At 64.9% G+C, this 57,671-nt stretch carries 48 protein-coding genes and 1 tRNA gene (2 of these 49 cut by a window edge); 24 read left to right on the forward strand and 25 right to left on the reverse strand.

Annotated features, from left to right (window positions below; genetic code table 11):
- The 8 genes from BFE01S_RS07920 to BFE01S_RS07955 all read left to right on the forward strand — a co-directional run.
- Positions 1-147: the 3' portion of a TorF family putative porin gene (locus BFE01S_RS07920; protein WP_042337332.1), read on the forward strand. Its footprint begins 741 nt before the window's first position; 147 of the gene's 888 nt are visible here — the last part of the coding sequence; the start codon falls outside the window, past its left edge; the stop codon is at positions 145-147.
- A gap of 77 nt (positions 148-224) precedes the next feature.
- Positions 225-1,397, forward strand: a complete 1,173-nt coding sequence (locus tag BFE01S_RS07925) for an MFS transporter (protein WP_028225007.1) — start codon at positions 225-227, stop codon at positions 1,395-1,397.
- A 12-nt stretch (positions 1,398-1,409) separates the two neighbouring features.
- The gene (locus BFE01S_RS07930) at positions 1,410-2,597 is read left to right on the forward strand and encodes an amino acid deaminase/aldolase (RefSeq protein WP_042337371.1); all 1,188 of its coding nucleotides are present in this window, start codon (positions 1,410-1,412) and stop codon (positions 2,595-2,597) included.
- A gap of 36 nt (positions 2,598-2,633) precedes the next feature.
- Positions 2,634-3,944 carry a D-arabinono-1,4-lactone oxidase gene (locus BFE01S_RS37915; RefSeq protein ID WP_042337333.1) on the forward strand — a complete coding sequence of 437 codons (1,311 nt, stop codon included), beginning with the start codon at positions 2,634-2,636 and terminating at the stop codon, positions 3,942-3,944.
- Between the two features lie 356 nt (positions 3,945-4,300).
- Positions 4,301-6,460 carry a hydantoinase/oxoprolinase family protein gene (locus tag BFE01S_RS07940; RefSeq protein ID WP_028225009.1) on the forward strand — a complete coding sequence of 720 codons (2,160 nt, stop codon included), beginning with the start codon at positions 4,301-4,303 and terminating at the stop codon, positions 6,458-6,460.
- On the forward strand, positions 6,457-8,781 hold the full coding sequence (locus tag BFE01S_RS07945) for a hydantoinase B/oxoprolinase family protein (RefSeq protein WP_028225010.1): 2,325 nt from the start codon (positions 6,457-6,459) through the stop codon (positions 8,779-8,781). The genes BFE01S_RS07940 and BFE01S_RS07945 overlap by 4 nt, the downstream gene beginning before the upstream one ends.
- Before the next feature lie 41 nt (positions 8,782-8,822).
- Positions 8,823-9,329 (forward strand): acetone carboxylase subunit gamma, encoded by a 507-nt coding sequence (locus BFE01S_RS07950; RefSeq protein ID WP_028225011.1) that lies wholly within the window; start codon positions 8,823-8,825, stop codon positions 9,327-9,329.
- A gap of 210 nt (positions 9,330-9,539) precedes the next feature.
- Positions 9,540-11,576 carry a sigma-54-dependent Fis family transcriptional regulator gene (locus BFE01S_RS07955; RefSeq protein ID WP_028225012.1) on the forward strand — a complete coding sequence of 679 codons (2,037 nt, stop codon included), beginning with the start codon at positions 9,540-9,542 and terminating at the stop codon, positions 11,574-11,576.
- Positions 11,577-11,698: 122 nt separating this feature from the next.
- Here the strand turns inward: BFE01S_RS07955 and BFE01S_RS07960 are convergent, their stop codons facing one another.
- The 10 genes from BFE01S_RS07960 to BFE01S_RS08005 form a co-directional block, all read right to left on the reverse strand.
- Entirely contained in the window at positions 11,699-12,586 is an 888-nt protein-coding gene (locus BFE01S_RS07960; RefSeq protein ID WP_042337334.1) for an amidohydrolase family protein, read from the reverse strand.
- Positions 12,586-13,731 (reverse strand): FMNH2-dependent alkanesulfonate monooxygenase, encoded by a 1,146-nt coding sequence (gene ssuD / locus BFE01S_RS07965; RefSeq protein WP_028225014.1) that lies wholly within the window; start codon positions 13,729-13,731, stop codon positions 12,586-12,588. The genes BFE01S_RS07960 and ssuD overlap by 1 nt, the downstream gene beginning before the upstream one ends.
- Before the next feature lie 124 nt (positions 13,732-13,855).
- Entirely contained in the window at positions 13,856-14,656 is an 801-nt protein-coding gene (locus BFE01S_RS07970; protein WP_218002902.1) for an ABC transporter ATP-binding protein, read from the reverse strand.
- A complete protein-coding gene (locus tag BFE01S_RS07975) occupies positions 14,650-16,023 on the reverse strand; it encodes an ABC transporter substrate-binding protein (protein ID WP_028225016.1) in 1,374 nt (457 codons plus the stop codon). Before BFE01S_RS07975 ends, BFE01S_RS07970 begins: the two co-directional genes overlap by 7 nt.
- Before the next feature lie 48 nt (positions 16,024-16,071).
- On the reverse strand, positions 16,072-17,112 hold the full coding sequence (locus tag BFE01S_RS07980) for a branched-chain amino acid ABC transporter permease (RefSeq protein ID WP_052420829.1): 1,041 nt from the start codon (positions 17,110-17,112) through the stop codon (positions 16,072-16,074).
- A gap of 16 nt (positions 17,113-17,128) precedes the next feature.
- Positions 17,129-18,010, reverse strand: a complete 882-nt coding sequence (locus BFE01S_RS07985; RefSeq protein WP_028225018.1) for a branched-chain amino acid ABC transporter permease — start codon at positions 18,008-18,010, stop codon at positions 17,129-17,131.
- A 24-nt stretch (positions 18,011-18,034) separates the two neighbouring features.
- The gene (locus BFE01S_RS07990) at positions 18,035-18,814 is read right to left on the reverse strand and encodes an ABC transporter ATP-binding protein (protein WP_028225019.1); all 780 of its coding nucleotides are present in this window, start codon (positions 18,812-18,814) and stop codon (positions 18,035-18,037) included.
- 13 nt (positions 18,815-18,827) lie between these two features.
- Positions 18,828-19,931, reverse strand: coding sequence for a dimethylsulfone monooxygenase SfnG (gene sfnG / locus BFE01S_RS07995; protein WP_028225020.1), 1,104 nt, complete (start codon positions 19,929-19,931; stop codon positions 18,828-18,830).
- Positions 19,932-19,961: 30 nt separating this feature from the next.
- Positions 19,962-20,540, reverse strand: coding sequence for an FMN reductase (gene msuE, locus BFE01S_RS08000; protein ID WP_028225021.1), 579 nt, complete (start codon positions 20,538-20,540; stop codon positions 19,962-19,964).
- A 245-nt stretch (positions 20,541-20,785) separates the two neighbouring features.
- Entirely contained in the window at positions 20,786-21,976 is a 1,191-nt protein-coding gene (locus tag BFE01S_RS08005; protein WP_028225022.1) for an acyl-CoA dehydrogenase family protein, read from the reverse strand.
- Positions 21,977-22,252: 276 nt separating this feature from the next.
- Here BFE01S_RS08005 and BFE01S_RS08015 point away from each other — a divergent pair, with 276 nt between their 5' ends.
- Together BFE01S_RS08015 and BFE01S_RS08020 are read left to right on the forward strand one after the other, a co-directional pair.
- Complete coding sequence (locus tag BFE01S_RS08015; protein WP_028225023.1) at positions 22,253-23,470, forward strand: acyl-CoA dehydrogenase family protein; 1,218 nt, start codon at positions 22,253-22,255, stop codon at positions 23,468-23,470.
- Complete coding sequence (locus BFE01S_RS08020) at positions 23,467-24,573, forward strand: sigma-54 interaction domain-containing protein (protein ID WP_042337335.1); 1,107 nt, start codon at positions 23,467-23,469, stop codon at positions 24,571-24,573. Before BFE01S_RS08015 ends, BFE01S_RS08020 begins: the two co-directional genes overlap by 4 nt.
- 32 nt (positions 24,574-24,605) lie before the next feature.
- Here the strand turns inward: BFE01S_RS08020 and BFE01S_RS08025 are convergent, their stop codons facing one another.
- The 4 genes from BFE01S_RS08025 to BFE01S_RS08040 all read right to left on the reverse strand — a co-directional run bounded on the left by BFE01S_RS08025 (position 24,606) and on the right by BFE01S_RS08040 (position 28,815).
- Positions 24,606-25,871 carry an acyl-CoA dehydrogenase family protein gene (locus tag BFE01S_RS08025; protein ID WP_028225025.1) on the reverse strand — a complete coding sequence of 422 codons (1,266 nt, stop codon included), beginning with the start codon at positions 25,869-25,871 and terminating at the stop codon, positions 24,606-24,608.
- 469 nt (positions 25,872-26,340) lie between these two features.
- On the reverse strand, positions 26,341-26,502 hold the full coding sequence (locus BFE01S_RS37920; RefSeq protein WP_156966943.1) for a hypothetical protein: 162 nt from the start codon (positions 26,500-26,502) through the stop codon (positions 26,341-26,343).
- 114 nt (positions 26,503-26,616) lie between these two features.
- Positions 26,617-27,345 carry an OmpW/AlkL family protein gene (locus BFE01S_RS08035; RefSeq protein ID WP_028225026.1) on the reverse strand — a complete coding sequence of 243 codons (729 nt, stop codon included), beginning with the start codon at positions 27,343-27,345 and terminating at the stop codon, positions 26,617-26,619.
- 300 nt (positions 27,346-27,645) lie between these two features.
- Positions 27,646-28,815 carry an AraC family transcriptional regulator gene (locus BFE01S_RS08040; protein ID WP_322787816.1) on the reverse strand — a complete coding sequence of 390 codons (1,170 nt, stop codon included), beginning with the start codon at positions 28,813-28,815 and terminating at the stop codon, positions 27,646-27,648.
- Here BFE01S_RS08040 and BFE01S_RS08045 point away from each other — a divergent pair.
- The 10 genes from BFE01S_RS08045 to BFE01S_RS08090 all read left to right on the forward strand — a co-directional run bounded on the left by BFE01S_RS08045 (position 28,792) and on the right by BFE01S_RS08090 (position 38,910).
- Positions 28,792-30,351, forward strand: a complete 1,560-nt coding sequence (locus BFE01S_RS08045) for a long-chain-fatty-acid--CoA ligase (protein WP_028225028.1) — start codon at positions 28,792-28,794, stop codon at positions 30,349-30,351. The genes BFE01S_RS08040 and BFE01S_RS08045 overlap by 24 nt on opposite strands.
- A 26-nt stretch (positions 30,352-30,377) precedes the next feature.
- A complete protein-coding gene (locus tag BFE01S_RS08050; protein ID WP_028225029.1) occupies positions 30,378-31,562 on the forward strand; it encodes a lipid-transfer protein in 1,185 nt (394 codons plus the stop codon).
- 2 nt (positions 31,563-31,564) lie between these two features.
- Positions 31,565-32,005, forward strand: coding sequence for a MaoC family dehydratase N-terminal domain-containing protein (locus tag BFE01S_RS08055; protein ID WP_028225030.1), 441 nt, complete (start codon positions 31,565-31,567; stop codon positions 32,003-32,005).
- A gap of 9 nt (positions 32,006-32,014) precedes the next feature.
- Positions 32,015-32,434, forward strand: coding sequence for a MaoC/PaaZ C-terminal domain-containing protein (locus tag BFE01S_RS08060; protein WP_028225031.1), 420 nt, complete (start codon positions 32,015-32,017; stop codon positions 32,432-32,434).
- 38 nt (positions 32,435-32,472) lie between these two features.
- Positions 32,473-33,303, forward strand: coding sequence for an SDR family NAD(P)-dependent oxidoreductase (locus BFE01S_RS08065; RefSeq protein ID WP_028225032.1), 831 nt, complete (start codon positions 32,473-32,475; stop codon positions 33,301-33,303).
- 9 nt (positions 33,304-33,312) lie between these two features.
- The gene (locus BFE01S_RS08070) at positions 33,313-34,464 is read left to right on the forward strand and encodes an acyl-CoA dehydrogenase family protein (protein WP_028225033.1); all 1,152 of its coding nucleotides are present in this window, start codon (positions 33,313-33,315) and stop codon (positions 34,462-34,464) included.
- Positions 34,461-35,552: a CaiB/BaiF CoA transferase family protein gene (locus BFE01S_RS37925; protein ID WP_042337337.1), complete on the forward strand. Its 1,092-nt coding sequence runs from the start codon at positions 34,461-34,463 to the stop codon at positions 35,550-35,552. The genes BFE01S_RS08070 and BFE01S_RS37925 overlap by 4 nt, the downstream gene beginning before the upstream one ends.
- A 46-nt stretch (positions 35,553-35,598) precedes the next feature.
- The gene (locus tag BFE01S_RS08080) at positions 35,599-36,390 is read left to right on the forward strand and encodes an enoyl-CoA hydratase-related protein (protein ID WP_245621063.1); all 792 of its coding nucleotides are present in this window, start codon (positions 35,599-35,601) and stop codon (positions 36,388-36,390) included.
- A 391-nt stretch (positions 36,391-36,781) separates the two neighbouring features.
- Positions 36,782-36,858, forward strand: a tRNA-Asp gene (locus BFE01S_RS08085).
- Between the two features lie 111 nt (positions 36,859-36,969).
- Positions 36,970-38,910 (forward strand): SurA N-terminal domain-containing protein, encoded by a 1,941-nt coding sequence (locus BFE01S_RS08090; protein WP_028225035.1) that lies wholly within the window; start codon positions 36,970-36,972, stop codon positions 38,908-38,910.
- A 139-nt stretch (positions 38,911-39,049) separates the two neighbouring features.
- On the opposite strand, the gene BFE01S_RS08095 is transcribed toward BFE01S_RS08090, so the two are convergent.
- Both BFE01S_RS08095 and BFE01S_RS08100 read right to left on the reverse strand, forming a co-directional pair.
- Entirely contained in the window at positions 39,050-39,397 is a 348-nt protein-coding gene (locus tag BFE01S_RS08095) for a hypothetical protein (protein ID WP_028225036.1), read from the reverse strand.
- Between the two features lie 156 nt (positions 39,398-39,553).
- A complete protein-coding gene (locus BFE01S_RS08100; protein ID WP_028225037.1) occupies positions 39,554-40,267 on the reverse strand; it encodes an arylesterase in 714 nt (237 codons plus the stop codon).
- 6 nt (positions 40,268-40,273) lie between these two features.
- On the opposite strand from BFE01S_RS08100, the gene BFE01S_RS08105 reads away from it, so the two are divergent.
- Positions 40,274-40,996, forward strand: a complete 723-nt coding sequence (locus BFE01S_RS08105) for an ABC transporter ATP-binding protein (protein WP_028225038.1) — start codon at positions 40,274-40,276, stop codon at positions 40,994-40,996.
- 98 nt (positions 40,997-41,094) lie between these two features.
- Here BFE01S_RS08105 and pgi read toward each other — a convergent pair whose 3' ends face one another.
- The 3 genes from pgi to BFE01S_RS08120 form a co-directional block, all read right to left on the reverse strand.
- The gene (gene pgi, locus BFE01S_RS08110) at positions 41,095-42,714 is read right to left on the reverse strand and encodes a glucose-6-phosphate isomerase (protein WP_028225039.1); all 1,620 of its coding nucleotides are present in this window, start codon (positions 42,712-42,714) and stop codon (positions 41,095-41,097) included.
- Positions 42,715-42,963: 249 nt separating this feature from the next.
- Complete coding sequence (locus BFE01S_RS08115) at positions 42,964-44,634, reverse strand: NAD(P)H-hydrate dehydratase (protein WP_052420819.1); 1,671 nt, start codon at positions 44,632-44,634, stop codon at positions 42,964-42,966.
- A 137-nt stretch (positions 44,635-44,771) separates the two neighbouring features.
- Complete coding sequence (locus BFE01S_RS08120) at positions 44,772-46,067, reverse strand: NAD(P)/FAD-dependent oxidoreductase (RefSeq protein WP_028225041.1); 1,296 nt, start codon at positions 46,065-46,067, stop codon at positions 44,772-44,774.
- Positions 46,068-46,587: 520 nt separating this feature from the next.
- Here BFE01S_RS08120 and purL point away from each other — a divergent pair.
- Complete coding sequence (gene purL, locus BFE01S_RS08125; RefSeq protein WP_028225042.1) at positions 46,588-50,664, forward strand: phosphoribosylformylglycinamidine synthase; 4,077 nt, start codon at positions 46,588-46,590, stop codon at positions 50,662-50,664.
- A gap of 115 nt (positions 50,665-50,779) precedes the next feature.
- Here the strand turns inward: purL and BFE01S_RS08130 are convergent, their stop codons facing one another.
- The 6 genes from BFE01S_RS08130 to BFE01S_RS08155 form a co-directional block, all read right to left on the reverse strand.
- Complete coding sequence (locus tag BFE01S_RS08130) at positions 50,780-51,334, reverse strand: hypothetical protein (RefSeq protein WP_156966944.1); 555 nt, start codon at positions 51,332-51,334, stop codon at positions 50,780-50,782.
- A gap of 170 nt (positions 51,335-51,504) precedes the next feature.
- Positions 51,505-52,284 carry a peptidylprolyl isomerase gene (locus BFE01S_RS08135; protein WP_028225044.1) on the reverse strand — a complete coding sequence of 260 codons (780 nt, stop codon included), beginning with the start codon at positions 52,282-52,284 and terminating at the stop codon, positions 51,505-51,507.
- 63 nt (positions 52,285-52,347) lie between these two features.
- A complete protein-coding gene (locus BFE01S_RS08140) occupies positions 52,348-52,659 on the reverse strand; it encodes a BolA family protein (protein WP_028225045.1) in 312 nt (103 codons plus the stop codon).
- Positions 52,656-53,189 (reverse strand): septation protein A, encoded by a 534-nt coding sequence (locus BFE01S_RS08145; RefSeq protein WP_028225046.1) that lies wholly within the window; start codon positions 53,187-53,189, stop codon positions 52,656-52,658. The genes BFE01S_RS08140 and BFE01S_RS08145 overlap by 4 nt, the downstream gene beginning before the upstream one ends.
- Positions 53,190-53,339: 150 nt before the next feature.
- Entirely contained in the window at positions 53,340-53,759 is a 420-nt protein-coding gene (gene msrB, locus BFE01S_RS08150; protein ID WP_028225047.1) for a peptide-methionine (R)-S-oxide reductase MsrB, read from the reverse strand.
- A gap of 119 nt (positions 53,760-53,878) precedes the next feature.
- A complete protein-coding gene (locus BFE01S_RS08155; RefSeq protein WP_028225048.1) occupies positions 53,879-55,513 on the reverse strand; it encodes a protein adenylyltransferase SelO in 1,635 nt (544 codons plus the stop codon).
- Positions 55,514-55,666: 153 nt separating this feature from the next.
- On the opposite strand from BFE01S_RS08155, the gene BFE01S_RS08160 reads away from it, so the two are divergent.
- Entirely contained in the window at positions 55,667-57,355 is a 1,689-nt protein-coding gene (locus BFE01S_RS08160; RefSeq protein WP_028225049.1) for a 3-(methylthio)propionyl-CoA ligase, read from the forward strand.
- 272 nt (positions 57,356-57,627) lie between these two features.
- Positions 57,628-57,671 carry the 5' end (the start) of a 3-hydroxyacyl-CoA dehydrogenase NAD-binding domain-containing protein gene (locus tag BFE01S_RS08165; protein ID WP_028225050.1) on the forward strand. The gene runs 2,038 nt beyond the window's last position, so 44 of the gene's 2,082 nt are visible here — the first part of the coding sequence; it begins with the start codon at positions 57,628-57,630; the stop codon falls past the right edge of the window.

Genomic DNA, 57,671 nt, shown 5'->3' on the forward strand with positions numbered 1-57,671 from the left:
ACGCACGTCAGATGGGGATTTGAGTGGAATCTCTCGTGGGTCGCGGCTATTGTTAGGACACCTGCTCTATACGCCGTTCAAGACGGCAGTTCCGTCAAATCGACGTCCACTCCGACAATCTTCGCGTCCGTCACACGAAAGTTCTAGGACGCTGTCTGCCTCGGCTGATCGAGGACACTCATTCGGAAATTTCTTATTATCAGCTTTGACAGTCGGGGAAAGCCATGCATTCCATTCAACCTACCGCGCTGAGCCGACAACACATTGTCGCGGCGCTATCGATAGGGTCGATTGCGCTGCTCATGGTGGGCCTGCAGCCGATTCTGCTCGGTGCAATGGTCGACACCAGGCACGCGTCCCTCGAGGGAGTCGGAGTCATCGCCATGAGCGAGATTGTCGCCCTCGGAATTGGTGTTGTACTCGGTGACGTACTGCTCCCCGTCAGCAGACTGCGCGCTATTACGCTGCTTGCCGCCATTATCATATCCGCTCTCGACGGGTTGACCGCGCTGCTCACGGGCGACATGTCGCTCGCGATAGTCCGCGCGGCAGCGGGGGTCGGCGAGGGCGTGCTCGTGTGGGTGACGACCTGTGTCATCGTCCGATCACGTACCGCCGACCGGATTGCCGGCATTTTTCTTACCGTCCAGACGTTAGCGCAGACTGGCGTTGCTGCAGTACTCGCCCGCGCAGTGATCCCTCACTGGAGCTGGCAAGGCGGCTTCGTTACGCTGTCTGCGGTAGCGCTCCTTCCGTGTGTGCTTTTGCTCTGGTTGCCGGGGAATCTAAAACCCCTTTCGCACCATGCGGGTCAACCGTTCGCCTGGTCCATCTCGGCCGCCACGCCGCTGCTGATATCTTTCGTCCAGATGGCGGCACTGGGTTCGTTATGGGCATATCTTGAGCCGATCGGTCAGCGCGCCGGTCTCAATGCTGAAGCGGCGCAGACTGCCGTCTCCGCTGTTCTCTTCATGCAGGTAGTGGGCGGCGTCGTTTCGTCTGGTGCGGTGAGACACCTCGACAACATGAAGACGTTGACCGTCGGCGCAGTCGTAATCGCACTGATCCCGGTCGGCGTGATTACGCTTCCCTCCGGACACGTCGTCAGCTTTATCGCACTTTGCGGCGCGTTCGGTTTCGCGTGGCTGTTCCTGATGCCATTTCAAATCGGACTGGCATTGCGGCTCGATACAAGCGGGCGCGTTGCCACTCTCACCCCCGGCGCTCAACTTCTGGGCACCGCCTTCGGGCCACTCGTCTCATCTCTCGTTGTGACAGGCGACGATGCCGGTCCGGTTCCTTACGTGACATTCGGTTTTGCCGTCAGCGCAATTGTCGTTGCGATTGCCGCACAAATGCTACGCCGACGTTCCCGGCGCACACCGCGGCACGCTTGAATCTGAATGTACATGAAGCTATACGACTATTATCGAACTGCGCTTGCCGGCCAGACATTGCCCGCAGCATTTATCGATCTCGACAATTTAGCACTGAATCTCGAGCAACTCAGATGTCGCGCAGCAGGGTTGCCCATCCGTCTGGTTACCAAATCGGTGAGATCGCTTTCGATCATCCGGCTGGCCCTCGCCGCAGGATCGTTCATGAGGGGGCTACTCTGTTATTCGCCGGTGGAAGCTGCATGGCTTTCGAGCGAAGGCTTCGACGATATCGTGGTTGCGTATCCGTCCGTGGAACCCGCAGACATTCGCGCTGTCGCGGTGCAGTTGCGCTCAGGACGCTCGATTACGCTGATGGTAGATAGCGCTGATCAGGTTGATCTGCTCGACGCGCTCGCAGGAAAAGAGAAAGTTGTCTTCCCGGTGGCGATCGATCTCGACATGTCTTCGAACTTCCCCGGGCTCTATTTTGGCGTGCATCGGTCGCCCGTGCGCGAAGCCGCGACTGCCGTTGCGCTCGCCGCCGAAATATCCCGTCGTTCCGGAGTGAGGTTGGATGGCCTGATGGGTTATGAAGGTCAGATTGCCGGACTGATGGACGCGGAGCCAGGGCGGAGATTGAAGAACCGCATCATTTGCCATTTAAAACACAGGTCGATCCGGGAAGTGACGCAGCGCCGTCAGCGCGTTGTGGAAGCGTTAGCCGAGGCTGGATACCGCTTGCGTTTTGTGAACGGAGGGGGAACGGGTAGTTTCGAAAGCACGAGCGGCGACACCTCGGTAACTGAGCTGGCCGCCGGTTCGGGGCTGTATGCTCCGACGCTGTTCGATCACTATGCGACGTTCAAGGCGCTCCCTGCCGCCGGGTTCGCTCTCCCCATAACGCGATTGCCCATGCCGGGCATTGCGACATGCTCGGGTGGCGGATATATCGCCTCCGGTCCCGCCGGGAAGGACCGCCTTCCGCAGCCGTGGCTGCCTTCCGGCTGCTCGCTTATCGAACACGAGGCTGCCGGCGAAGTCCAGACCCCCGTGCGATATCCGCCTGACGTCGGATTCAGGACGGGCGATCTCGTGCTATTTCGACATGCCAAATCCGGTGAGTTGTGCGAGCGCTTTAACCACCTGCTGCTGATCAAGGATGGGCGCGTGGTCGACCGCGTCACCACTTATCGTGGCGACGGCAAGAACTTCTTCTGATTTCGCGAAAAATGCAGTCCCTGGAGAAAATTCACTATGTGGAGTAACTGGTCCGGGTACGTCAGCAGCCCGAATGCGACGGTATCTACACCGGCGTCGTTCCCCGAGCTTGCCAGCCTGTTGCGACAGGCTGCACGCGGGAACAAGGCTGTGCGAGTCGTCGGTGCCGGACATTCATTTTCGCCTTTGCTGCAGACCGATGGTTTGATCCTATCACTCGATAAGATGCAAGGCGTGGCCGAAATAGACCGGGCCACCGGCACTGCCCGCGTACGGGCGGGGACGCGCCTTTCGGCAATCGGCTCCGCGCTGGCTGCGGAGGGGCTTGCGATGGAAAATCTCGGCGACATCAACGTGCAATCGATTGCGGGTGCCACCAGTACCGGCACGCATGGCACCGGAATCCTGCTTGGCAACGTGGCAACACAGATCGCCAGCATGAAGTTCATGACGGCCGAAGGCACGGAAGTGCAGGCGTCGCCTGGCGAGAACCCTGATCTCTTCGAAGGTGGAAGGATCGGCTTGGGCGCTCTCGGTGTGATAACCGAAATTGGCTTGAAGGTGGTACCTGCCTTCAGGCTGAAACTGGAGCGCGGCAAAATGAACTTCGACGAGTGCCTCGCGCGAGCCGCGTCGCTAGCAAAGCGACATCGTTCGTTTGAATTGTTCTGGTTGCCTCATACAGACTCAGTGTTGACGAAAGTATGGAACGTGACGGAGGAACCCATCACGCCAACCGGGTTGAAGCGATATGTTACCGAGGATCTTCTGGAAAATTTTCTGTTCGGCTTGATCTGCCGACTCAGCAAATGGGCACCGTCGTCTTGCCCGTCGCTCAGTCGCCTATGTGCAGCATTTATCTCACCCGGCCAGCACGTCGAGGCAAGCCATTTGATGTTGTCGACGGTACGACGCGTGCGCTTTAACGAAGCGGAGTGGTCAGTTCCCGCGGAGCGCGGCGCCGATGCATTGCGTGAAATCCGCGCATTTATCGAACGCAAAAGCTTCCCACTGATGTTCCCACTGGAATACCGATGGGTGCGGGGTGACAACATCTGGCTTAGCCCAAATTATGGGCGCGACAGTGTGCATATCTCGGTACACCAGTACCGAGGTATGCCTTACGAGCAGTATTTCGACGGAGTACAGGCAATTTGTCTCAATCATGGTGGAAGGCCGCATTGGGGCAAGGTGCATTCACTGGCAGCAAAGGATCTCGCCGGAATCTATCCACGCTGGGACGACTTTTTGGCTTTGCGTGAACGCATGGATCCCAAAGGCCGGTTCCTTACCCCATATTTACGCTCGCTGTTCGGTCTGCATAGTGCAAGGAATCAGCCGGGCTAGTACTACAGCCGTAGATACTAACCAACGGGCAGGGCACAACCACGGCGTCGATTTACCCCACTCCATCCGGCGATCGACGAACACGGCCCCGTCCGCGCCCGTCCGGTTTCCGGTCGGCCGTCCGGAAACCGGACGGCCGACTTCATGCTGCTGCACGGCAAAGCCGGCTTCCCCGCCATCTCCCGCACGGCGTCCCGACCCGCGCCGATTGCCTTTGCCGTATTCCAGCGTGGTCTTGCACCGCACGATGGTACGGTTGTTGCACTTCTATGCGCCGGCAGTGCCCATCAGGGCCGCCCCCCAACCGGCGCGCGAAGTTCCGCGCGTCTTGATTCCTAAAATGCGGAGACAGGTTCATGGAAGTGCAATCCCCCGTGCAGGTGATGGGCATCGATGCCGGCGGCACGATGACCGATACCTTCTTCGTCCGCTCGGACGGACGCTTCGTGGTCGGCAAGGCCCAGAGCAATCCGGCCGACGAATCGCTCGCCATCTTCAACTCGTCGCAGGACGCGCTTGCGCACTGGCAGCGCGGCGCCGACGACGTCTATCCGGAACTGCTGACCTGCGTTTATTCGGGCACCGCCATGCTCAACCGCGTCGTGCAGCGCAAGGGCCTCGAAGTGGGTCTGATCGTGAACCGCGGCTTCGAGCACGTGCATTCGATGGGCCGTGCGATCCAGAGCTATCTCGGCTACGCGCTCGAAGAACGCATTCACCTCAACACGCACCGCTACGACGAGCCGCTCGTGCCGCTCTCGCGCACGCGCGGCGTGACCGAGCGCACCGACGTGCAGGGCGAAATCGTGATCCCGCTGCGCGAACAGGAGGTCCGCCAGGCCGTGCGCGAGCTCGTCGACGCGGGCAGCAAGGCGCTCGTGATCGTGCTGCTGCAGTCGCACAAGAACGGCGCGAGCGAACGACGCGCGCGCGACCTCGCGCTCGACGAACTCAAGCAACTGGGCACCGAGCTGCCCGTGTTCGCCTCGGTCGATTACTATCCGCAGCGCAAGGAAAGTCATCGCATGAACACGACCATCCTCGAGGCGTACGCGGCCGAGCCGTCGCGCCAGACGCTGCGGAAGGTCAGCGAGCGCTTTCACAGGCACGGCGCGAAATTCGATCTGCGCGTGATGGCCACGCACGGCGGCACGATCAGCTGGAAGGCGAGAGAGCTCGCGCGCACGATCGTTTCGGGGCCGATCGGCGGCGTGATCGGCTCGAAACTGCTCGGCGGCGCGCTCGGCTACGAGAACATCGCATGCTCGGACATCGGCGGCACCTCGTTCGACATGGCGCTCATCACGAAGGGCAACTTCACGATCGCCTCCGACCCGGACATGGCCCGGCTCGTGCTCTCGCTGCCGCTCGTCGCGATGGACTCGGTCGGGGCGGGCGCGGGCAGCTTCGTGCGACTCGACCCGTATAGCGGCTCGATCAAGCTCGGGCCCGACAGCGCCGGCTATCGCGTCGGCACCTGCTGGCCCGAGAGCGGGCTCGACACCGTCACGGTGTCCGACTGCCATGTCGTGCTCGGTTATCTGAATCCGGACAACTTTCTCGGCGGCGCGATCAAGCTCGACGTCAACCGCGCGCGACTGCACATCAAGGATCAGATCGCCGATCCGCTCGGCCTCTCGATCGAGGACGCGGCCGCCGGCGTGATCGAACTGCTCGATCTGCAACTGCACGAGTACCTGCGCTCGAACGTCAGCGCGAAGGGTTACAACCCGACCGACTTCGTATGCTTCTCGTACGGCGGCGCCGGTCCCGTGCACACCTATGGCTACACGGAAGGGCTCGGCTTCAAGGACGTGATCGTGCCCGCGTGGGCTGCGGGCTTCTCGGCATTCGGCTGCGCCTGTGCGGACTTCGAGTACCGCTACGACAAGAGCGTCGATCTCGCGCTACCGCAGGGCGCACCGGACGCGGACAAGGCGCAGGCCGCGGCGACGATCCAGCAGGCGTGGTCCGAGCTCGCGGCCAAGGTGATCGAGGAATTCCGCATCAACGGCTTCAAGGCCGGGGACGTGATCCTGCGGCCCGGCTATCGCATGCAATACATGGGACAGCTAAACGATCTCGAGATCGACTCGCCGATCGCCGCGGCCGGTACCACGCAGGACTGGGACCGCATCGTCGAGGCATTCGAGGACACCTATGGCCGCGTCTACGCGAGCTCGGCACGCTCGCCCGAGCTCGGCTTCTCGGTGACGGGCGCGATCATGCGCGGCATGGTGATCACGCAGAAGCCGGTATTGCCCGAGGACCCCGAAGCCGGCCCGACACCCCCCGGCGAGGCAAGGCTCGGCACGCGCCGCCTCTATCGCCACAAGACCTGGCACGAGGCCACGCTGTGGAAGATGGAAGCGCTCAAGCCCGGCAACACGATCGCCGGGCCCGCGATCATCGAATCGGACGCGACCACTTTCGTGGTGCCGCTCGGCTTCGCCACGACAATCGACAAGCACCGCCTGTTCCATCTGAAAGAAGTCCATCAAGGAGACGACGCATGAACCGCGTGACCAGTCAGGAAGTCGGCCTGCCCGACCTGCTCGGTACGGGCCAGACACTCAAGCAGTTTCGCGACGCGATCCTCGCGCGCACCGAGTCCTCGGGCCATTACAACGGCCTCGATAAACTCGAGTTCCGCGAGCGCGATCCGATCCGCTACGAGAAGCTGTTCTCGAAGCTGCGCGGCGGTCTCGTGCATGCGCGCGAAACGGCCAAGAAGATCGCGGCGAGCCCGATCGTCGAGCAGGAGGGGGAGCTGTGCTTCACGCTCTACAACGCGGCCGGCGACTGCGTGCTGACTTCGACCGGCATCATCATTCACGTCGGCACGATGGGTGCGGCGATCAAGTACATGATCGAAAATAACTGGGAACAAAACCCTGGCATCAATCCGGGCGACATGTTCACGAACAACGACTGCGCGATCGGCAACGTGCACCCGTGCGACATCGCGACGATCGTGCCGATCTTCGCCGAGGGCCGGCTGATTGGCTGGGTGGGCGGCGTCACGCACGTGATCGACACGGGCGCGGTCACGCCGGGCTCGATGTCGACGGGCCAGACCCAGCGCTTCGGCGACGGCTACATGATCACCTGCCGCAAGACCGGGGTGAACGACACGCCGCTGCGCGACTGGCTGCACGAAAGCCAGCGTTCGGTACGCACGCCGAAATACTGGATTCTCGACGAGCGTACCCGCATCGCTGGGTGCCACATGGTGCGCAGCCTCGTCGAGGAGACCATTGCCGAGGAGGGCATCGATGCCTACGAGAAATTCGCGTACGAAGTGATCGAAGAGGGCCGCCGCGGCCTGCAGACCCGCGTCAAGGCGCTCACGCTGCCCGGAAAGTATCGCAAGGTCGCGTTCGTCGACGTGCCTTACAAGCACGAGGATGTGCAGACCTCGAACGCCTTCGCGAAGCTCGATTCGATCATGCACTCGCCCGTCGAGATGGAGATCCGCAAGGACGGCTCATGGCGGCTCGACTTCGAGGGCGCGAGCCGCTGGGGCTGGCACTCGTACAACGCGCACCAGGTCGCGTTCACGAGCGGCATCTGGGTGATGATGACGCAGACGCTCGTGCCGACGCAGCGCATCAACGACGGCGCCTATTACGGCACCGAGTTCCATCTGCCCAAGGGCGCATGGATGAACCCGGACGACCGCCGTACCGGGCACGCCTATGCGTGGCACTTCCTCGTCTCGGGCTGGAGCGCGCTGTGGCGCGGTCTCGGCCAGGCCTACTTCAGCCGCGGCTATCTCGAGGAGGTCAATGCGGGCAACGCGAACACCTCGAACTGGCTGCAAGGCGGCGGCATCAACCAGGACGGCGAGATTCACGCGGTCAACAGCTTCGAGGCCTCGTCGTGCGGCACCGGCGCGGGTGCGATCCGGGACGGCCTCAATCACGGCGCGGCGATCTGGAACCCCGAAGGCGACATGGGCGACATGGAAATCTGGGAGATGGCCGAGCCGCTGCTGTACCTCGGGCGCAACGCGAAGTGCAACTCGGGCGGTTACGGCAAGTATCGCGGCGGCACCGGTTTCGAGAGCCTGCGCATGGTCTGGAAGGCGCAGGACTGGACCATGTTTTTCATGGGCAACGGCTACATGAACAGCGACTGGGGCTTCATGGGAGGGTATCCGGCGGCCACGGGCTACCGTTTCGAGGCACACGGCACGGGCCTCAAGGAGCGCATCGCGAAGGGCCAGAGCCTGCCGCTCGGCGCGGACCTGAACCCGGACCATCCGGAATACGAAAAGAGCCTGAATGCGGGCGCCGTGATCAAGCGCGACCATCAATGCATGACGACCGAGGACTGCTACGACAATTACGACCTGTACCTGAACTATCTGCGCGGCGGCCCGGGTTTCGGCGATCCGCTCGACCGCGACCTCGCGTCGATCGCGCGCGATCTCAACGACCAGGCGCTGCTGCCCGAGTTCGCGCTGAAGGTACACGGCGCGGTGGCGACCCAGGACGACAACGGCCGCTGGCTCGCCGACGAAAAGGCGAGCCAGCTGCGGCGCCTCGAGATCCGCAAGGCGCGCATCGCGCGCGCGCGTCCCACCCGCGAATGGATGAAGGACGAGCGCGGGCGCATCCTCGCGAAGGAGGCGGCGGTCCAGGTGCAGCACATGTTCGCGACGAGCTTCGGACTCTCGAAGAAGTTCGAGACGCAGTTCCGCACGTTCTGGTCGCTGCCCGAGAGCTGGACGCTCACCGAGGAGGAGCTGGCCGTGCCGACCTACGGTTCGAAGTTCCGCATGGATCTCTCGAAGATGCCCGACGTGCGCACCGTCGTGCTCGTCGACGAGTGAGCGCGGCCAGCCCGACGAACGACTGACAAGGAGACAAGACGATGACGACCTATACGCAGGAACAGGTCAGCAAGCTCGTGGACGGCACGCTCGACTGGGAAACCACGCTGCGCATGCTGTCGATGCCGAAGGATACGGCGCGCTTCGAACAGTATCTGGCGACGTTGCAACAGCGACTCAACTGGGCCGACCGGATCGTGCTGCCGCTCGGACCGCATCTGTACATCGTGCAGAAGGCGGACAGCAGGAAATGGCTGACGAAGTGCGATTGCGGCCACGAGTTCGGCGACTGGCGCAGCAACTGGAAGCTCGACGCGCTCGTGTACGTGCGCGATACCGAGGATGCGATGGCCGAGGTCTATCCGAAGCTCATGGCGCCCGACACGCAGTGGCAAGTGTATCGCGAGTACTATTGCCCGCAGTGCGGCACGCTGCACGACGTCGAGGCGCCCACGCCGTGGTATCCGGTGATTCACGACTTCGAGCCCGACATCGACACGTTCTATCGCGAGTGGGTGAACCTGCCGGTGCCGGAACGCGTCGACTAGCGCTGCGCCGGGCCGACCGGCGTTGCGTAGGCTGGACAGGCCGGGCAGGCGACTGCACGGCCTGTTCGCGCTGGGTCCGCGCGGCGCCAGTCGATGCCGTGCCGTTGCTTCCGTACAGGGTCGCGTCGCGGTAGATGCGACTATCATGGGGTGCGTGGCGCCGCAGGCGACACAGGAATGCCGGATACACGGCGTCAAGGAGACAACTGGATGCCTTCCCCCTCCAGTGAGCTATTCTCGGACCCCGGCGACGAAGCGGGCGTCATGCAGGCCTGGGAGTCCTTCGTGCGCGGCGACGCCGTGCCGGAGCCCGCGCTGTCGCTGCGTGCGCTGGTCGACTTCTCGTGGCAGCGCTGCCAGGCGGCCAGGGTCGACCCGAACCAGCGCAGCGGCCCCCAGCCCTTGCCCGATCAGGACCTTTATATGCTGCGCGAGCGGCGCCGCGAACTGCTCGAGGCGAGCGCGCCGGTCATGGCCTGCGCGCGGGATTTCCTTTCGGAAACCGGCACGATGATGGTGCTTGCCGATTCGTACTCGACGATTCTGAGCGTCGAGGGCGACACGCCGACGGTCGGCTCGGCCGAAACCATCGCGCTGATGCCGGGTGTGCGCTGGAGCGAGGCGCTGTGCGGCACCAACGCGATCGGTACGGCGCTCGCGGTGGGCGAGCCCGTGCAGATCCATTCGGCGGAGCACTATTGCGCGGGCATCAAGCGCTGGACCTGCTCGGCATCGGTTGTCAGGCATCCGATGGACGGCGAGGTGATCGGCGCGGTCGACGTCTCGGGTCTTTCCCAGACCTATAACCGGCAGAGTCTCGCGCTCGTCGTGACTACCGCGCGGCGCATCGAGAGCCGGCTCTCGATGGGCGAGATGGAGCGGCGCAACGCGCTGCTCGAACACAGCCTCGACTACTGGAACCGCGCGCACGCGCAGGGGCTCGTGCTGTTCGACCGGCGCGGCAATCTCGTCCGGCTCAACGAAACGGCGCACGCGGCGCTCGCGCGGCTCGCGGCGCAGGGCGCGGCCGTCGAGGCGGCCGATCTGCGGCAGATTCCGCAACTGGCCGCGGGGCGGCTGCAGGCAAGCGTCGCCGCGCACGCGCTACCCGCGTGGCTGCGCCCCGAATGGCTCGAACCGCTGATGGTCGCGGGCGAGCACATCGGCACGCTGGTCGTGCTGCCGTGTCCGCCGCGCGCGCACGAATTGCGCGCGGGCGGCGCCGAACCGTCCGCTCGCGCGCGGCCCGATTTCGCGAACATCGTGACCGGCGACACGGCCATGCGCGCCGCGATTGCGCGCGCCCGGCAACTCGCGCGATCGCGCGTGCCGATCCTGCTGCTCGGCGAAACGGGCGTGGGCAAGGAGGAGTTCGCGCGCGGCATCCACGAGGCCGGCGAAGGGCCGTATATCGCGCTCAATTGCGGCAGCATGGCGCGCGAGCTGCTTGCGAGCGAGCTGTTCGGCTATGCCGACGGCGCGTTCACGGGCGCGCGCAAGGGCGGCATGACCGGCAAGATCGAAGCCGCGAACGGCGGCGTGCTGTTTCTCGACGAGATCGGCGAGATGCCGCTCGACATGCAGCCGCATCTGCTGCGCGTGCTCGAACAGGGCGAGATCTACCGGCTCGGCGAGAACGTGCCGCGCAAGGTGAATTTCCGGCTCATCGCGGCGACGCACCGCGATCTGCGCGCCGAGGTGGCCGCGGGGCGCTTCCGCATGGACCTGTACTACCGCGTCGCGGTAAGCACGGTGCCGATTCCCCCCTTGCGCGAGCGGCGCGGCGACATTGCATTGATCGCGCGACATTTTTTGCAGCGCCTCGCGCCGGGCGCCACGCCGCAGGGTCTCACGCGCGCCGCGCTCGACGCGCTGCACGCCTACGACTGGCCCGGCAACGTGCGCGAACTGCGCAACGCGGTCGAGAGTGCGCTGCTACTGAGCGAGGGCGGCCCGATCGAGGTGGAGCATCTGCCGTATGAGCTGCGTGACGCATCCGCGGCAGGCGCCGGGACGGTCTTCAAGGCCGGAGCGAGCGCCCAGCTGGTGCGCGAACCACTCCGCGGCGAGGCGGCCACCGCGACTATGCCGAGCCATGTGACGAGTATCGCCGAGGGGGAGGAGGCGCTGATCCGGAGTGCGATTGCGGCCAGCGGCGGCAACCTCACGCGCGCGGCGCGTCAGTTGAACATCGCAAAGAGCACGCTGTACGTGAAGATGCAGCGTTACGGGCTGCGCCGTCCCTGAGCCGGTTGCCGCGCGGACCGGCCAGAACGTAGTGAGCACCATCATGCTGCGGGTCTGTCCCGCTGCGTTCCGCGTGGCTGAACCGTCAACGGCGGGAGTGATAACCGATCGGTTCGGCCCATCTATTTGCCCGCCAATTTGAATAGCTGCGCAGCATTACTGTACAGAAGCTTGTCCAGTACATCTTCCTTGAAACCTGCCGCAAGAAAATCGTCGATAGTCTGACCGATGGGCCGAAATGGATAAGACGAACCAAACAGCAGTTGATCACCCAGGAAACTGTTGGCGGCATCGACATAGCTCTGGCTGCCCGGCTGGAACAGATACATATCCGGTACCACGAACACGTTTTCGTAGCGAAAGGCTACGCCCACCATCTGCTGCACATTAGGCCAGTAACCGTGATAAGCCACGATCTGCAGCAGGGGGAACGCCTGAGCGACGCGCGCAAGCGGTGCCGGATCATTGAACCGAAGATCCGGTGTGGTTGGACCACTCATTAAAAACACGGGCACCTTCAGGCTCGCAGCCAGCTCATAAACCGGCCAATACACCGGATCATCAGGGTGACGCGGCGGCTCGCCGAAACCGGGTTCAATGTTGATACCTGCCAGGCCCAACGTCCGTACGGCCCGCTCTGCTTCCGCTAGCGCTGCGGCCTCCCCCTGCAAAACGGGATCGACTGCACCGATACCGATTAATCCGGAATGGCCACTGACGATACGATGAATCGTATCGTTCGGTAAATGCTGGCCCGGCGTATGACGCCCAACCACGACCGCATGCGCTACACCTGCCTCGCGAATTTCATCGAGAAACCCGTCTTGTGTACGGGAGCGGATGAAATGAGCATCATCGCCTCGTGTGCCCACGCGTCGATTCAACCAACGCGCAGTGGCTTCACCAGCAGAACCCGGTGTCGCTCCGAAAAAGTCGTGGAGCCAGGCGGGGCGGCAGCGCAAATCAATTACCCGATGGCCCGAGCCATGCGTCCGAATATTTTCGCTCATCAGTGGTTCTCCGAGGTGCCTGGCGTCGTAGCGCGAACATCGAACGCACCGCCCGTTAATGCCTGATCGCGCAGCGTGACCGGCACCTTACCAGGCAACAACGGAAATACCAGTTCTGCGAAACGGATTGCCTCCTCCAGATGCGGATAACCGGACAACACAAAAGTATCCACGCCGAGATCCCTATACTCCTGAAGGCGCGACGCTACCTCCGCTGCACTGCCGACGAGTGCCGTACCTGCGCCACCGCGCACGAGGCCAACGCCTGCCCAGAGATTCGGGCCAATCACCAGCTTTTCGCGGCTGCCGCCATGCAGTGCAGCCATCCGCTTCTGCCCTACGGAATCCATGCTTGCGTAATTACGCTGTGCCGCTGCGACTTCTTCGTCCGTGAGATGACTGATCAACTTGTCAGCATCGGCCCAGGCTTCCTGGCTCGTTTCGCGCACGATGACATGCAGACGCACACCGAAACGAATCTGTCGACCGTATTGCCCGGCACGCCGGCGGACGTCCGCGATCTTCTCTGCCACCGCAGCGGGAGGCTCGCCCCAGGTCAGATATGAATCGACATGCTTCGCTGCCAGGTCATGCGCCGCAGGCGAAGAGCCGCCAAAATACAGCGGAGGGTAGGGCGCACTCACGGGCGGAAAGAAATTCTGCGCGCCCCGCACCGTCAAGTGCTTGCCTTCGAAATCGACCTTTTCCCCTTCCAGCAGTTGACGCCAGATTGTGAGAAATTCGTCGCCGGCCTCATAGCGCTCGTCGTGACTGTAGAACGCGCCGTCAGCAGCAAGTTCGGTGGCATCGCCACCGGGCACAATATTAAGCAATAGCCGCCCCTTGCCGAGCGCTTCATCCAGCGTGACTGCCTGGCGAGCGGAAGCCGTCGGATTGCCGAGCGATGTACGCAGTGCCACCAGCAGTTTAATGCGCCGTGTGACCGGGGCAAGACTTGCCGCCGTGACCCAAGGATCAAGGCAGGAGGCGCCCGTGGGAATCAGCAGGCCATCGTAGCCAAGCTCGTCGGCCGTAACCGCAATCCGACGCAGATAAGCATTCGTTGCTTGACGACCGAAATCAGACTTGCCCAGATAGCGGGTATCGCCTGAAGTTGGCAAAAACCAGAAAATATCGAGACTCATGACATATTTGTGAAGGGTCACACTCCATATCACCCGCGGCTTCCATGCCTGACCACCCGTTTTGCCAAACCGGCTCAGATGCCGTGGGAAGAAATCCGACGCCGGCCTTCGAATGCAACGCCCGTCATGCAGAAGTCGCCGCTACTGCCCGGTTCGTGCGTCTGGCACCGTAGTCGACCGGCGTGCCGCCCAGATAAGCATCCTGTAAAGCGTCGAGTTCCCTGAGTTCATCCGCCGCACCGTGCGCGACGACCCGGCCGCTTTCCAGCACATAGCCATAACCGGCAAAACGCAGGGCAATCGAGGCGTTCTGCTCGGCGAGCAGGAAGCTCACCCCCTCGTCCCGGTTGAGTGCCCCGATGGTCTCGAAGATTTCCTCGACAATCAGCGGCGCGAGCCCCATCGAAGGTTCGTCAAGCAGTACCAGTGACGGACGCGCCATCAGCGCCCGGCCGATCGCCACCATCTGCTGTTCACCGCCCGACGTATAGCCCGCCGGCGCCTTCCGCTTCACCCTCAGGCGCGGAAAGATCGTGTAGATCCGTTCGAGATCAGACTCGATCTCCGGGCGCCGGGGCCGCCGCACGAAAGACCCGATCCGCAGGTTCTCTTCGACCGACAGATGCCCGAAGCAACGCCGCCCTTCGAGCACCTGTACAAGACCTCGCTCAGCCAGCGTCCACGGCTCAGAGCGCGTAACGTCCTCGCCGCTATAGGCAATGCGTCCGCCGGTCAGTTCACCGCGCTCGGCGCGCACCAGGCTGGAAATTGCCTTGAGCGTGGTGGTTTTGCCTGCACCGTTGCCACCGAGCAGCGCGACGATCGCCCCCTGGGGCACCGTCAGCGATACCCCACGCAAAGCGGGGATGATCTGACTGTAGGTCACGGCCAGGTCGTCGACCTGCAGGATCGGCTTGTTCACGATGATGACTCCGCCTTGCTGCAGTCGCGCGGCGTAATGCCTTTCTCCCGGGCGTAGGCAAGCGCCGACTTTTCGATAATCGGACGAAGCAGTGCGCGATCAGCCTGCACCCAGCCGCTGATGAGATTCCACTTCTGGCCGTCCCACTGCTGGAAACGTACCGCACCGCCACCTTCATGGTCCGCGCAGGACAGCTTGAGCGGCTGCACCAGACCGAGCGCACCCAGCTGCTTGAGACGCGCGTCGTCGAGATCGAGATGCTCGAAGCCCCAGCGCACCTGCTCGCCGGTAAGCGGCTTGTCGCCGAACTTGCGCTGGGCGACGCGTACCGCTTCCACGTTGAGAATGCCGTTCACCACGCCGAGGTTGTAGTACACGGTGCCGAAGCGCGCCGGGTCCTTCAGGTTGCCGTTGCCGGGCTTGATCACGTACTGGTTGATCGCCTGCAGGACCGGATAGCCGGTACCGGACGGGTGAGTCGTGATCGAGATGTAACCCTTCGCGGCGTCGCCGGCCGGACGTACGTCCTCTTCCGAATTGCTCCAGATATTGCCGATGATGTGATCGGCCGGGTAGCCGACCTTCTGGGCAGTCTTGAGCGCCACCGGATTCATCACGCCCCAGCCGCGCAGGATCACCCAGTCGGGATTGATCTGGTGGATCTTCAGCCATTGCGAGCCCTGCTCGTTGCCCGGATGCGGTACCTCGATCTGCGTCACATCGAAGCCGTATTTCTTGGCGAGCAGATTGACTACCGGAATCGTCTCGCGGCCGTACGGCGAGCCGTGGTAAAGCACGACGATCTTCTTGCCCTTCAGGTTCGCGAGTCCGCCCGAGCGCTGGCCGATGTAATTGACGATCGCCGAGACCTCGCTGTACGGATTGAGCTGCAGCGGAAACACGTAGGGAAATACCGCCCCGTCGGTCGAATCGGTGCGGCCGTGGTTGATCGTGATGAGCGGAATCTTGTCGGCCGTCGAGCGGTCGATCGTGGCATACGCAATGCCAACCGACAGCGGGTTGGTCGCGGCTGCCGGCGCGCCGTCCGGTCCGCTGTTCTTCAGGCGCTCGTAGCACTCGACGCCTTTCTCGACCACGTATTCGGTCTCGCACTCCTTCCAGACCAGCTTCACGCCGTTGACGCCGCCGTCACGCGCGTTGACGAGTTGCATGTAATCGATAAACCCGCCGAAGAAACCGCTGCCGCCAGCCGCATAAGGGCCCACCCGGTAACTTTGCAGCGGAAAGTACTCTTCGCCGGCCGCATGCGCCTGAGGCAGCGCACCGGCAGTCAAGGCGAGCACGGCCACGAAGGCCGAGGCCAGTTGTCCCCATTTCGTTCGAGCGGTTCGACGATTATTATTTTCCATAACTAAATTATTCCTTGAGTGAAAAAATAAATGTTCGGACAAAACGGCTCAGGATGCTTTCGAGCGACGTTGGCGCACGAGCAGTACCAGCCTGGCAAGACCTTCCGGTTCCTTGATCAGAAACACGATGATCAGCGTGCCGAAGACGATCTTCTGCAGGTTCTGTAGCTGGTCGTCGCCGATTCCGACCTGCGCGAGCTGGCTGCCCACGTTCGACAGCAGGATCGGCAGCAGCACGATGAACGCAGCGCCGAGGAAATTCCCGCCGATGCTGCCCATGCCGCCGATGATGATGATGAACAGGATCTGGAAGGACAGGTTCAGGCTGAAACCGTCCGGCTCGATCGTGCCGAGGTACGCGAACGCCCAGAGTGCGCCGGCAATGCCGAGCACGAACGAACTGAGCGCGAACGCGAGCAGCTTGGTGCGGCCGATCGGGATGCCGATCACGCGCGCCGCCGTGTCCATGTCGCGTACCGCCATCCAGCGCCGCCCCAGTTCGCTGCGCACGAGACTGGTCCCCAGCGCGAACAACACCAACGCCACGCCGAGTACAAACAGATAGCGAGACGCTGGCCTGTCGATGTGCCAGTGGCCGATCTCGAGCGGCGGCGCGCTCAGCACGCCCGACGTGTCGTCGTTCGAAAACCAGCTCACGTGCGTGAAGAGCCACACCACGAAAAACTGCGCGGCCAGCGTGGAGACGATCAGATAGAACCCCTTGATGCGCAGGCTCGGCAGGCCGAACAGCACGCCCACCGCCGCACTCACGAGTCCGCCGAGCAGCAGGCCGACGGGCAACGGCAAATCCGGCACACGCACGAGCAGGTTGTAGCTCGCATACGCGCCGATCGACATGAACGCCGCCGAGCCGAGCGAAAGCTGCCCCGCATAGCCGGTCAGAAAGTTCAGCCCGAGCCCCGCGATCGACAGGATCAGGAACGGCACGAGGATTGCGTTGAGCCAGTAGTCGTTGGCCCACAGCGGCACGCCGACGAACGCAACGAGCGCCAGCACGGCCGGCACGATCCACTGGCGCGGGTTCAGCCTGCGCGGCGCGGAAACCGGGGCGGTATTGGTCAATTCCATGTCCATGTGAAGGCCCTCAGACGCGCTCGACGGCCGGCTCGCCGAACAGGCCATATGGTCGCGCAAGCAGGAACAGCATCGCGAGCAGATACGGGAACCAGTTCTCGATGCCGTCGCCGATCACGTTGCCCGCGTAGACCTCGGCAAGCTTCTCGGTTGCGCCGACGAGCAGCCCACCCGCGATCGCGCCGCCGATCGACGAGAAGCCGCCGATGATCAGCACCGGCAGTGCTTTCAGCACGACCAGCGACAGCGAGAACTGCACGCCGAGCCGTGCGCCCCACAGCAGGCCGGCAACGAGACTCGTGAACCCGGCCAGCGCCCACACCACCGCCCAGATGCGCGGCAGGCGAATGCCGACCGCAAGCGCGGCGAGAGGATCGTCGGCCACCGCGCGCAGCGACAGCCCGAGCCGCGACCACTTCGCGAACAGCGACAACCCGAGCACCAGCACACCGGCTGTCGCTGCCGCGAACAGGTCGAACTGGCTGATCATCACGCCGGCCAGATGCAGTGGCTTGTCGTCGATGCCGAGATCGAGGCCGTGTACCTGCGCCCCCCAGAACAGTTGCGCCGCGCCTTCGAGTATCAGGCTCAGGCCGAGCGTGGCCATGAACAGCACGATCGGCGGCCGGTTCACGAGCGGACGCAGCACCAGCCGCCCCGTCAGGATCGCGATCACGACCAGCGCGGCGAGCGTAGCCGCGAACGCGAGCCATCCGTTCCAGCCGCGCTCGACGAGGCTCACGTAGGTCAGAGCGCCGAACAGCACGAGCGCACCCTGCGCAAAGTTGAAGATGCCGGACGCCTTGTAGATCAGCACGAAACCGATTGCGACGAGCGAGTACATGACGCCCGCGAGCAGGCCGCCGACCAGCACCTCGATGAAGAACTCCATTGCTTTCCCCGTTGCGTGTTTGCGTCAGTGGCGCGTGCCCAGATACGCGGCAAGTACGTCCGGATGCTTGCGCACCTCGTCGGGCCGGCCGTCGGCGATCTTCCTGCCGTAGTCGAGCACCACCACGTGATCGGACACGCCCATCACCACGCCGATGTCGTGCTCGATCAGTACCACGGTCACGCCGAAGTGCTCGTTGGCGTCGAGCACGTATTCGGCCATCGCGTGCTTTTCCTCGGCGTTCATCCCCGCCATCGGCTCGTCGAGCAGCAGCAGGCGCGGCTGCGCGGCGAGCGCACGCGCCAGCTCGACGCGCTTTTGCAGGCCGTACGACAGTGTGCCCACCACGGCGTCGCGATAGCCCTGCAGGTCGAGCTTCCCGATCACGTTATCCGCATGCCGGCGCTGCTCGGCCTCGTCGCGGTGCGCGCGGCCGACGTGCAATGTCTGCTCGATCCAGGTGCTCTGCCGGTGCAGGTTGCGGCCGGCGAGTACGTTCTCGAACACGCTCATGCGGCGAAACAGCGCGAGGTTCTGAAACGTGCGCGCGATGCCGCGATGCGCGGCGCGGTACGGATCCATCTTCCGGTACGCATGTCCGTCGAACCGGACCGTGCCCTGCTGCGGCCGGTATATACCGTTGATCACGTTGAGCAGCGAACTTTTGCCTGCGCCGTTCGGCCCGATCAGCGCGCAGACTTCGCCCGCCGCCACCTCGAAACTGATGTCGGAGACAGCCTTGGTGCCCTTGAACGACAACGAAATATGATCGAGCGCGAGCAACGGCGGGACGATCTGCGTCATGCATACCCCTGGCTCAGACCGCGACCGGCTGCCGGTGGCTTTCGAGTTCGCGCACCAGCGGCAGTACCTTTTTGCCGAAGTACTCGACCTCCTCGATGAAGTGCAGAAAGCCCGTCAGCACCAGATCGACGCCGATTGCCTTGAGCGCCACGATACGTTCTGCGATCTGCTGCGGCGTACCGATCAGGTTCGTGCGGAAGCCGTCGTTGTATTGCACGAGGTCCTCGAAGGTAGACTTCGCCCAGTTGCCGTCGCCTTCCGGGGATGCCTTGCCTGCCTGCTGCACGGCATCGCCGAACGCATTGACCGCTTCGACGTGCGCATGCTTGATGATGTCGTCGAGCACGGCCTTCGCTTCCTCTTCGGTATCGCGTGCGATGACGAACGCGTTCACACCGATACGGACCTTGTGGCCGTTCTTCGCCGCCTTTTCCCGGATGTCGTCGATCTGCGCCTTCAGGTTCTCCGGCGTGTTGCCGTTTGTGAAGTACCAGTCCGACACGCTCGCCGCGTTGTCGCGTGCAGCACGCGAACTGCCGCCCTGGAAGATTTCCGGGTGTGGCTTCTGCAGCGGCTTCGGGCTCAGCGTGTAGTCGTGGAAGCGGTAGAAGTCGCCCTTGTACGTGAAGTTGTCCTGGGTCCAGATACCTTTCAGTACCTCGATGAACTCCTTCGAGCGACGGTAACGCTCGTCGTGTTCGAGCCACGGCTCGCCGATCGCAGTGAACTCGCCCTTGAACCATCCGCTCACCACGTTGATCGCGATACGTCCGTTGGTGAGGTGATCTATCGTCGCGAGCTGCTTCGCGACCACGGCCGGATGCCACGGGCCGGGCAGGATTGCGGCAAGCACCTTGAGCTTCGTCGTCGCATGCAGCAGCGCGTGGCTGAACGACACCGACTCGTGCTGGTACTCGGCGCCGTAACCGGCCGTGAAGCGAATCTGACTCAGCGCATACTCGAAACCGGCGTCTTCGGCAGTCTTCGCGAGTTTCTGGTTGTATTCGAAGCTCCAGTCGGTACGCTGCGCGATCGTGCTCACGACGAGGCCGCCGCTCACATTCGGCACCCAGTAGGCAAATTTGACGGCATCGCCGGAGGAGGGGAGATGGCTCATGAGAATGTCCTGTTCAGAAAACGGTGAAATTCATGCGACCTTTGCGGCCACGGGAGAGACGAAACGGCTGGCTTCCCGCACGAGCGGCACGGCTCGCTCGACGGCAAGTCCGATACGGGCGAGCAGTTCCGGACTTGCGATGGCGTAATCATGGAAATCCCGCCCGGACGCATACACGCCGATCGGCAAGGTGCGCGCCTGGAAGAAACTGAAAAGCGGCCGCAACTGATGATCGATCATCAGCGCATGACGCTCGCTACCGCCCGTGGCGGCCAGCAGTACCGGCACGTCGATCAGTGCCTCGTGATGCACGAGATCGAACAGATGCTTGAAAAGCCCGGTATACGAGGCGCGATAAACCGGACTCGCGACGATCAGCGCATCCGCCTCCTCGATTGCGCGCAGTTGAAGCTCCAGCGCGGCCGGCGCATCCGGCCGCGACAGCACCCCGGACAGCACGGGTGCGATCTCGCCAAGCTCGATCAGATGCGGCTCGACAGGCAACTGCGTGCGCAGGCCAGACAGCAACGCCTCCGTCACCGCAAGTGTGCGAGACGGTCTTGATGTACTACCCGATACCGCAACAACCTTGAAAACCTTCCCGCTCATCGTGCGTTCCTTTTCATGGGTCACATGGCCCGAACCATGACGACCCATGTATCTAGCGAATACCGTGCCAGACAACCCATCATGATTCACATGAAAACCATACTCATCGAAATCTTCCATGTAGCATGGCTGTTTTTCAATTAAGAAGTTATCCTTAATTAATTCGACAGCGACCGGAAACCATATTCCAGATCCGGATGAACGGCTTGCAGCAAAGTTGCTGTTGCATTGCTGCATGAGAAGCATCAGGAATAAAAGGATGGGGCGGGAAACCGTTCATTCAGCGCCCAATCACCCAGTTCGCGGATCTTGTAATCGATCGGATCATGCAAGGTGTGAACCCGCAGGTTTCGCCAGAACCGGTCGAACCTCAGTGCTGCAGTCGTTGCGCGCGCGCCCGTTACCTCGAACATCTGCTGCGTGACATCGAGGCCGGCCTGCGCTGACGAAACCTTTGCCGCTGCAACGGCGATCGCGACCTCGCCCCGCTCTGACTCGGTTAGCCACGTCCCACGCTTCCAGGCCTCATCGAACAAGGTCGCCGCGCGCTCGACCAGCACACGCGCTCCCTCAAGCGCAAGCCAGAAGCGGCCGTAGTGACCTTGCACATATAGATCTTCTGTTGGATGCGATGCCGGCGATGCGATCCAGGGCCTGGCACTCTGTCGCGTGAAATCCCGCGCAACCTGCAGTGCGCCCTCGCCAAGACCGAGATAGATATGCGTGAGAATCAACTGGGCCAGTAGTGGCCGCAGGCACGCAAAAGGCGAAGACAATGGGCCCGGGTTGGAGAGAATCTCGTCCTCGGCCACCGCGACCCGTTCGAATATCACCGTGCCGCTGTCGGTCTGACGTTGCCCGATGTTGTTCCAGTCGTCAAGAATTCGAATCCCGTCACGCGTGGTTGGCACGACACCAATCAGCAGGCGTCCCGCGGCATCGAACGCGGAAGCCAGAAGGCGATCCGAATCGGTCGCGCCGGAACAGAAGCTCTTGCGGCCCACGAAATACCATCCGCCCTTGCCATTCGGCTCCGCCCGCGTACCTTTGTCGAGCGGGTTCAATGCATTTCCCCAGAACCACCGCCGCTCGATGGTTTGCCCGAACCACGGCTCCCATTGCTCGCGAGTCCCGAACAGGCGCACCGTCGCAAGATGCAGATGATGAAATGCGAACAGGTGAGCGAGCGAGCTATCGACCCGAGCGAAACGCCGTACGACCGACAGCGTGTCGAACCAGCTCGCGCCGTAGCCACCGTATGCGCTCGGCACGCTCAACCCGAGCAGGCCACTTTCGCGCAGCACCTGCCGTTCATGCAGCGCCGTCCCGCCCGCCTGATCACGCGCCACCGCCGTGCGCTCCAGGTTCTGGGCGACGGATTCCACTGCGGGTTGCCATGAGGCTGATCCGGCAGCCTCTACGCTGATGTGCGTCATAAACAAAATCCCTTCCGATCCAAAGTCAGGCCGGTGTTTAAGCACAGCCCATGCCACGGCGAAACCGCTCAAAATCGCGGGATCGATGGCTCGAACTGCTCGCTCATCAGCAGCTCGCCAACAAGCTGCTGCCTGGCAAGCAATAACATCGAGATGAATTGCCTCGCCACCAGCAATCTGATTTGGATATGACAAATCATTGCTTTTCCAGTAGCACCGACAAACGGAAAATCCGTGGGAAAAGCCGCATATGCGGCACCTCACCATCCCGATCACATGGCCATACTCTCGACCTGTCCAGAAACCATCGAACCCTACGAGACGCCTTCCCACGCGCCGACGGTTCAGGTCATCGCCGAACAACTTGCCGCCCGCTTCGCCCAGACCGCCGCGGAGCGCGATCGCATGGGCGGCACGCCGAAGGCCGAACGCGATGCACTACGCGCAAGCGGTCTGCTGCGGCTCAGCATTCCTGCCGCATACGGCGGATTCGGCGCAAACTGGCAGATCACGCTGGGCATCGTGCGTACGCTGGCACGTGCAGACAGCTCACTCGCCCATCTCTTCGGTTTTCATCATCTGCTGCTCGCAACCGTGCGCCTGTTCGGCGCGCGCGAGCAATGGGAGCCGTGGTTTCGACAGACGGCAACGCATAACTGGTTCTGGGGCAACGCACTCAATCCGCTCGACGACCGCACGGTCAGTTCGCCATGCAATAGCTGGCTCGAATTCAGCGGCCAGAAAAGCTTCTGCTCCGGTGCGCTCGATTCAGAAATGCTGATCGCGTCGGCTCGCGACATCGACACGAATACGCTGCTGATCGCGGCCGTCCCGACGCAGCGCAGCGGCATTTCCATTGCGCAAGACTGGAACAACATCGGGCAACGTCAGACCGACAGTGGAACCGTGACCTTCGAGAAAGTGCGCGTCGAGCATCACGAGATCCTCTCGAATCCAGGTCCGCTGTCGACGCCGCTTGCGTGCCTGCGTCCGCTGATCGCGCAACTCGTTCTCACGAACATCTATCTCGGCATCGGCGAGGCCGCATTCGAGGACGCTCGCCACTACACCCTGCACGAAGCCAGACCCTGGCCGCTTTCCGGTATCGGACGAACCGACGAGGACCCTTACATCGTCGGTCAATACGGAGAGTTCTGGGCTGGGCTGGAAGCGGCGCGCGTACTGGCCGACCGCGCTGCCGAGCAACTCGACGCGGCCTGGGCGCGCGGTCCCGCGCTCGGCGAGACGGAGCGCGGGGAGGTAGCGCTTGCCGTTGCCAGTGCCAAGGTGACGGCGATCCGTACCGGGCTCGACGTCTGTACCCGCATGTTCGACGTCGCAGGCGCCCGCGCCACGCATGGCGCACTGGGCCTGGACCGTCACTGGCGTAATCTGCGGACCCACTCGCTGCACGACCCGCTGGCTTACAAGCTGCGCGAACTCGGCGAGTGGGCGCTCAAACGAACCTATCCCCGACCGAGCTTCTACTCATGAACCATCCGCTCCGCACCGCCCGGCCCGGCGAGCCGATTGGTACGATTGGTACCGCAGAGTCCGCCGTACTGACGCTGCCCGACCGGCATGCGCTCGCGACGTCCATTCGCGCCCGGGCGCAGGTTTTCGTCGACCCACGCTCGCTCGTGCTGCTCGACCAGATACGCATGATCGCGCCCAGCGAGGCGAGCGTGCTGATCGTCGGCGATACGGGCACGGGCAAGGAACTCGTTGCCCGTCATGTGCATAATCTGAGCCGCCGCGCGGACAGGCCGTTCATCGCCGTCAATTGCGGCGCGTTTTCGGAAACGCTGGTAGAAAGCGAACTGTTCGGTCACGAGAAGGGCGCGTTCACTGGCGCCTTCCATGCCAAACCCGGTTGGTTCGAGGCCGCCAACGGCGGCACGCTGTTCCTCGACGAGATCGGCGATCTCCCGCTGTCGATGCAGGTCAAGCTGTTGCGCGTGCTGCAGGAACACGAAATCGTCCGGCTCGGGTCGCGCCACAGCGTTCCGATCGACGTCCGGGTGATCGCCGCAACCAACGTCAACCTGCACGATGCGGTCGCGGCCGGGCACTTCCGCGGGGATCTGTTCTATCGCCTCAACGTGGTACAGGTCGCGATCCCGGCCCTGCGCGAACGGCCCGGCGATATCCTGCCGCTTGCGCGCTATTTCATCGAGGATTACCGCAACCGTCTTGGCTACGGTCCGGCGGATATCGATGCACGGGCCGAGCAGAAGCTGCTCGCGCACAGTTGGCCGGGGAACATCCGCGAACTGGAAAACGTGATTCATCATGCGCTCCTGGTCGGCCGTCACGACCGGCTCCAGGAATCCGATCTGCAGATCAGGCCGGACGCCTTTCCCCCGAGCGGAGCGACGCTAGATCATGGCACTCAGGTAGCGTTCGAGCATGCGCTTCGCGGCCTGTTCAATGAGGAATACGACCAGCTGTTCGAACATATTGAGGACACCGTAATGCGGGTCGCGTTCGAATTCAGCCACCGGAATCAGATGCAGGCAGCGAAATTGCTCGGCATCAGCCGCAACGTCCTGCGTGCACGCCTGATTCGGGCAAAAGAGATTCATGCGCTAAAGTAATTTGCTTCGGCGCACATGAACCATGCCCGCAATCAGGCAGCAGACTGGGTGCCCGCTCCGCTACCGATAGCCCAGACGTATGGCGGCTCGGTACCGTTAATTTCCCAATCGCCAACGATGCGCGCCTTGAACACGAGCGGGTTGTGCGAGGCCGCGGTGCGTGCATTGCGCCAGTGGCGATCGAGTCCCTTCGCGGCACTCGACCCCGATGCACCGAGTGCGTTGAACAATTCGGTCGTCGCTCGCAGGACAAGGTCCGATACGACGATCTGCGCGCGTGCCGAATCCAGTTCCGCGTCGACGTTTGCCCGATGTTCTGCCTGCTCGTCGCTACCAAAGCGGGCTTCGTACGCACGTTGAGACGCTTCGCTCGCACGTACGGCAGCAGCCTCGGCCGCGAACACGCGTGCGGCTACCTCGCCCACTACCTGCTGGATCTGCGGGTCCTGGGCGAACGACGGCGCGTTGCCGTGGCTGAAAATGCGTTTGCGGGCACGCACCTCACGCGCGATGTCGCGCAGTGCCGCATGCCCGCTACCGGCGAGCACCGCAAGAAGTACGAGCTGGTAAAACGCCGTCTGGTACTTGAAACGGCTTGTGAAATCGATTACGTCATCCGTATCCACGCGGGCGGCTTCAAATCGGGTGGTACCGCTGCCCGTCGTCCGCTGCCCGAAGCCGTCCCAGTCGTCGCTGCGCTGCACGCCGGGCTGGTTCGTGCGCACGGCGGCTATCACGTCGCGGCCGTCCTCGTCGCGCGCGAACACGTCGATCCAGTCCGCGAAAATGCTTCCCGTCGAATAGTATTTCTCGCCATTGATGACCCAGCCGTCACCATCACGATGCACTCGCGTGATGACGTCACCGATTGCGACGCCGCCGACCTCGGTCCACGCGTTGCCGACGAGTTCGCCGGCAACGAAGCGCCGGAACCATTCGTCGCGCGCCGGCCCGGGTTCGGCGTTCAGGCGATCTTCGACGAACGCGAAGTGTCCGCGTAGCGCCTGGGGAATGTTGGAATCGGCCGTGGCCAGTTCGATGAGCAGTTGCACCAGTTGCGGCAGCGACGCGCCTGCACCGCCTTGCTCGACCGGTATACGAACCGCACCGAATCCGGCCTTGCGGAGCCACTCGATCGGCTCATAGGGGAGCGAGCGCAAACGTTCGCGTTCAAGGGCTCCATCCGCGATACGAGAAAATATCGGACGAAATCGCTCGGCCAAACGTTCGTAGTCCGTGCCTTTCGATAGCGAAGCATCGGAAGATGGAATGGATTTCAGGTGGTTTGATGCGGTCATATCAGATTCGGTTGGTCAGAATTGGTGTGGCCCATTGTCAAAGCAGAAGCCATGCCATACCGTGACGGGCCGTATGGTCGCCGTGCTTCGCCGTCGCTAGATGACTTGACTGCTGACCAATCAGCAAGGGTGCTGGCAAGGTGCTGCGTGACGGACAATTCTGTTCGGAAAGCGGTTCTCGACGGATGCCGGTGTTTTTGATGATTGTGTGAGATGAATGTAAGCGGCTCAGTTGGGCCACTGGTCCATTCGCATGCGCGTGAGGCATGATGGTGAACGGGAGCTGCCGGTCAGGTACTGGGCCGCCGCTCAGCGAGGGCAAGCGGCCCGATGGCTTCGGCTATGGGATTCGTGAAACAGGGGCAAGGTCACGTTCGACTAGCGGCTGCTCTTACGACTGGCGGCAAACTGATTGTTCTCAGGCGACCACCGCCCTCAGAACCCGGATGCTGTCGGGTGGCGCTCGGCTCTACATGCGGGTCGCGGAATAGTTATCGACTGCCGTGGCGGCGGCTTGTGCCGGTCTGGAAGCCGCCTGGGACAACAGCGCCACCATGCCCGCCACCGGCGTGCCGCCCAACAGATACGAGAGGATCGCGGTGGCAACCCCTCTTCGAAGCAGGCGAATCATGCGCATCTCCAGATTCGACTTATCGATTAGCGATCCTGACGATATCGCCATGCCGGGAAGCGTGTTGCCGCATCGCCCTGAAGCACGAATCGGGTCATGCGGCAAATCCGGGCATCAGAAGCGATACGCAACACCGACAAAGCTGATCAGCGGGTTTTCGTGAATCTTGATCTGGGAGACGACATCCGTCGTCGGCAGATGCGTGGTGATCGTGCCGATCGACGAGAAGTGCAGATAGGTCAGCGATGCCGTCAACGCCCAGTGCTTGTCGATGTTGTAATTGGCCCCCACGCTGACGACTGGCGCGAAGCCGGGCTTGAAGTGCGCCGAGGAGGGGGCGCTCGCCGTCGCGCCGTTCGAAAACTCCAGCGAGGCGACTTGCTGGAACGCGGAATTGACGCGCACGTCGGTGTCGAATTTGTACGCCACGCCCGCGCCGATGAACGGGCGGAATTTCCACGTGGGCTCGCCGATATAGTATTTGAACAGCATGAGCGGCGCCCAGCTGCGTGCGGTAGCGAGCGGATTGAGTGCGGGATTGGAGAGATTGCCCGTGCCCTTCAGATCGATTTTCGGCGGGATGCCGAGCCACGTTTCGGTGGCGATGTTGTCGGTGAGGAAATACGTCAGCGTCAGGCCAAGCGTATTGGGATTGCTTGCGACAGCGCCGGTGTTGGGCTGGCTGCCCAGCGGCGGATCGATGACCGACATCTCTCCGGTGCCAAGCCGCGAATCGACGTGCAACCATCCAGCACCGACCACCAGATCTCCCTTGCTTTGCGCATGCGCGACACCCCACGTCAGCAGGGCGCATCCCGCCGCGAGCAACTTCGTGACTTTCATGTCTCCGTCTCCTGATTCCGGATTTATATCGACTGCCAACCGTTATGTAGTTCTAACTATTACTGGATACACATAGGGGCCGGATGCGGGGCAGGTGACGGACTAGCGTTTTCCGTTACCTGTGCCGTGCGTTTTTTTGCGGCTCCCGGGCTCGGGCGACCTGTTTAATGTGTACGTGGATGTTAGAAAGCGACAATGCCGGCAGCAATGGCTATGCAGGTCAGATTGATGTCAGATCACCTCATCCTGCTCGCGGGCGCAGAAGAGGGTGGGCGGCACGCGGCCGCCTCGTCGGCTTCCTCAGCTGCTCTTGCGGCGATATGTGCCGGGCGCGCTGCCTACCCAGCGCTTGAATGCCCGTTGAAAGGCGGCGCTATCGGTGAAGCCGAGTTCCTGTGCGATCTGCGTGAGCGTCATGCCGCTGGTGTTCAGGTGCATGATCGCAAGGTCGCGGCGCAGCTCGTCCTTCAGCGCCTGAAACGACGTCCCCTCGAGCGCGAGCCGTCGCTGGAGGGTGGCGACGGACATGTTCATCGCGCCGGCCGTGACCGCCAGGTCGGGCCATGCGGGCTGCGTGCGCGACAGGTGGTTGCAGACCCTCTTGCTCACGACGTTCGACTCGCGCACGGGGACGACCATGCGTGCCTGCGCGTCGGCGAGGAATGCGCGCAACGCGGCTTCGTCCCGTCGCACTGGATTTTTTAGCCACGCCTCGTCGAACCAGACGGCCGTGTGCGGTTGCTGGAAATGGGGGGGCGCGGGAAAGATCGCGCTGTAGTGGGCCGCGTGATCGGGAATGTCGAACGCGAAGTCGAACGACACCGGCGGGAGCTGCCCTCCCGCGAGCCATGCGCCCAGCTGCCAGAACACGCGCAGCAGCAATTCGTGCAGGAAGACCGGCGCTTCGCCCGCGTTAGTGAAATGAAATGCCAGTCCGGCCAGCCCGTTTCTGCGGCGCAATTCGATCGTCAGTTCGTCCTGGAGCAGGGCGAAGGTTTTCGCAAGCCGCCGGATCGCCGTTTCCAGATCCGCGGCGCTCGCGGCGCAACGCGCGACCAGCGCAAAGCTGCCCGGCTTCAGCGGGCGGGACAGGAGCCCGAGGCATTCATCTTCGCGCCACTCGATCAGCGACGTGAACAAGGCGACATATTGCGCCGCGGTCACGCGTGCGCCCGCGTCGTCGAGCAGCGACGCGGGGATGCCTGCCGCGTCCAGAAAGCGCTCGCAGGACTCGTTGCGCAGCCGGAGCCCGGACAGCATGCTCTGCACGAAAACGATGGGAATGGTGATGGGCGCCTGGAGCATGACCGGTTGTGTCGTCGATTGAGGTGTTCCGCCATCCGAACGAGGCAATGTGTAATTGCCGGTTCGGGCCCACGTTTCTAACATGAGCCTCATGCACAAATCAATCAGCTCGCGAGCAACGCGGGCGATACGGAGACACGCATGTACCTGACCCAGGCACTGCATCGTGCGATGCAGCAAAAAGGCGCTTGCATCGCAGTTCGTTTCGGTTCGAGACAGACCACGTTTCGCCAGTTCGCGGACCGGATCGCGCGCCTGGCCGGCGCCCTGCGGGCCCTCGGGATGCAGACCGGCGATCGCGTCGCGATCCTTGCGCAAAATTCCGATCGCTACCTCGAATATCAGATGGCCGTGCCCTGGGGCGGCGGGGTCATGAATCCCTGCAACACGCGCTGGTCCCCGGCGGAAATCCTCTATTCGCTCGACGATTCGGGTTCGTCGATCCTGTTCGTCGACGACGCGTTTCTCGCACTCGCGCAGTCGTTGCGCGGCAAGGCATCGACGCTACGCGAGATGGTCTGGTGCGGCGAGGGTCCGGCACCCGAGGGCATGCACGATTACGAGACGCTGATCTCGGCAAACGCACCCATTGAAGACGTGGTGCGCCGCGGCGACGACCTGGCCGGGATCTTCTATACGGGCGGCACCACGGGTTTCCCGAAGGGCGTCATGCTGAGCCACTCCAATCTGGTCAGCTCGGGCCTCTCGCTGCGCTGCGAGGGGCTGGCGACGCCGGGCAACATCTATCTGCACGCGGCGCCCATGTTCCATCTCGCCGACATGGGCATCGCGATGCCGCAGTGGATCGAGGGCAATGCGCATTCCGTGGTGCCGGCATTTTCGCCGGAGCTCGTGCTGGACACGATCGAGCGCGACCGCGTCACGCACATGCTGCTCGTGCCGACGATGATCCAGATGCTGGTCGATCATCCCGTGATGCGCCAGCCGCGCGATCTCGCCAGCTTGCAGGCGATCATCTATGGCGCCTCGCCGATCTCCCAGGCGGTGCTCGACCGCGCGATGGCGGCGCTGCCCGGCGTCCAGTTCGTGCAGGCGTACGGGATGACCGAGCTGTCGCCCGTGGCCACGATCAATCCGGCGTGGTGCCACGAACCGGCGGCGCGCAGCCTCGGCCGGCTACGCTCGGGCGGGCGCGCCAGCTACTGCACGGAAGTGCGCGTGGTGGACCCGGAAGGCCGTGAAGTGCCGCGCGGCACGGTGGGCGAGATCGTCGTGCGCGGGCCGAACGTCATGCTCGGCTACTGGAACAAGCCCGAACAGACCGCCGCCGTGCTGAAAGACGGATGGATGCACACGGAAGACGGCGGCTATATGGACGACGACGGGTTCATCTACGTCGTCGACAGGCAAAAGGACATGATCATCAGCGGCGGCGAGAACGTCTACTCGGCCGAGGTCGAGAACGCAATCGCCCAGCATCCCGCTGTCGCCACGTGTGCGGTGATCGGCGTGCCGAGCGGCGAGTGGGGCGAGTCGGTCCATGCCGTCGTCGTGCTGAAGCCGGACGGAGACGTGTCCGCGCAGGCGCTGATCGCCCATACGAAAACGCTGATTGCCGGCTACAAGTGTCCCCGCAGCGTCGAATTCCGCGATGCGCTGCCGTTGTCCGGCACCGGCAAGATCCTCAAGACCGAATTGCGCAAGCCGTTCTGGGACGGCTGCAAGCGTCAGGTGAACTGAATCCCGAATCCACTCAAGGAGGAACCATGAGCTCATCTGTGATCGTTGCCGGCGTCGGCATGATCCCGTTCACGAAGCCCGGCGCCAGCGAGCCATATCCGGTCATGGCCAGCCGCGCGATCGCGGCCGCGCTGGCGAACGCAGGCGTCGAGTACCGCCACGTGCAGCAGGCGTATGCGGGCTACGTCTACGGCGATTCGACCGCAGGGCAGCGCGGCTTGTACGAGGTCGGCATGACGGGCATTCCCGTCGTCAACGTCAACAACAACTGCTCGACGGGTTCGACCGCGCTGTACCTCGCGCGTCAGGCGGTGCAAAGCGGCGCGGTCGATTGCGCGCTGGCGTTCGGTTTCGAGCAGATGATGCCGGGCGCGCTGGGCTCGGTGTTTCAGGACCGGGTCAGCCCGTTCGAACGCTTCGACGCCGTGACGGCCGAGTTGATCGACGTGCCGGGCATTCCGTTCGCGCTGCGCTACTTCGGCGGCGCGGGGCTCGCTCATATGCAGGAATTCGGCACGAAGGTCGAAACCTTCGCGAAGATTCGCGCCAAGGCGAGCCGCCACGCGGCGAACAATCCGCTGGCGCTGTTCCGCACCGTCGTCTCCGAAGAGGACGTGATGGCTTCGCAGACGATCTGGCCCGGCGTCATGACGAAGCTGATGGCCTGCCCGCCCACCTGCGGCGCCGCGGCGGCGCTGCTGGTGTCCGAAGCGTTCGCGAAGAAGCACGGACTGAACGCGGACGTGCGGATCCGCGCCCAGGCGATGACGACCGATACGCCGGCGGCATTCGATGCGCGCGACATGCGCGAAGTGGTGGGATTCAGCATGACGCGCAGCGCGGCGCAGCAGGTGTATGACGCGGCCGGCGTTGCGCCCGAGGACATCGCGGTGGTCGAATTGCACGATTGTTTCGCGCACAACGAATTGATCAGCTACGAAGCGCTGGGCCTTTGCCCGGTCGGCGGCGCGGAGCAGTTCGTCGTCGATGGCGACAACACCTACGGCGGCAAGGTCGTGACCAATCCGTCCGGCGGCTTGCTGTCGAAGGGGCATCCGCTCGGCGCGACCGGTCTCGCGCAGTGTACGGAACTCGTCGAGCAATTGCGCGGCCGTGCGGGCGCGCGGCAGGTCGAAGGGGCGCGCATGGCCTTGCAGCACAACCTGGGTCTTGGCGGCGCCTGCGTCGTCACACTGTACGAGAGGGTCTGACGATGATCGACAAGAAATGGATCGGGCATCACATCGGCGAGTCGACATTGCCGATCGAGCGCGGGCGGCTGAAATTCTTCGCGAAGGCGATCGGCGAGACCAATCCCGTCTATCTCGACGAAGCGGCCGCGCGTGCCGCGGGCTACGCGGACCTGCCGGCGCCGCCGACCTTCCTGTTCGCGGCGGAACTCGATTCGGGCGCGATGTTCGGGCTGCTCGAAACGCTCGACGTGCCCGCGTCAAAGATCCTCCACGGCGAGGAGCAGTTCGAGTACCTCGGCCCGGTCGTCGCGGGCGACACGGTCGTCGTCAGCTCGCAGATCAAGGACATCTACGACAAGAAAGGGGGCGCGCTCGAATTTATCGAGATCGAATCCCGTGTGACCAATCAGTACGGGGACCCGGTCGCGAACATGCGATCGGTGGTGGTCGTACGCAATTGAAGGACGGCCATGACGAAACCCACTTTTGATTCGGTCGCGATCGGCGACGCGTTGCCGACCCTGACCCTGCCGCCGGTCGATCGCAAGATGCTCGCGCTGTTCGCCGGCGCGTCGGGCGATCACCATCCCGTTCATATCGACCTCGACTACGCGCGCCGGGCCGGCATGCCCGACGTGTTCGCGCACGGCATGCTGGGCATGGCGTGGCTCGGGCGGCTGATCACCGGATGGGCGCCGCAGGCGCAGTTACGTACGTTCAACGTGCGCTTCCAGGGCATCACGCACCTCGGCAACGTCGTCAGTTGCGGCGGACGGATCGTCGAAAAGCTCGAAGTCGGCGAAGAGCGTTGCGTACGCATCGAGGTGCAAAGCACCAACCAGTACGGACAGGTCAAGATCGCGGGCGAAGCACTCGTCGCGCTGCACTGAATCTGAATATTGTCAGGATACCGAAGGAGATCGAATTCATGACACGCAAGCTCGAAGGAAAAGTGGCGCTGGTGACGGGATCGGGGCGCGGCATCGGTCATTCGATCGCGCTCAAGCTCGCGGGCGAAGGCGCTCGCGTCGTCGTCAACGATCTGGACGAGGCGCCCGCGCACGAAGCGGTGCAGGCCATTCGCGAGGCCGGCGGCGAAGCCGTGGCCTGCATCGGCAACGTGACGGCGCCCGATTTCGCGGAGCGCTTCGTCGGCACCGCCGTCGAGCACTACAAGGGGCTGGACATCATCGTCAACAACGCGGGCTACACGTGGGACAGCGTGATCCAGAAGATGACGGACGAGCAGTGGTACGCGATGATCGATTGCCATCTGACCGCGCCGTTCCGGATTCTTCGCGCCGCGCAACCGGTGATTCGCGCGCTGTCGAAAAGCGAGACGGAAGCGGGCCGGCGCGTCGTGCGCAAGGTCGTCAACATCTCGTCGGTCGCCGGTCTGTTCGGCAACGCGGGACAGGTCAACTATTCGGCGGGCAAGGCCGGCATCGTCGGGATGACGCAGACGCTCGCCAAGGAATGGGGGCGCCTGAACGTGACGGTCAACTGCGTGGCGTATGGCCTCATCAAGACGCGCCTGACCAGCGGCGAGGCGGGCGCATCGACGGCCAACATCGAGGGCCGCGAGATCAAGGTCGGGGTGAATCCCGATCTGCTCGCCGCAATGGAGCGCGGGATTCCGCTGGGACGCGCCGGCACGCCCGACGAAGCCGCGGGCGCCGTGTATCTGTTCTGCACGCCGGAATCGGACTACGTGAGCGGCCAGACGCTGCTGTGCAGCGGCGGCCTCACCGGCATCTAGGGAGACGCCATGCTACCGCAACCGCATCGCCATCCGTGGATGGACTCCGAGATCGACGCCTTTCGCGATCAGGTGCGCCGCTACATCGCGGGCGAACTTTCTCCGCATCTGGACGAATGGCGACGCCAGGGCTATATCCCGCGCGAGACGTGGGCGGCGTTCGGGCAGATGGGGTTTCTGCTGCCGGAGATGGACGAAGCCTGGGGCGGCGCGGGCGCGAGCCTCGCGTACCAGTGCGTGGTGCAGGACGAACTCGCCAGAGCCGAATTTCCCATGAGCGCGGCCGTGCACTCGATCGCGTCCCACTACATTCTCGATTACGGCACGCCAGAGCAGAAAGCGCGCTGGCTGCCGAAGCTGACGAGCGGCGAGCTGTTTGCGGGCATCGCGCTCACGGAGCCGGGCTGCGGCTCCGATCTCCAGGCGCTGCGCACGCGGGCGCGCCGGGACGGCGACGACTACGTGATCGACGGCGCGAAGACGTTCATCACGAGCGGCTTCACCGCGAATCTGCTGGTGGTGGCGGTGCGCACGGGCGAGGCCGGCAGCCGCGGCGTCTCGCTGATCGTGGTCGAAACCGAAAATCTTCCGGGGTTCCAGGTGGGGCGACGGCTCGAGAAGCTCGGGCAGCACGCCTCCGATACCGCGGAGCTGTTTTTCGAGGGCGTGCGCGTGCCCGCCGACAACCTGCTGGGAGGCACGGAGGGCACCGGCTTTGCACAGCTCATGAGTCAGCTTCCGTACGAGCGCATGCTGATTGCCGTGCCGTCCGCGGCCGTGATCGAGCGCGTCGTCGAATTGACGCTCGAATATACTCAGCAGCGCAAAGTATTCGGCAAGCTGCTGTACGACCTGCAGAACACGCGCTTCAAGCTGGCCGAGTGCGCGACGCTGGCCCATGTCGTGCGCACCTTCGTCAACGATTGCGTGCAGCGTCTCGTCGATGGCGAGCTCGACGACACCGCCGCCTACATGGCGAAATGGTGGGCCGCCGAGCAGCAATGCAAGGTCACGGACGAGTGCCTGCAGTTGTTCGGCGGATACGGCTACATGGTCGAGTATCCGGTCGCCCGCTTCTATGCCGACGCGCGCGTGCAGCGCATCTATGGCGGAGCGAACGAAATCATGAAGGAATTGATCGCGCGGAGGATGTCGTCGTGAAGCCGCCTCTGGAGGGGATTCGCGTCGTCGAATTCGAAGGCATCGGCCCCGGCCCGCTGGCGGCCCGCATGCTCGCGGACATGGGCGCGGCGGTCACGGCGATCGCCCGTCCCGGCAAGAATGCCGTCACCGAAAAGATGGGGGCCGCGGCCAATGCGTTACGACGCGGCAAGACGGTCATCGAACTCGATCTCAAGCAGCCGGCCGGGCACGCGCAGGCGCTGGCGCTCGTCGCCGGCGCCGATGCGCTGATCGAGGGCAACCGGCCCGGCGTCATGGAATCGCTCGGTCTCGGCCCGGCCGAGTGCGCGCAGGTGAATCCGTCGCTCGTCTATGGCCGCATGACGGGCTGGGGGCAGCACGGGCCGCTTGCGCGCGCCGCCGGGCACGACCTCAATTACGTTGCGTTGACCGGTCTGCTTTCGTTGTCCGCGCGAAACGGCGGCGTGCCGATGGTGCCGCCGACGGTGGTCGGCGATGCGGCGGGCGCGCTGGGGCTCGCGTTCGGGATTGCCTGTGCGCTGCCCGACGCGCGCACGAACGGCCGGGGGCGGATCGTGGACGGCGCGATCGTCGACGTGCTCGCGATGCTTGGCTCGCTCGCGCAGTGGGCGCGCGCGGGCGGCCAGCTCGACGGGGCGCAACCCAGTCTGTTCCACGACTCGCCGTTCTACGATGTCTATGCATGCGCCGACGGCCAGCACATTACGGTGGGCGCACTCGAGCCGCAGTTCTATGCGCAACTGCTGGACAAGCTCGGTTTCGCCGATGTCGATCCGGCCACGCAATACGACGTTCAGACATGGCCGGCGCTCAAGGCGCGATTCGCGGCTTTGTTCGCGAGCCGCCCGCGCGCGCATTGGTGCGCATTGCTCGAGGGTACCGACGTCTGCTTTGCGCCGGTCTTGAGCCTCGCGGAGGCCGCTGCGCATCCGCACAATCTCGCTCGCGGCATCTATCGCGCCGATGCGAGCGGCGCGATCGACGTGCGCGGGGCACCGCGCTTTTTCCCGCTCTCGCAGGAACCGGCGGTCGATGCGCCGGACCGCGCTTCCGGTGCGCACGCGGCTGCCGGCGGTGCCGCATGACATCGATTCAACGGGGCAGTGGCCCGGGACATAGGGGGGAGATGCAATGATGAAGGAATCCGAAGGCATGGCGTGGGGCGTGGCGGACAATATCGGGCGGATCGTCCTGAAACGAGCGGATCATGCGAATGCGATATCGCTCGCCTTGAGCCGCACGTTGTCCGATGCGATCGACGAGGTGCTCGATGCCGGGCCGCGCGTGGTGCTGCTGTCCGCCGAGGGGCGCATATTCTGCGCCGGCGGCGACATCATCGAATTCGTTTCGGCCGGGGACGCGCTCGATGCGCTTGTCGACGATATCCTGGAGCGTGTGCACCCGGCGCTCTATCGCCTCGCCACCGCGCCGATGCCGGTCGTGACGATGCTCGGGGGACCGGTCGGCGGCGCCGGCATCGGACTTGCGTTGTGCGCCGACTTCGTGCTGGCCGCCGAGTCGATGAAGCTGCGCACCGGCTACGTCTCGATCGGCTTGTCACCCGACGTGGGCGCTTCGTACTTTCTCGCACGCCGGGTGGGCGAATTGCGCGCGCGGCAATGGCTGATGCTCGGCGATCCGATCGACGCGGCGCAATGCCTGGCCTGCGGCGCCGTCGATGCATTGGTTCCCGATGCGGAGCTTGCGGGTGCAACGGAAGATCTCGTTCAGCGCCTGGCCAGGTCCGCTAGCGGATCGCTGGGCAGCATCAAGCGCCTGTGCAGCGAGTCGTCGGCACGCAGCCTGAAAGCGCATCTCGATCTCGAACATGAACTGCTTCGTGCCTGCGCCGGCAGCGCGGACGCCAGGGAAGGGGTGCGCGCTTTCGTGGAAAAGCGGCGGCCGCGTTTCGGCCGGTGCTGAATCGGCGGACAACGAGAGCACACGAAGTCTGGATACGACCTTCGCCGAAGAAGGCCGACCATATATAGAGAGAGTAGTAGGGTCAGCGGCGTCCGATTGCGGACCATTAAACAAACCGGCGGCGTTATCCAGCGGAACGGCAGGCCGTGGGTACGCAGCGCAGAACCGGGAAATTTCTGTTGCGACTTTGCGACATCCAGGGCACAATCCGGCCTCGTTATATTTTTGTTGTATTGGTGCGATCGATACTTGCGGAACGTCTTGGGTAGCGGCCTTGTGCAGCAAGGCAGGGGAGTTTTGGAGTCCCCCGGCGCCACCCGTTTCCGTTTCGGCCTACGCAGGTCGCAACAGCGCCCGCGTATAGGGCGCCGATCGATGGCATTCACCGCACGGAGCGGTAGTTCAGTTGGTTAGAATACCGGCCTGTCACGCCGGGGGTCGCGGGTTCGAGCCCCGTCCGCTCCGCCAGGATCCGTTAAGGAAGGCGAACCGAAGGTAAACTGCGGTTCGCCTTTTTTATTGTCTGCTGAGGTAATATCGGGCGTTCCGTTTTTGGGCGCTCTTTTTGCTCTTTCAAGCATGCTCGACTTTTTCCGCAATCACAAACGCCTGATGATGTTCATGCTGCTCCTGGTGGTTCTGCCAGGGCTCGGCTTCGTCGGCATTCAAGGTTTCCGCGGCTTTTTCGACGAGAGTGCGAACGTCGCCAGCGTCAACGGCCACAAGATCACCCGCGTCGAGTACGACGGCGCAGCGCGTCAGCAGCTCGACCAGGCCCGCCAGATCATGGGCGCGAACTTCGACGCCAGTCTCTTCGATACCCCGCAGCATCGCAAGGATATCCTCGACGGCCTGATCCAGCAGCGCGTGCTCGCCGACGAAACGCAGCGCCTGCATCTCACGGCTTCGGACGACGCCGTGCGCCGCACGCTGCTGGCCGACCCCGTGATCTCGTCGCTGCGCAAGCCCGACGGTACGATGGATCTCGACCGCTACAAGCAGTTGCTCGCCATGCAGGGCATGACGCCCGAGCAGTACGACGAGCGCGTGCGCTACAGTCTCGCGATGCAGCAGTTGCCCGGCGCCGTGATCGGCAGCGCCTTCACGCCGAAGTCGCTCGCGCAGCAGCTCATGTCGCTCTCCGAGCAGCAGCGCGAAGTGCAGGGTCTCGCGTTCCGCACGACCGACTATGTGGCGAAGGTCAAGCCGACCGACGCGCAACTGCAAGCCTATTACGACGCGCACAAGAGCGACTTCGCGACGCCGGCCACGGCGCAGATCCAGTATCTGGTGCTTTCGGCGGCCACGGTCGCGGCGAACGTGCAGCCGTCCGACGCCGATCTCAAGCAGTACTACAACGACAACATCGCGAAGTACCGCACCGACGAAGAAGTGCGCGCGAGCCACATCCTGATCGCCGTGCCGAAGGACGCCAGCGCGGCCGATCGCGATGCCGCGAAGCAGAAGGCCGCGTCGATCCTCGCCGAAGTGAAGGCGCATCCGGACCAGTTCGCGCAGATCGCGCAGAAGGAGTCGCAGGACCCGGGTTCGGCGGCGAAGGGCGGCGACCTCGGCTATTTCGGCCGCGGCATGATCGCGGGCGGCGCAGCGTTCGACGACGCGGTGTTCAAGCTCAAGAAAGACGAGATCAGCGACGTGATCCAGTCGGACTTCGGCTATCACATCGTCAAGGTCACGGACATCAAGCCGGCGGTGACGAAGCCCTTCGACGACGTGAAGGCTTCCATCGTCAACGACGTGAAGACGCAGCAGGCAGCGAAGCTGCTCGCCGACGACGCGGACGGTTTCTCCTCGCTCGTCTATGAGCAGTCGAAGAGCCTGCAGCCCGCCGCGGACAAGTACAAGCTGACCGTCCAGACGGCTACCGTCACGCCGAAGCCGAATGCCGTGCTGCCGCCGGACAGCCCGCTGAACAACCAGAAGTTCCTCGATGCGGTGTTCGCGAGCGACTCGGTGAACCAGCACAACAACACCCAGGCGATCGATGTCGGCAACAGCACGCTGATCTCGGCGCACGTGACGAGCTTCCAGCCCGCGGCAACTCCGGCCTTCGCCGCGATCAAGGACGCCGTGCGCCAGAAGGTGGTGGCGCAGCAGGCCGCCGATCTCGCGCGCAAGGAAGGCGAGGCGAAGCTGGCCGATCTGCAGAAGTCGAAGGCAACGGACGGTTTCTCGTCGGCGCTGAAGGTCTCGCGCAGCGATGCGCAAGGTCTGCCGCCCGCCGCGCTCTCCGCGGTCTTCAAGGCGGACGCGCAGAAGCTGCCGGCCTATGTCGGCGTGGATCTGGGCAACGACGGCTATGCGATCTATCGCGTGAATTCGGTCACGAACGGTCCCGCCGTCGATGGCACGCGCCTCGCCGCTGCACAGCAGCAACTCGCGCAGGTGAGCGGGCAGTCGCAGTTGCAGGCGTATCTCGACGCGCTGCGCGACCGCTCGAAGGTGAAGTACTACGGCTCGCTCGGTCCGGCTGGACAGTCCGGCGACCCGGGCCAGTAAGGCCCGGTTCCGACCCGGTAGCAAAAAAAGCCCCGCGAAATTTCGCGGGGCTTTTGCTTTATGGCGCGCGGCTCAAACGAGGCGGGAAAACAGCCGGGTTTTAGAGGCGGACGCTAGAGGCAGACTCTAGAGGCAGACTCTAGAGGCAGGCGCTGATGTCGCTCGTGGCGTCGCTGCCCGCGCCGCCTCCGGAGCGAAAGCCCACCCACGTCTTGCTGTTGGCGGACCAGGCCGGACGGACAATCGCGGCCGCGCCGTTAGGCGGCTGCTGGCCCGGCACGTAGACGTCCATCGCCTGGTCGTTCGCCAGCATCGTTTGCGATACGACCTGTTGCTGCGAGCGATCGGCCCACTTCTGCGAGATGCACTGCGCAACGGCGGCCGGCGGTTGCTGGCTTGTGCCGACGGACTGCGCGCCGCTCGGTATCGGTTGGTTGGCGCAGGCGCCCAGTGCTGCCGTTACGAGAATAAGAGGTAAATATTTCACGCTTTTCTCCCTCCAGTCAGGGTCGGTCGGAACAGGACGAATGCCGCTCGTCCGGCGAGCAATCGATGGCCGGTCGCTCACGCCCCCGGCTTCGGGCGCGTTGCCGCGCGCCCATGGGCATGGGGCGGGACGGGAGCCAGGCTGCGCCGATACCGGTTAGTGCCTGGCGCCGCTGCCCAGCAGCGGCTTGAGCGTCGGCCATACGTTATCGAGCAGCAAAGGCTGTGCCTGCTCGGTGGGGTGCATCTGGTCGGACTGGAAAAGCTCGGGTTTGTCGGCAAGGCCGGCAAGCAGGAACGGCACCAGCGGCACGTCCAGTTCCTTCGAAAGCTGGCCGTACAGGCCGTGGAACTTCTGCGTGTAGTCGGGGCCGTAATTGGGCGGCACGTACATGCCCACCAGCATCGGGCGTGCATTGCCCTTGCGGATGGCGGCGACGATGGCGCGCAGATTGCTGTCGGTGGTGGCGAGCGGCACGCCGCGCAGCGCGTCGTTGGCGCCCAGTTCGACAATCACGATCGAGGGTTTGAGGCGCTGCATCACGAGCGGCAGGCGCGCGAGCCCGCCGCTCGTGGTGTCGCCGCTGATGCTCGCGTTCGCGACGCTATAATCGATCCGCTCGCTCGCGAGCCGCCGGCGCATCAGCGCGACCCAGCCCGTATCGCGCGGCAGGCCATATTCGGCCGAAAGGCTGTCGCCGAGCACGACGATCAGCGGCTTCGCGGCGTCGGGGGCAGTGGCGGGCGGGGTGGCGGCGCGCGCCGCGGCGCATGTGGCAACAAGCGCGGCAACAAGTGGTGCAACAAGCAGCACGCGTGCGGCGGATGGTGCGCCGCGAAGCGCCTTGACGGTTAACCTGTGCTTGATCATGTGCGAATGAATAGCGATCCAGTCATCGAAGTGCGGGGGTTGAGCAAACGCGTCGCCGACGCCACCGGCGAACTCGTCATTCTCGACGGTATCGACCTCACCGTCACGGCCGGCAGCAGTGTCGCGATCATCGGCGCCTCGGGCTCGGGCAAATCCACGCTGCTCGGGCTGCTCGCGGGGTTGGACAGTGCGAGCGCGGGCTCGGTTCGGCTGCTCGGCCAGGAGCTGACCGGCATGGCCGAGGACCAGCGCGCGGCGCTGCGCAACGGCGCGGTGGGCTTCGTGTTCCAGTCGTTTCAGTTGATGCCGCATCTGACTGCGCTCGAAAACGTCGCGCTGCCGCTCGAACTGCAGGGCGGCATGTCCACGCGCGAGGCGTTTGCCCGTTCGCGCGCGCTGCTCGAACGCGTGGGGCTGGGCCAGCGCACGGGCCACTATCCCAAGCTGCTCTCCGGCGGCGAGCAGCAGCGCGTGGCGCTTGCCCGCGCGTTCGTCACGCGGCCTTCGATTCTCTTCGCCGACGAACCCACGGGCAGTCTCGACGCCGCCACGGGCCACGCGGTCATCGACCTGATGTTCGAGATGAATCGCGCGACCGGCGCGACACTCGTGCTGGTCACGCACGACATCGATCTTGCGCGCCGTTGCGACACCATCGTGACGATCGAAGCCGGTCGCCGCGTGCTGCACGGCGACGCCGTGCCCGGCAAGGTGGAAGCGGGGCGCTAGGCAGATAAGCCGGATGGCGGGGCCGGCGAGGCGTGCGCGTTTCGTGCGCATTTCGTGCGGATTTCGTGCGCACGCCGCCGATGCCCCGTTCCGTCACCTCAGCGCTTGAGCGCGGCGCGTGCCCGCGCGATCAGCGCGGCCGTCGACGAATCGTGTTGCTTGACGCCGCCCGGCGCGGCCGTGAGGTCGGCCTCGACCACCTTGCCGAGAATCTTGCCGAGCTCCACGCCCCACTGATCGAACGGGTTGATGTCCCACACCGAAGCCTGCACCAGCACCTTGTGCTCGTAGAGCGCGATCAGCGCGCCGAGCGAGCGCGCTGTGAGCGCGTCCACGAGCAGCGTGGTGGTCGGGCGGTTGCCGGGGAACATCAGGTGCGGGACGAGCTCGGGCTTGTCCGGGCCCGCCACCTTGCGCGCTTCTTCCTCGGTGCGGCCGAGCATCAGCGCCTCGCTCTGAGCGAAGCAGTTCGCGAGCAGCTTGGACTGGTGGTCGCCCAGCGGATGCTCGGGCGTGAGCACGGCGACAAAGTCGATCGGCACGATCGTCGGGCCCTGGTGCAGCATCTGGAAGAACGCGTGCTGGCCGTTGGTGCCCGGCTCGCCCCAGGTGACGGCGGCGGTGGGGTAATCGACGAACTGGCCGTCGAGCCGCGCCGACTTGCCGTTGCTCTCCATTTCGAGCTGCTGCAGGTACGAGGGCAGGTAGTGGAGCGCTTCCGAATACGGCGCGACCAGGTAGCTCTGCGAGCCGAAGAAGTTGCGATACCAGATGCCGATCATGCCGAGCAGCACGGGCAGGTTCTTTTCGAGCGGCGCCTCGCGGAAATGCTTGTCCATGTCGTGTGCGCCGGCGAGCAGTTCGTCGAACTGCTGCGGCCCGATTGCGATCATGATCGAAAGGCCCACGGCCGACCACAGCGAGTAGCGCCCGCCCACCCAGTCCCACATCTCGAACACGTTGTCTTTGGCGATGCCGAACTTCACGACCTCGGCAGGATTCGCCGACACCCCCACGAAGTGTTTCGCGAGCGCGCTTTCCGGGCAGCCGTGCTTGACGAACCAGTCGCGCATCGAGCGCGCGTTCGTCATGGTTTCGAGCGTCGTGAAGGTCTTGGAGACGATGATCGCGAGCGTCTCTTCCGGGTCGATGTCCTTGATGACGCGCCACAGGTCCGCGCCGTCGACGTTGGAGACGAAGTGCGAGGTGATCTCGGGCGTGGCGAGATGATCGAGCGCGTGCACGACCATCTTCGGGCCCAGATCGGAGCCGCCGATGCCGATGTTCACCACGTGCCGGATGCGCTTGCCCGTGTAGCCGGTCCAGGCGCCGCTGCGCACGGCGTCGGCGAATTTCGCCATCTTCGCCTTTTCGGCCTGGATCTGCGCATGGAAGGGCGCGTCCGGCTCGCTCGCGCGCAGCGCCGTGTGCAGCGCCGCGCGGCCTTCGGTCGGGTTGACGATCTCGCCTGCGAACATCGCGTCGCGGCGCGCCTCGACACCCGCTTCCCGCGCGAGCTGCACGAGCAGCTTCAGCGTGGCGTCGTTGACGCGGTTCTTCGAGAAGTCGGCCGCGAGGCCGCCGCCCGCGAACGTGTAGCGTTCGGCGCGCGTGGGTGCCGGGTCGTTGGCGGGCGCGAACCAGTCACGCAGGCGTTCGTTGCGGATCTGTTCGTAGTGCGCCTCTAGGGCGGACCATGCAGGGAGGGGATTCGTCATGTTCGTCTGGCGGGGAAGAACGCATGAAAGACAGCGGACGTGCCGATGCCTTCAAAGGCGAGCACGTGCCGCAGGGAGGCGCACCCGCGTCCGTTGCTTTACGGGCCGCGCGGTGAATCAGTATAGCGGGCTCGCACGCACCTGCGCGAGCCGTTGCACCGATGGACGGGGCCGGATCGGGCGCGTTGTCCGGTGCGAGGTCCAGTGCTTCGTCCAGTGCGATGTTCCGTGCACGCCCGTGCGGTTTTGTCAGCCGTGCGACGGATAGAACAAGCGGTTCATCAGCCGTCGTACCGCCGGCGCCAGTTCTCCCGCCGTCAGACCCGCGGGGCCGGTGCCTTCGGCGCACAGCGTATCGGCGGCAAGGCCGTGCAGCCACACGCCCGCCAGCGCCGCTTCGAACGGCGGCAGACGCTGCGCGAGCAGGGCGCCGATCATGCCGCCCAGCACGTCGCCGGTGCCGCCGGTGGCGAGGCCCGCGTTGCCGGTCGGGTTGACGGCCACGCGGCCATCCGGCGCCGCGATCACCGTGCCGCTGCCTTTGAGCACCGCCACCGCCGCGAAGCGCGCGGCAAGCGCACGCGCGGCGGCAAGGCGGTCGCGCTGCACCGTGGCGGTGTCGGTGCCAAGGAGGCGCGCGGCTTCCAGCGGATGCGGGGTGAGCACGCAGGGCGTGCGGTGCGCCGCGACGCGTGCCGGGACTTGCGCCGCGAGCGCCTCGTCGCGGGCGACGAGATTGAGCGCGTCGGCGTCGAGCAGCACCGGCGCATCCAGTTGCAGGATCCGGTCGACGAGATTGCGCGCCGAGGCGCTGCCGCCCATGCCGCAGCCCGCCGCCACGGCATCGAGCGTGCCGAGCGCCAGCTTGCCCGCGGCGTGCAGCATCAGTTCCGGATGCGGCGCATCGTAGGGCGGCGCGTCGCTGCCGAGGAAGCCCACGTGGACCTTGCCCGCCCCCGTCAGCAGCGCGGCGCGCGCGGCGAGGATCGGCGCGCCGCACATGCCGGTGTCGCCGCCAATCACGGCCAGCGTGCCGTAGGTGCCCTTGTGCGCGGCGAAGTCCCGCGCCGGCAGCGAGGGGCCGAAGAGCGCGGGCGCGTTGAGCCGTGCGGGCGGCGGATTGGCCGCGGCGCCGGTGCTGGCTTCAAGGGTGGCTTCAGGGCCTGCATCGAGGCCCGCTTCAAGGTCCGCTTCAAGGTCCGCATCGAGGCCCGCATCGAGGTCGATAGGCGCGACGCTCACCGCCCCCGCGTAATCGCGACCGGCCCCGGTGTAGAGGCCCGGCTTGGCCGCGATGAAGGTGACCGTATGCGTCGCGCGCACGGCGGGGCCCGCGCCCACGACGTTGCCGGTATCGCTGTCGAGGCCGCTTGGCACGTCGAGCGCAAGCACGTGGCCGGCGTGCCGGCCGTGGGCAGAGATGCGCAGCGCGAGATCGGCAAATATGCCGTCGAGCCCGCGCGCGAGGCCGATGCCGAACATGCCGTCCACGAGCCAGCCGTAGCCGTCGAACCTGTCAGGCGGGACAACTCCGATCGGCACGCCCGCGGCGCGAGCTTGCTCCAGCGCCCAGCGCGCGTCGGCGGGCTTCACCTCGACTGGCATGCACACTTCCACGGGTACGCCCGCGCGATGCAGTCCGGTGGCGGTGACGAGGGCGTCGCCGCCGTTGTTGCCCGGGCCGGCCACGAGCCAGACGGGGCGCGCGGAGGCCGGCGAGGGCGCATGGGCGATCTGCTCGAGCAGGAAGCGCGCGGCGGCGGCGCCTGCGCGTGCCATCAGCGTATGGGGCGGCAGGACGGCTTGCGCGGCGGTTTCGGCCGTGCGCAGTTCCGCGACCGTCAGGAGCGGCACGGCGCGGTCGTGGGGCGTGAAGAGGGCGGGCAGGCCGGAGGAAGCGAGAGGTGGCGTATCGGGCATGGTGACGGCAAGGCGGGGTATCGACAGTGCAACGATACCCGAGCCGTCACGCGCCGGGGTGAGCGTCGCCCGCCCGCAGATGAGTTGAGTCGAGCCGAAGGGCGGGGCGCCCCCGGCCCGGTCCCGACCCGGCGCGGTTAGCCGCGATCGGGCCGCAGGGCCTCGACGGTTTCGGGCGGCAGATCGGGCAACTCGCCCGAGACCTGCTGCGCGACGAGGCGCCCGGTGCCGAGCGCAAGCGCCCAGCCCGCAGGCCCGTGGCCCGCGTTGACGAAGAGCCGCGGATGCCCGGCGCTGCCGACCGTGGGCAGCCCGTCGGCCGAAAGCAGCTTCATGCCTTCCCAGGCAAGGGCGGCCGAAATGCGCGCCGCGCCCGGCGCCCAGTCGCGCGAGGCTTCGCCGAGGAGCGCGAGCGCGTCCTCGGTGAGCGCCTCGGGCAGAGGCTCGTCCACCTGGTTCGCGCGCAGCAGCACCGCGCCGCCCGAAATGCGCAGCCGGTGGTTCATGCGCGTGATCGCGATGCGCTTCGCCGCATCGACGATCGTGTACTGCGGCACGCATTCTTCGTGCGCGACCGGCGCGTTCAGCGTATGCAGGCGCAACGGATAGAGCGGCAGCTTGACGCCGTGAGCGGCCAGAAGGCGCGGCGTTTGCGCACCCGCGGCCACCACGACGGCGTCGCCGGAAATCACCTCCACGTCGCGCGAGCGCGCTTCTTCGGGCAGGCGCCGCGCGAGCTCGACCGCCGCGCGGCCGCTCTCCAGGCGGATCGCGCTCACTTCGCGGCCGGTCTGGAACTGCACGCCGCCCTGGGCGTCGAGCACCTGCTTGAGCTGTTTGACGAACAGCGGGCAGTTCGCCACGCGCCCGGCCGTAAAGCGCACGCCGCCCGCGAACGGCGGATCGGCGGGCAGATTCGGTTCGACGGCGCTGCATTCGGCGGCGCTCATCGCGTGATGCGGCACCTCGAAGCGGCGCAGCAGTTCGAGCGCCGGCTGCGTGAGCGCCCATTCGTCGCTGCCGCGCACGAGGTACAGCAGGCCCTCGCGCTGCTCGTATTCGAGCTGGAAGCGGCCTTCGGCATCGGCAAGCAGGTTTTCGGCCGATTCGATCAGCGGGCGCAGCAGTGCATAGCGGGCTTCGAAGGCTGCGGCGCCGTGCAGGGCGCCGAGGCGCTTGACGAACGCGCGCGCCTGGCCGCCAAAGCCCGTCTTGCAGATCACGCCGCCCGAGGACTGGCGGCCGTCGCGCAGGAAGGTGGGGCCGAACCAGACGTCGAGCGGGGTGGGCAGGGCGATGCCGCTATGGCCGTAGGTGGCGCCTTGCGCGACCGTGGCGTGGCGCTCGACGACGCAGACACGATGGCCCGCCGCGCGCAGCTGATAGGCGGTGGCGACGCCGGCGATTCCGCCGCCAATGACGATGACATCCATGACGATACGATCTGCAGGCAGGCGGCGCGCCAATGCAGGAAGAAGGCGCCGTGCCGGGGTGGGGCGTGCGGCGCGCCGTTCTGCCTCCGTTTCCGGAGGCTGCGCGCCGATCGGGTGAAACGCGCAATGATAGCAGCCAAAAGGGGCGCCTCGCCATGCGTGCGGCGGGTAAAACGCGTGCTCGCGCGCTTGCAAGGGCGGTCACAGGCGGTCGGCCGACGGCCGGGAAGCGATGAACAAGCGACCGGCGAGCGGCTGACCAGCGACTGACCAGCGACTGACCAGCGACTGGGCCGCCCCCCGCAAACCGTCGCCCAGCGCCGCAAAGCGGTCCGCAGGGTCGGCCAGGGCGAGCCTTCCGGGTTATAATCGCGGTCTCCCTTACGCCTGACGTCGCTCCCGCGCGCGACGCATCGCCTCTTTCGCGTTTTGCCGCCGCGCGAGGCGCTTTGCCCGACGCAATCCGGCGACGTAACTTCGCGACGCAACTTCGCGCAACTTCGACGCAACGCCCCAGTCCATGGCCCACTTCTCGTGTTTCCCCGGTGCTTCGGCCCTCTCCGACTTCCGTCAGACCCGCCTCCTCGAAACGCTCCAGCGTATCGACGCCAACATCGTCGGCGTCCATGGCCAGTATCTGCATTTCGTCAATTCGGCCACGCCGCTGACCGCTGAAGACAGCGCGAAGATCGAAGCGCTCATGCACTACGGCGCGCCGTTCGCGGCCCCGCAGGAGCGCGGCAGCGCGGCGACGTTCCTCGTCGTGCCGCGCTTTGGCACGGTGTCGCCGTGGGCGAGCAAGGCGACCGACATCGCCCGTCACTGCGGCCTCGAACACGTGCGCCGCATCGAGCGCGGCATCGAATACACGGTGGTGCTGAAGCCGGGCCTGCTCGGCGGCAAGAAGACCCTCTCCGACGAAGCCCACGCGGCCGTGGCGGCGGCGTTGCACGACCGCATGACCGAAAGCGTGGCGGCGTCGCGCGACACGGCGCTGCATCTCTTCGACGAACTGCCGGCGCGGCCCATGCAGACGGTGGACGTGCTCGGCCATGGCCGGGCGGCGCTGGAGACGGCCAACGGCGAACTGGGCCTCGCGCTCGCCGACGACGAGATCGACTATCTCGTCAACGCGTTCACGAAGCTCGAGCGCAACCCCACGGACGTCGAGCTGATGATGTTCGCGCAGGCCAACAGCGAGCACTGCCGCCACAAGATCTTCAACGCGACCTGGACCATCGACGGCAAGGAGCAGGACCTTTCGCTCTTCGCGATGATCCGCAACACCGAGAAGCTGAACCCGCAGGGCACGATCGTCGCCTACTCGGACAACTCGGCGATCATGGAAGGCGCGGTGGCCGAACGCTGGTTCCCGCGCAAGAACGCTGCCGCGAACGCGCCCGCGGAGCAGTACGGCCGCCACACCGAACTCACGCACACGCTGATGAAGGTGGAGACGCACAACCACCCGACCGCGATCTCGCCGTTCGCCGGCGCCGCGACAGGCTCGGGCGGCGAAATCCGCGACGAAGGCGCGACGGGCCGCGGCGCGCGTCCGAAGGCGGGTCTCACGGGCTTCACGGTCTCGAACCTCGAACTGCCCGATGCGCGCGAAAGCTGGGAAAACGCCCGCGACGCGGCCACGCCGCGCGCGCACCGCAATCCGGCGGAAGCGGGCGAAGCCTACGGCCGCCCCGACCGCATCGCCTCGCCGCTGCAGATCATGATCGACGGCCCGCTGGGCGGCGCCGCGTTCAACAACGAATTCGGCCGTCCGAACCTCGGCGGCTACTTCCGCACCTACGAGCAGAACGTGGCCGGCACCGTGCGCGGCTACCACAAGCCCATCATGATCGCGGGCGGCATCGGCAATATCAGCGCGCAGCACACGCACAAGAACGATCTGCCGGAAGGCTCGCTGCTGATCCAGATCGGCGGCCCGGGCATGCGCATCGGCATGGGCGGCGGCGCAGCGAGCTCGATGGCCACCGGCACCAACACGGCCGAGCTCGACTTCGACTCGGTCCAGCGCGGCAACCCCGAAATCGAGCGCCGCGCGCAGGAAGTCATCAACGCGTGCTGGCAGCTCGGCGAGGGCAACCCGATTCTGAGCATCCACGACGTGGGCGCGGGCGGCCTCTCGAACGCGTTCCCCGAACTCGTCGATGGCGCCGACAAGGGCGCGCGCTTCGAACTGCGCCAGGTCCAGCTCGAAGAGTCGGGCCTCTCGCCGCGCGAGATCTGGTCGAACGAGTCGCAGGAGCGCTACGTGCTGGCCATCGCGCCGGCCGACCTGCCGATGTTCGAGGCGATCTGCGCGCGCGAGCGCTGTCCGTTCGCCGTGGTCGGCGTGGCAACGGCCGAGCGCGAACTGAAGCTCATCGACACCGACGAAAAGGCGCTGGCCGCGAACGGCGGCCACCAGCCCGTCGACATGCCGATGGACATCCTGCTCGGCAAGCCGCCGCGCATGCACCGCGACGTCACGCACACGAGCACGCCGCTCGTGCCCGTGGACGTGACCGGCATCGCGTTCGACGAAGTCGCGAAAAGCGTGCTGCGCAACCCCACGGTGGGCAGCAAGTCCTTCCTCATCACCATCGGCGACCGTACGGTGGGCGGCACGAGCGTGCGCGACCAGATGGTCGGCCCGTGGCAGGTGCCGGTGGCCGACTGCGCGATCACGACGCGCGACTACGCGGGCTACAAGGGCGAAGCGATGACGATGGCCGAGCGCACGCCGCTCGCCGTGATCGATGCGCCCGCATCGGGCCGCATGGCCGTGGGCGAAGCGATCACGAACATCGCTTCGGCGCCGATCGTCTCGCTCGACACGCTCAAGCTCTCCGCGAACTGGATGGCCGCGTGCGGCGCGCCGGGCGAGGACGCCGCGCTTTACGACACCGTGAAGGCGATCGGCATGGAACTGTGTCCGGCGCTCGGCATCGGCATTCCGGTGGGCAAGGATTCGCTCTCGATGCGCACGAAGTGGAACGACGCGGGCGTGGCGAAGGAAGTGGTCGCGCCGGTGTCGCTCATCATCTCGGCCTTTGCGCCGGTCGAAGACGTGCGCCGCCATCTCACGCCGCAACTGCGCCGTGCCGACGAAGCGGGCGAGTCGGTCCTGATCGCCATCGATCTGGGCCGCGGCAAGAACCGCTTGGGCGGCAGCATCTTCGCGCAGGTCACGCAGCAGGTGGGCGACGCGGTGCCCGACGTCGATAGCGCCGAAGACCTCAAGCAGTTCTTCTCGGCCATCCAGCAACTGAACGCGAACGAGCAACTGCTCGCCTACCACGACCGCTCGGACGGCGGCCTGTGGGCGACGGTGTGCGAAATGGCGTTTGCGGGCCACACGGGCGTGTCGCTGAACGTGGACATGCTCGCGCTCGACGCCGACCACGAATCCGACTACGGCGACGCGAAGGACTGGGCGAAGCAGACGAGCGGCCGCCGCGAAGACCGCACGCTGCGCGCGCTCTTCTCCGAAGAGCTCGGCGCCGTGATCCAGGTGCCGGCGCAGCAGCGCGACGCCGTGTTCGCCGTGCTGCGCGAGCATGGCCTGTCGGCATGCTCGCACGTGATCGGCCAGTTGAACAACCGCGACGCGATCGAGATCTACCGCGACGCAAAGCGTATTTACGAAGCGCCGCGCACCGAACTGCAGCGCGCGTGGAGCGAAGTGAGCTGGCGCATCGCGCGCCTGCGCGACAACCCGGCCTGCGCCGATGCCGAATACGACGCGCTGCTCGACGCCGCCGACCCCGGCATGCAGCCGCACCTCACGTTCGACCCGACCGACGACATTGCCGCGCCGTTCGTCTCGACCGGCAAGCGTCCGCGCGTGGCGATCCTGCGCGAACAGGGCGTGAACTCGCACCTGGAAACAGCGTATGCGTTCGACCGCGCCGGCTTCGACGCGCACGACGTGCACATGAGCGATCTGCTGGAAGGCCGCGCCACGCTCGCCGACTTCGCGGGCGCGGTGGCGTGCGGCGGCTTCTCGTACGGCGACGTGCTGGGCGCGGGCGAAGGCTGGGCCAAGACGATCCGCTTCAACGCGAAGCTCGCGGACATGTTCGCGGCCTTCTTCGCGCGTCAGGACACCTTCGCGCTCGGCATCTGCAACGGCTGCCAGATGATGTCGAGCCTCGCCTCGATGATCCCGGGCGCCGACGCCTGGCCGAAGTTCACGCGCAACAAGTCCGAGCAGTTCGAAGCGCGCTTCTCGCTCGTGGAAGTGCAGAGCTCGCCGTCGATCTTCTTCGCCGGCATGGAAGGCTCGCGCATTCCGGTGGCCGTGGCGCACGGCGAAGGCTTCGCGGACTTCTCGCAACAGGGCGACGCCGCGAAGGTGGCGGTGGCGATGCGCTACGTCGATCACCGCGCCCAGGCGACCGAAGCCTACCCGTTCAACCCGAACGGCTCGCCGCAGGGCATCACGTCGGTCACCACGCCGGACGGCCGCTTCACCGTGCTGATGCCGCACACCGAGCGCGTGCAGCGCACGGTGACGATGAGCTGGCACCCCGAGGCCTGGGGCGAGGCGAGCCCGTGGATGCGGGCGTTCCGCAATGCGCGCAAGTGGGTGGGCTGAGGCGCTGTTTGGCCCGGCCGTTGATGCAAAAAGCCGACCCGTGAGGTCGGCTTTTTGCTGTCTGATGGGGTGGTTCGGGCCATGTTGCGGAGGCTAAGGGCAACGCCACATGGCGTCATAGGAGTTGCCGCAACCTCTGCCACAAATTTAAGCGCTCGACTTTCGGCATTGCCAGGCCGTCTATTCGCAGTTGCGCAAGGAGACCTTCATTGGTGACGCCAAGCGCTACACCTGGCGCAATCTCATACCACGTTGACGATTCCGCCCACGAAAGATAGAACACGCCGCGAATCGGTTCATAGAATTCCGTCGGCTCTTCAAGGTACGCACGTCCGTTTTCGTCGAAATCCGCATCGATATGCGCGGTCGCCGGTACGGTGTCCTCGAAATCGCGCTTCCCTCGAATCCATCGATTCGGGTTGGTATAGATGGACCAGTCCACAATTCGTTTTTGTGGATCAAGTGCCATCGAGAAAAACCCACCTGCCAGAATATAGTTTTGCTCTGCGATGTTGAACTGTCGATCCAGGTTCTCACTGAGAGCAGGCGTCTTTGGCGGACTCGCGGCAATGTACCTGACATGACACATTATGGAATTGCCTCGACCATCCCATGTGGCATCTGAGATGGAGTCAACAGGTTCTCCAATACGAACGGTGATGTTTTTCATTTCAGTGGAGACGGTCGAGGTTTGGCTCGAATATTTGAAAGGCCGCGCAGCACGCAAAACGGCCCGATCAGCGTAAGCCGATCGGGCCGTTTCGGTCAGGCTGACCCTCTCATGAAACCCCGCGCCGCTCGAGGTCGCGGGGTTTTCGCCACAGCCGCGCGCAGCGCGCGTTACTGGATCTTCGCCTGCTTGCGCAGATTCTCTTCGAACGCCTGCAGTTTTTCCTGCTGGATCTGCTGGACGATCTGCTGACGCACCTGGTCGAGCGGCGGCGGCGTGACCGGGCGGATGTCGTCCACGCGGATGATGTGCCAGCCGAACTGCGTGTGCACCGGCGTATCGGTCATCTGGCCTTTCTGCAGATGCGTGGCGGCATTGGCGAATTCCGGCACATAAGCCTTCGGGTCCGACCAGTCGAGGTCGCCGCCGTTCTTCGCCGAACCCGGGTCCTTCGAGTACTGCTTCGCGATGTCTTCGAAGCTCGCGCCGGCCTTGATCTTCGCAATCAGGTCTTTGGCTTCCTGCTCGTTGTCCACGAGGATGTGGTGCAGGTGGTACTCGTTGCCGCCCGCGTCCTTCGTGAGCTGGTCGTAGCGCGCCTTCACCTCGGCGTCGGTCGGCTGGTTGTTCTTCACGAAGTTGTCGATCAGCGCGCGCAGCACGACCGTCTGCTGGGCCACGGCGATCTGCGCCTTCACGTCAGGCTGGTTCGGAATGCCTTCGCGGATCGCTTCCTGCATGAGGATTTCGCGGTTCACGAGTTCTTCGCGCACCGCGGCCTGGAGCTGCGGCGAGTCCTGCTGGCCTTGACGGACGAGCTGGTCGATCAGCGCGTCGGCGCGCGCTTTGGGAATCGGCGTGCCGTTCACGACGGCGATGTTCTGCGCGAATGCGGGAGCCGCCGCGCACGCAGCCAGCAACACCCAGAGACGGGTCTTCTTCAAGGTCATCGGAAAGTCCTAACAGGGGGCAAACCCAAAGGGCAACTAAAAAGGGCTAACTGGAAAGTGGGGCTACCGGGGCAGCGCTGCGGCTTCTTCGGGCGTGAGCGCCGTGATCGCGAGTGCGTGAATGCCGCGCTGCATCGCCTCGGCCAGCGCATCATACACCATGCGATGCCTTGCCACGCGGGCTTTCCCCGCGAACGCCGCGGCCACCACCGTTACGCTGTAATGGCCGCCGGCGGCCGCGCCGGCATGGCCTGCGTGCTGCGCGCTGTCGTCGCGCACCGAGATCGATTCCACGGGCGCGAGCGCGGCCGCGAGGCGCGACTCGATCAGGGCCATGCGCTCGCCCGGGCTGGCGTTCAGGAAGGCGTCGCTCATTCCTCTTCCTTGATGTAACGCGAAAGCCACAGGCTCTGCCCGACGATGAACACCACGAGGATGCCGGTTGCGCCGAAGAGCTTGAAATCGACCCACGCGTCGGTGGAGAAGTGGAACGCGACGAACAGGTTCACGAGGCCGAGCAGCACGAAGAAGATCGCCCAGATCAGGTTCAGCTGCGTCCAGATGCGGTGCGGCAGCGTGATCTGCTTGCCCATCATCGCTTCGATGAGGTTCTTGCCGAAGCCGAGCTGCGCGCCGAGCAGCGCGAGCGCGAAGGCCCAGTAGAGCACGGTGGGCTTCCACTTGATGAAGGTTTCGTCGTGCAGCACGAGCGTGGCGCCGCCGAACACGACGACGATGCCGAGCGAAAGCCACAGCATGGGATCGACCTTGCGATGGCGGAACGCCACCCACGCGATCTGCACGAGCGTCGCGACGATCGCCACGGCCGTGGCCGTATAGATGCCCCACAGCTTGAAGGCAACGAAGAACAGGATGATCGGAAACAGATCAAACAGAAATTTCATTATCGGCCTGGATGTTTGCAAAAAGAGCTGCCGCGGCGTTTGCCGCAGTGATAACGGAAGCAACCCCGGCACTGAGCCCGGAAGTGAGCCCGGAAATGCGTCCGGAAGCGACCCCAAAATGGCGCGGCACGCCGGGTGCCGCGTCCGCGTTCACTTGGGCTCGAATTGTAGCGCAGCCGAATTGATGCAATACCGAAGTCCGGTCGGCGCCGGGCCGTCCTCGAACACATGGCCGAGATGCGCGCCGCAATGCTTGCAGCGCACTTCGATGCGCAGCATGCCGTGCGTGCGGTCGGTGCGCTCCTCGATCACCTCGCCGTTGATCGGGCGGAAGTAGCTCGGCCAGCCGCAGCCGGCGTCGAATTTCGTATCCGATTCGAAGAGCGGCGTGCCGCAGCACACGCAGTCGTACACGCCGCGGTCCCAGTGGTCCCAGTAGCGGCCCGTGAACGCGCGCTCGGTGGCCGCATGGCGCGTCACCTGGTAGTCGCCTTCCGCGAGCTGCTTGCGCCACTCGGCATCGTCCTTGTGGCCGGGGTAGTCGGGGGAGTTGTGATCGTCCTGGCTCATGGTGGGGTTCCTGTAGTGGTCCCGGGGGTGGCCTCCGGGGCGAATCGCTTCGGAGGCGCGTATGGGGGAGAGGGCCGCGCCGATGCGGGACAACACAACGATCAGGCGGCCATGGTGCGTCACGAGGAGCAGCTCACTTCCAGCGAGCTCGCCCAGTCGGGCGGCAGCGCCGCATAGGCCGCATGTTCGGGCTGCTCGTCGAACGGGCGCGAGAGCACGCGCGCGAGCCGCGCCACTTCGCTGAAATCCTTCTGCGCGGCGCGCTCGATCGCCGTTTGCGCGAGGTGGTTGCGCAGCACGAACTTCGGATTCACGCGATGCATCGCCGCGGCGCGCGCGGCGTCGTCGCGCGGCTCTTGCTGCAGGCGCGCGCGATAGTCGTTCGCCCAGGCGTCGAAGGCGGCGCGGTCGAGGAACAGGTCGCGTACCGGTGCATCGTGCCGGGCCCCGTGCTTCGAAAGCCCGGCAAGATGGCGGAAGGTCAGCGTGAAGTCGGCGCGGTTCGCGTGCATGACTTCGAAGAGGCGGTTCGATAGCGCATCGTCGCCTTCGCGCGCCGTTTCGAGACCCAGCTTCGCGCGCATGCGCGCTTCGAGCGCCGGGGCGAAATGCCCCTTGAAGCGTTCGAGCACGGTCTGCGCATCGGCCACCGCGCGCTCGCCGCGGGTCTTCTCGTCCGCGTCCTCGCGCTGCAGGCCGAAAAGCGGCAGCAGCGCCTGGGCGAGACAGAACAGATTCCAGTAGCCGATCTGCGGCTGCATGCGGTACGCGTAGCGGCCCTGCGTATCCGAGTGATTGCAGATGTGACTGGCGTCGAAGCCGTCGATGAAACCGAACGGGCCGTAGTCGATCGTGAGGCCGAGGATCGACATGTTGTCCGTGTTCATCACGCCGTGGCAGAAGCCCACCGCCTGCCATTCGACCATGAGCGCCGCCGTGCTGCGCACCGCTTCGTCGAGCAGCGCGAGATAGGGATCGTCGGCTTCGCGCAGGTGCGGGTAGAAGCGGGCGATCACGTGATCGGCGAGCGCCTGCAGCGCCGCGACATTGTCGTTCGCATAAAAATGCTCGAAGTGGCCGAAGCGCACGAAGCTCGGTGAAACGCGCGTGACGACGGCGGCCGTCTCGATCTCTTCGCGCCGCACCGGCTGGTCCGAGCCGACCACCGCCAGCGCGCGCGTGGTCGGAATGCCGAGGTGATGCATGGCCTCCGAGCACAGGAACTCGCGGATCGACGAGCGCAGCACCGCGCGGCCGTCGCCCATGCGCGAGTAGGGCGTGCGGCCCGCGCCCTTGAGCTGAAGCTCGTTGCGTTGTCCCGCGTGCGCGAGTTCGCCGAGGCCGAGCGCGCGGCCGTCGCCGAGCTGGCCCGCCCACACGCCGAACTGGTGGCCCGAATAGACCGAGGCGTACGACATGGCGGCGGGCGAACGCTCGCGCGTGGCGTTGCCCGCGAAGAAGGCGGCGAATGCGGCGCGGGTGGCAGTGTCGGCGGCAGCGTCTGTGCCAGGATCGGCTACCAGCGCGGGATCGATGCCGAGGAGCGCGGCCGTGTCGGCCGAAAAGCCGATGAGGTAAGGATCGGGCAGCGGCGCCGCCGGCAGCCGCGTGAGGAACGGGCTGCCGAGCGACGAGAACGCGTTTTCGCGCGCTGCGGTGAGCGCGCGTTCGAGCTCGGCGAGCGGGCCGCCGGCGGCCTCGTGCAGGGCGGCGGCGTGCGCCGCGGAATCGGTCAGGCCTGGTGAAAACGACATGTTGAGCGCCTCTTGAATAGCCGATATTGTAAATCCGCGCCAGCCGGCATGCTGGACACCCGCTGCGGCCTTGGCCCGGCGGGCCCGGGCGGCCGCCGGACCCATCGCAAACTGGCATTCGAACACATATTCAGCGCGAGGAGACCACCGACGATGACTGCGCCGCTGTTGGGACAGATGATGGACGTGCCGCTCAATGTGTCGTCGCTGATCGCGCATGCGGCGCGGTATCACGGCGACACGCAGATCGTCTCGCGCCGCATCGAAGGCGACCTGCATCGCTACACCTACCGCGCGTGCGAAATCCGCTCGAAGCAACTGGCCCAGGCGCTGATCGCACTGGGTGTGGCGCCGGGCGAGCGCGTCGGCACGCTGGCCTGGAACGGCTACCGGCATCTGGAGGCGTATTACGGCGTGACCGGTTTCGGCGCCGTGTGCCACACGATCAATCCGCGGCTCTTTCCCGAGCAGATCGCCTGGATCATCAATCACGCCGACGATCAGTACGTCCTCTTCGACCTCACGTTCGCGCCGCTCGTCGATGCGCTCGCGCCGCAGTGCCCGAACGTGCGCGGGTGGATCGCGCTCGCCGCCGAATCACACCGGCCCGGCATGCGCACGCCGGTGCTCTGCTACGAGACGCTGCTCGACGCGCAGAACGGCGACTACGCCTGGCCGGTGCTCGACGAGCGCAGCGCCTCGAATCTCTGCTATACCTCCGGCACCACCGGCAATCCGAAGGGCGCGCTCTACACGCACCGCTCTTCGGTGCTGCACGCCTATGGCGCTTCGCTGCCCGACGCGATGGGGCTTTCCTCGCGCGACGCGGTGCTGCCCGTCGTGCCCATGTTTCATGTGAACGCCTGGGGCCTGCCGCATGCGGCGCCGCTCAACGGCACCAAACTCGTGCTGCCGGGCAAGGATCTCGACGGCAAGTCGCTCTACGAACTCATGGAAAGCGAGGGCGTGACCTGCTCGGCCGGCGTGCCCACCGTGTGGCTCGGACTGCTTGCGCACCTGCGCGAAGCCGGCGTGCGTTTTTCCACGCTTGCACGCACGGTGATCGGCGGATCGGCGTGCCCGCCCGCCATGCTGCGCGCCTTCGAGGACGAATACGGCGTACACGTGATCCACGCGTGGGGCATGACGGAAATGTCCCCGCTCGGCACGCTCGCGAAGCTGAACTGGGAGCAGTCGCAGCGGCCGCCCGACGCGCGGCGCGCGCTGCTGGAGAAGCAGGGGCGCGTGATTTTCGGCGTCGACATGAAGATCGTCGGGCCCGAGGGGCAGGAACTGCCCTGGGACGGCGTCGCGTTCGGCGATCTGCACGTGCGCGGGCCGTGGGTGATCGACCGCTATTTCCGGCAGGAGAGCGGCACGCCGCTCGTCGGTGGCTGGTTCCCGACCGGCGACGTGGCCACCATCGACCCGGACGGCTTCCTGCACATCACCGACCGCAGCAAGGACGTCATCAAGTCGGGCGGGGAGTGGATCAGCTCCATCGACCTGGAAAACGTGGCCGTGGCGCACCCGGCCATTGCGGAGGCGGCGTGCATTGCCTGCGCACACCCGCGCTGGACCGAGCGGCCGCTGATCGTCGCGGTGAAGAAGCCGGGCGCCGAGGTCACGCGCGAAGCCTTGCTGGCTTTCTACGTGGGCAAGGTCGCGAAGTGGTGGCAGCCCGACGACGTCGTGTTCGTCGATTCGCTGCCGCATACCGCGACGGGCAAGCTGCAAAAGCTCAAGCTGCGCGAGCAGTTCCGCGACTACGTCCTGCCGACGGCGCTTGCCGCCGAGGCCTCCTGCCCCATGAACGCGCCGGCGGGGCACGATCCGGTTTGAGCGGGCGCAGCAGGCGCGGGCGTCTCTCACGCTCATGAACGCGGCCGTCGGCTGCGGAGCACACGAACGCAGCCGAAGAAGGCTGCGTTTTACCTTGCACGCCCCATACGCCGTGCAGCGCGACCGTGAAAACCCCAGGTCCGCCGACCGGGGGAAATCGCCGAGAAAAATTGAACGAACGTTCTTTTTTGTGTATTCTGCCTGCTGACCGGGATTGTCGGACAATGAAGCCGGCGACGCACAACGCGGCCCGCAAGCATGGAGGCAGGCAAATGGCAGTGGACTACACGACTCGCGACGGCGTCGCCGTCATCAC

This window comes from Paraburkholderia ferrariae NBRC 106233 (assembly GCF_000685035.1).
In the GTDB taxonomy this organism is placed as follows: domain Bacteria; phylum Pseudomonadota; class Gammaproteobacteria; order Burkholderiales; family Burkholderiaceae; genus Paraburkholderia; species Paraburkholderia ferrariae.

Excerpts from the sequence above, each read along its gene's own strand:
- BFE01S_RS08045 (WP_028225028.1), top strand. The coding sequence starts at position 28,792 with ATGTACCTGACCCAGGCACTGCATCGTGCGATGCAGCAAAAAGGCGCT.
- BFE01S_RS08025 (WP_028225025.1), bottom strand. The coding sequence starts at position 25,871 with ATGACCGCATCAAACCACCTGAAATCCATTCCATCTTCCGATGCTTCG.
- BFE01S_RS08145 (WP_028225046.1), bottom strand. The coding sequence starts at position 53,189 with ATGAAATTTCTGTTTGATCTGTTTCCGATCATCCTGTTCTTCGTTGCC.
- BFE01S_RS08160 (WP_028225049.1), top strand. The coding sequence starts at position 55,667 with ATGACTGCGCCGCTGTTGGGACAGATGATGGACGTGCCGCTCAATGTG.
- msrB (WP_028225047.1), bottom strand. The coding sequence starts at position 53,759 with ATGAGCCAGGACGATCACAACTCCCCCGACTACCCCGGCCACAAGGAC.
- ssuD (WP_028225014.1), bottom strand. The coding sequence starts at position 13,731 with ATGAGTCTCGATATTTTCTGGTTTTTGCCAACTTCAGGCGATACCCGC.
- BFE01S_RS08140 (WP_028225045.1), bottom strand. The coding sequence starts at position 52,659 with ATGAGCGACGCCTTCCTGAACGCCAGCCCGGGCGAGCGCATGGCCCTG.
- BFE01S_RS08050 (WP_028225029.1), top strand. The coding sequence starts at position 30,378 with ATGAGCTCATCTGTGATCGTTGCCGGCGTCGGCATGATCCCGTTCACG.
- BFE01S_RS08015 (WP_028225023.1), top strand. The coding sequence starts at position 22,253 with ATGGCCATACTCTCGACCTGTCCAGAAACCATCGAACCCTACGAGACG.
- BFE01S_RS07930 (WP_042337371.1), top strand. The coding sequence starts at position 1,410 with ATGAAGCTATACGACTATTATCGAACTGCGCTTGCCGGCCAGACATTG.
- BFE01S_RS07960 (WP_042337334.1), bottom strand. The coding sequence starts at position 12,586 with ATGAGCGAAAATATTCGGACGCATGGCTCGGGCCATCGGGTAATTGAT.
- pgi (WP_028225039.1), bottom strand. The coding sequence starts at position 42,714 with ATGACGAATCCCCTCCCTGCATGGTCCGCCCTAGAGGCGCACTACGAA.
- BFE01S_RS07990 (WP_028225019.1), bottom strand. The coding sequence starts at position 18,814 with ATGACGCAGATCGTCCCGCCGTTGCTCGCGCTCGATCATATTTCGTTG.
- BFE01S_RS07955 (WP_028225012.1), top strand. The coding sequence starts at position 9,540 with ATGCCTTCCCCCTCCAGTGAGCTATTCTCGGACCCCGGCGACGAAGCG.
- BFE01S_RS08065 (WP_028225032.1), top strand. The coding sequence starts at position 32,473 with ATGACACGCAAGCTCGAAGGAAAAGTGGCGCTGGTGACGGGATCGGGG.
- BFE01S_RS07940 (WP_028225009.1), top strand. The coding sequence starts at position 4,301 with ATGGAAGTGCAATCCCCCGTGCAGGTGATGGGCATCGATGCCGGCGGC.
- BFE01S_RS37915 (WP_042337333.1), top strand. The coding sequence starts at position 2,634 with ATGTGGAGTAACTGGTCCGGGTACGTCAGCAGCCCGAATGCGACGGTA.
- BFE01S_RS07980 (WP_052420829.1), bottom strand. The coding sequence starts at position 17,112 with ATGGAATTGACCAATACCGCCCCGGTTTCCGCGCCGCGCAGGCTGAAC.
- BFE01S_RS08070 (WP_028225033.1), top strand. The coding sequence starts at position 33,313 with ATGCTACCGCAACCGCATCGCCATCCGTGGATGGACTCCGAGATCGAC.
- msuE (WP_028225021.1), bottom strand. The coding sequence starts at position 20,540 with ATGAGCGGGAAGGTTTTCAAGGTTGTTGCGGTATCGGGTAGTACATCA.
- sfnG (WP_028225020.1), bottom strand. The coding sequence starts at position 19,931 with ATGAGCCATCTCCCCTCCTCCGGCGATGCCGTCAAATTTGCCTACTGG.
- BFE01S_RS08055 (WP_028225030.1), top strand. The coding sequence starts at position 31,565 with ATGATCGACAAGAAATGGATCGGGCATCACATCGGCGAGTCGACATTG.
- BFE01S_RS08005 (WP_028225022.1), bottom strand. The coding sequence starts at position 21,976 with ATGACGCACATCAGCGTAGAGGCTGCCGGATCAGCCTCATGGCAACCC.
- BFE01S_RS37920 (WP_156966943.1), bottom strand. The coding sequence starts at position 26,502 with ATGATTCGCCTGCTTCGAAGAGGGGTTGCCACCGCGATCCTCTCGTAT.
- BFE01S_RS08105 (WP_028225038.1), top strand. The coding sequence starts at position 40,274 with ATGAATAGCGATCCAGTCATCGAAGTGCGGGGGTTGAGCAAACGCGTC.
- BFE01S_RS08040 (WP_322787816.1), bottom strand. The coding sequence starts at position 28,815 with ATGCAGTGCCTGGGTCAGGTACATGCGTGTCTCCGTATCGCCCGCGTT.
- BFE01S_RS07925 (WP_028225007.1), top strand. The coding sequence starts at position 225 with ATGCATTCCATTCAACCTACCGCGCTGAGCCGACAACACATTGTCGCG.
- BFE01S_RS08020 (WP_042337335.1), top strand. The coding sequence starts at position 23,467 with ATGAACCATCCGCTCCGCACCGCCCGGCCCGGCGAGCCGATTGGTACG.
- BFE01S_RS08100 (WP_028225037.1), bottom strand. The coding sequence starts at position 40,267 with ATGATCAAGCACAGGTTAACCGTCAAGGCGCTTCGCGGCGCACCATCC.
- BFE01S_RS08130 (WP_156966944.1), bottom strand. The coding sequence starts at position 51,334 with ATGAAAAACATCACCGTTCGTATTGGAGAACCTGTTGACTCCATCTCA.
- BFE01S_RS07985 (WP_028225018.1), bottom strand. The coding sequence starts at position 18,010 with ATGGAGTTCTTCATCGAGGTGCTGGTCGGCGGCCTGCTCGCGGGCGTC.
- purL (WP_028225042.1), top strand. The coding sequence starts at position 46,588 with ATGGCCCACTTCTCGTGTTTCCCCGGTGCTTCGGCCCTCTCCGACTTC.
- BFE01S_RS07975 (WP_028225016.1), bottom strand. The coding sequence starts at position 16,023 with ATGGAAAATAATAATCGTCGAACCGCTCGAACGAAATGGGGACAACTG.
- BFE01S_RS08135 (WP_028225044.1), bottom strand. The coding sequence starts at position 52,284 with ATGACCTTGAAGAAGACCCGTCTCTGGGTGTTGCTGGCTGCGTGCGCG.
- BFE01S_RS07950 (WP_028225011.1), top strand. The coding sequence starts at position 8,823 with ATGACGACCTATACGCAGGAACAGGTCAGCAAGCTCGTGGACGGCACG.
- BFE01S_RS08115 (WP_052420819.1), bottom strand. The coding sequence starts at position 44,634 with ATGCCCGATACGCCACCTCTCGCTTCCTCCGGCCTGCCCGCCCTCTTC.
- BFE01S_RS08035 (WP_028225026.1), bottom strand. The coding sequence starts at position 27,345 with ATGAAAGTCACGAAGTTGCTCGCGGCGGGATGCGCCCTGCTGACGTGG.
- BFE01S_RS08120 (WP_028225041.1), bottom strand. The coding sequence starts at position 46,067 with ATGGATGTCATCGTCATTGGCGGCGGAATCGCCGGCGTCGCCACCGCC.
- BFE01S_RS08060 (WP_028225031.1), top strand. The coding sequence starts at position 32,015 with ATGACGAAACCCACTTTTGATTCGGTCGCGATCGGCGACGCGTTGCCG.
- BFE01S_RS07945 (WP_028225010.1), top strand. The coding sequence starts at position 6,457 with ATGAACCGCGTGACCAGTCAGGAAGTCGGCCTGCCCGACCTGCTCGGT.
- BFE01S_RS08080 (WP_245621063.1), top strand. The coding sequence starts at position 35,599 with ATGATGAAGGAATCCGAAGGCATGGCGTGGGGCGTGGCGGACAATATC.
- BFE01S_RS08090 (WP_028225035.1), top strand. The coding sequence starts at position 36,970 with ATGCTCGACTTTTTCCGCAATCACAAACGCCTGATGATGTTCATGCTG.
- BFE01S_RS08155 (WP_028225048.1), bottom strand. The coding sequence starts at position 55,513 with ATGTCGTTTTCACCAGGCCTGACCGATTCCGCGGCGCACGCCGCCGCC.